Annotated in this window: 51 protein-coding genes and 11 tRNA genes (1 of these 62 running past the window's edge); 10 read left to right on the top strand and 52 right to left on the bottom strand. The window is 62.9% G+C overall.

Features of this window, described 5'->3' with window-relative positions:
• Positions 1-1280, bottom strand: partial view of an NADPH-dependent 2,4-dienoyl-CoA reductase gene (locus APH27_RS14865; protein WP_060485199.1) — the 5' portion only. It extends 757 nt beyond the left edge of the window; 1280 of the gene's 2037 nt are visible here — the first part of the coding sequence; the start codon lies at positions 1278-1280; the stop codon falls past the left edge of the window.
• 186 nt (positions 1281-1466) lie between these two features.
• Between APH27_RS14865 and APH27_RS14860 the strand changes: the two genes are divergently transcribed.
• Positions 1467-2585, top strand: a complete 1119-nt coding sequence (locus APH27_RS14860; protein ID WP_060485198.1) for a nitrilase-related carbon-nitrogen hydrolase — start codon at positions 1467-1469, stop codon at positions 2583-2585.
• 4 nt (positions 2586-2589) lie between these two features.
• Entirely contained in the window at positions 2590-3630 is a 1041-nt protein-coding gene (locus APH27_RS14855; protein ID WP_027919138.1) for an AraC family transcriptional regulator, read from the top strand.
• A 224-nt stretch (positions 3631-3854) separates the two neighbouring features.
• Here APH27_RS14855 and APH27_RS14850 read toward each other — a convergent pair whose 3' ends face one another.
• From APH27_RS14850 to leuC, 21 genes are all read right to left on the bottom strand, one after another.
• Positions 3855-4679: a DUF2242 domain-containing protein gene (locus APH27_RS14850; protein WP_060485197.1), complete on the bottom strand. Its 825-nt coding sequence runs from the start codon at positions 4677-4679 to the stop codon at positions 3855-3857.
• A gap of 189 nt (positions 4680-4868) precedes the next feature.
• Positions 4869-4945 (bottom strand) — tRNA-Asp (locus APH27_RS14845).
• Between the two features lie 140 nt (positions 4946-5085).
• Positions 5086-5162 (bottom strand) — tRNA-Asp (locus tag APH27_RS14840).
• Positions 5163-5261: 99 nt separating this feature from the next.
• A tRNA-Asp gene (locus APH27_RS14835) sits at positions 5262-5338 on the bottom strand.
• Positions 5339-5404: 66 nt separating this feature from the next.
• Positions 5405-5480: transfer RNA gene (locus tag APH27_RS14830), tRNA-Val, on the bottom strand.
• 148 nt (positions 5481-5628) lie between these two features.
• On the bottom strand, positions 5629-6399 hold the full coding sequence (locus tag APH27_RS14825) for an SDR family oxidoreductase (protein ID WP_177326700.1): 771 nt from the start codon (positions 6397-6399) through the stop codon (positions 5629-5631).
• On the bottom strand, positions 6399-7610 hold the full coding sequence (locus tag APH27_RS14820) for an O-succinylhomoserine sulfhydrylase (protein WP_060485196.1): 1212 nt from the start codon (positions 7608-7610) through the stop codon (positions 6399-6401). The genes APH27_RS14825 and APH27_RS14820 overlap by 1 nt, the downstream gene beginning before the upstream one ends.
• Before the next feature lie 15 nt (positions 7611-7625).
• Positions 7626-9131: an amidophosphoribosyltransferase gene (gene purF, locus APH27_RS14815; protein WP_027919142.1), complete on the bottom strand. Its 1506-nt coding sequence runs from the start codon at positions 9129-9131 to the stop codon at positions 7626-7628.
• Positions 9132-9173: 42 nt separating this feature from the next.
• Entirely contained in the window at positions 9174-9731 is a 558-nt protein-coding gene (locus tag APH27_RS14810; protein ID WP_027919143.1) for a CvpA family protein, read from the bottom strand.
• Between the two features lie 161 nt (positions 9732-9892).
• Positions 9893-10561 (bottom strand): SPOR domain-containing protein, encoded by a 669-nt coding sequence (locus APH27_RS14805; protein ID WP_060485195.1) that lies wholly within the window; start codon positions 10559-10561, stop codon positions 9893-9895.
• A gap of 4 nt (positions 10562-10565) precedes the next feature.
• Entirely contained in the window at positions 10566-11852 is a 1287-nt protein-coding gene (folC, locus tag APH27_RS14800; protein WP_060485194.1) for a bifunctional tetrahydrofolate synthase/dihydrofolate synthase, read from the bottom strand.
• The gene (gene accD / locus APH27_RS14795; RefSeq protein ID WP_027919146.1) at positions 11852-12745 is read right to left on the bottom strand and encodes an acetyl-CoA carboxylase, carboxyltransferase subunit beta; all 894 of its coding nucleotides are present in this window, start codon (positions 12743-12745) and stop codon (positions 11852-11854) included. Before accD ends, folC begins: the two co-directional genes overlap by 1 nt.
• Before the next feature lie 222 nt (positions 12746-12967).
• The gene (locus tag APH27_RS14790) at positions 12968-13588 is read right to left on the bottom strand and encodes a phosphoribosylanthranilate isomerase (RefSeq protein WP_060485193.1); all 621 of its coding nucleotides are present in this window, start codon (positions 13586-13588) and stop codon (positions 12968-12970) included.
• 60 nt (positions 13589-13648) lie between these two features.
• Positions 13649-14503: a tRNA pseudouridine(38-40) synthase TruA gene (gene truA / locus APH27_RS14785; RefSeq protein WP_027919148.1), complete on the bottom strand. Its 855-nt coding sequence runs from the start codon at positions 14501-14503 to the stop codon at positions 13649-13651.
• A gap of 206 nt (positions 14504-14709) precedes the next feature.
• Positions 14710-17433 carry a FimV/HubP family polar landmark protein gene (locus APH27_RS14780; RefSeq protein ID WP_060485192.1) on the bottom strand — a complete coding sequence of 908 codons (2724 nt, stop codon included), beginning with the start codon at positions 17431-17433 and terminating at the stop codon, positions 14710-14712.
• A 72-nt stretch (positions 17434-17505) separates the two neighbouring features.
• The gene (locus APH27_RS14775; protein ID WP_060485191.1) at positions 17506-18510 is read right to left on the bottom strand and encodes an aspartate-semialdehyde dehydrogenase; all 1005 of its coding nucleotides are present in this window, start codon (positions 18508-18510) and stop codon (positions 17506-17508) included.
• A gap of 223 nt (positions 18511-18733) precedes the next feature.
• Positions 18734-19846: an aspartate-semialdehyde dehydrogenase gene (gene asd, locus APH27_RS14770; RefSeq protein WP_027919151.1), complete on the bottom strand. Its 1113-nt coding sequence runs from the start codon at positions 19844-19846 to the stop codon at positions 18734-18736.
• Between the two features lie 63 nt (positions 19847-19909).
• Positions 19910-20992 (bottom strand): 3-isopropylmalate dehydrogenase, encoded by a 1083-nt coding sequence (leuB, locus tag APH27_RS14765; RefSeq protein ID WP_027919152.1) that lies wholly within the window; start codon positions 20990-20992, stop codon positions 19910-19912.
• 54 nt (positions 20993-21046) lie between these two features.
• Positions 21047-21811, bottom strand: a complete 765-nt coding sequence (locus APH27_RS14760) for a class I SAM-dependent methyltransferase (protein ID WP_060485190.1) — start codon at positions 21809-21811, stop codon at positions 21047-21049.
• A gap of 148 nt (positions 21812-21959) precedes the next feature.
• Positions 21960-22604: a 3-isopropylmalate dehydratase small subunit gene (gene leuD, locus APH27_RS14755; RefSeq protein WP_027919154.1), complete on the bottom strand. Its 645-nt coding sequence runs from the start codon at positions 22602-22604 to the stop codon at positions 21960-21962.
• A complete protein-coding gene (gene leuC / locus APH27_RS14750) occupies positions 22601-24034 on the bottom strand; it encodes a 3-isopropylmalate dehydratase large subunit (protein ID WP_027919155.1) in 1434 nt (477 codons plus the stop codon). Before leuC ends, leuD begins: the two co-directional genes overlap by 4 nt.
• Before the next feature lie 131 nt (positions 24035-24165).
• Here leuC and APH27_RS14745 point away from each other — a divergent pair, with 131 nt between their 5' ends.
• Complete coding sequence (locus APH27_RS14745; protein WP_060485189.1) at positions 24166-25044, top strand: LysR family transcriptional regulator; 879 nt, start codon at positions 24166-24168, stop codon at positions 25042-25044.
• Between the two features lie 61 nt (positions 25045-25105).
• Positions 25106-28402, top strand: a complete 3297-nt coding sequence (locus APH27_RS14740) for a PAS domain S-box protein (RefSeq protein WP_060485188.1) — start codon at positions 25106-25108, stop codon at positions 28400-28402.
• A gap of 48 nt (positions 28403-28450) precedes the next feature.
• On the opposite strand, the gene APH27_RS14735 is transcribed toward APH27_RS14740, so the two are convergent.
• The 12 genes from APH27_RS14735 to gltX form a co-directional block, all read right to left on the bottom strand.
• Positions 28451-28894, bottom strand: a complete 444-nt coding sequence (locus APH27_RS14735; protein WP_027919158.1) for an Hsp20 family protein — start codon at positions 28892-28894, stop codon at positions 28451-28453.
• A gap of 215 nt (positions 28895-29109) precedes the next feature.
• Positions 29110-30081, bottom strand: a complete 972-nt coding sequence (locus APH27_RS14730; protein ID WP_027919159.1) for a tRNA-dihydrouridine synthase — start codon at positions 30079-30081, stop codon at positions 29110-29112.
• A 50-nt stretch (positions 30082-30131) separates the two neighbouring features.
• Positions 30132-30566, bottom strand: coding sequence for a thioesterase family protein (locus APH27_RS14725; protein WP_060485187.1), 435 nt, complete (start codon positions 30564-30566; stop codon positions 30132-30134).
• Between the two features lie 159 nt (positions 30567-30725).
• Complete coding sequence (locus APH27_RS14720) at positions 30726-31559, bottom strand: alpha/beta fold hydrolase (protein ID WP_060485186.1); 834 nt, start codon at positions 31557-31559, stop codon at positions 30726-30728.
• Positions 31560-31583: 24 nt separating this feature from the next.
• Entirely contained in the window at positions 31584-32123 is a 540-nt protein-coding gene (locus tag APH27_RS14715) for a TetR/AcrR family transcriptional regulator (RefSeq protein WP_027919162.1), read from the bottom strand.
• Between the two features lie 173 nt (positions 32124-32296).
• A tRNA-Glu gene (locus APH27_RS14710) sits at positions 32297-32372 on the bottom strand.
• Between the two features lie 42 nt (positions 32373-32414).
• Positions 32415-32490: transfer RNA gene (locus APH27_RS14705), tRNA-Ala, on the bottom strand.
• A gap of 64 nt (positions 32491-32554) precedes the next feature.
• Positions 32555-32630 (bottom strand) — tRNA-Glu (locus tag APH27_RS14700).
• Positions 32631-32672: 42 nt separating this feature from the next.
• Positions 32673-32748, bottom strand: a tRNA-Ala gene (locus APH27_RS14695).
• Positions 32749-32801: 53 nt separating this feature from the next.
• Positions 32802-32877: transfer RNA gene (locus APH27_RS14690), tRNA-Glu, on the bottom strand.
• A 72-nt stretch (positions 32878-32949) separates the two neighbouring features.
• Positions 32950-33025 (bottom strand) — tRNA-Ala (locus tag APH27_RS14685).
• A gap of 349 nt (positions 33026-33374) precedes the next feature.
• Entirely contained in the window at positions 33375-34856 is a 1482-nt protein-coding gene (gltX, locus tag APH27_RS14680) for a glutamate--tRNA ligase (RefSeq protein ID WP_060485185.1), read from the bottom strand.
• A 143-nt stretch (positions 34857-34999) separates the two neighbouring features.
• Between gltX and APH27_RS14675 the strand changes: the two genes are divergently transcribed.
• Both APH27_RS14675 and APH27_RS14670 read left to right on the top strand, forming a co-directional pair.
• Positions 35000-36055, top strand: coding sequence for an HlyD family secretion protein (locus APH27_RS14675; protein WP_027919164.1), 1056 nt, complete (start codon positions 35000-35002; stop codon positions 36053-36055).
• Positions 36056-36104: 49 nt separating this feature from the next.
• Positions 36105-37595: an MDR family MFS transporter gene (locus APH27_RS14670; RefSeq protein WP_177331677.1), complete on the top strand. Its 1491-nt coding sequence runs from the start codon at positions 36105-36107 to the stop codon at positions 37593-37595.
• A 143-nt stretch (positions 37596-37738) separates the two neighbouring features.
• On the opposite strand, the gene uvrB is transcribed toward APH27_RS14670, so the two are convergent.
• The gene (gene uvrB / locus APH27_RS14665) at positions 37739-39754 is read right to left on the bottom strand and encodes an excinuclease ABC subunit UvrB (protein WP_060485183.1); all 2016 of its coding nucleotides are present in this window, start codon (positions 39752-39754) and stop codon (positions 37739-37741) included.
• 287 nt (positions 39755-40041) lie between these two features.
• Between uvrB and APH27_RS14660 the strand changes: the two genes are divergently transcribed.
• Together APH27_RS14660 and APH27_RS14655 are read left to right on the top strand one after the other, a co-directional pair.
• Positions 40042-41238, top strand: coding sequence for an amino acid aminotransferase (locus APH27_RS14660; RefSeq protein ID WP_027919167.1), 1197 nt, complete (start codon positions 40042-40044; stop codon positions 41236-41238).
• A 74-nt stretch (positions 41239-41312) separates the two neighbouring features.
• Positions 41313-41388, top strand: a tRNA-Asn gene (locus APH27_RS14655).
• Between the two features lie 58 nt (positions 41389-41446).
• Here APH27_RS14655 and APH27_RS14650 read toward each other — a convergent pair.
• The 5 genes from APH27_RS14650 to APH27_RS14630 form a co-directional block, all read right to left on the bottom strand.
• The gene (locus APH27_RS14650) at positions 41447-41863 is read right to left on the bottom strand and encodes a cupin domain-containing protein (RefSeq protein WP_082435134.1); all 417 of its coding nucleotides are present in this window, start codon (positions 41861-41863) and stop codon (positions 41447-41449) included.
• A 101-nt stretch (positions 41864-41964) separates the two neighbouring features.
• Entirely contained in the window at positions 41965-42525 is a 561-nt protein-coding gene (locus APH27_RS14645; RefSeq protein WP_027919169.1) for a DUF1285 domain-containing protein, read from the bottom strand.
• A 10-nt stretch (positions 42526-42535) separates the two neighbouring features.
• Positions 42536-43141, bottom strand: coding sequence for a DUF4823 domain-containing protein (locus APH27_RS14640; RefSeq protein ID WP_027919170.1), 606 nt, complete (start codon positions 43139-43141; stop codon positions 42536-42538).
• Between the two features lie 66 nt (positions 43142-43207).
• Positions 43208-44176, bottom strand: a complete 969-nt coding sequence (locus tag APH27_RS14635) for a GTP 3',8-cyclase MoaA (RefSeq protein ID WP_027919171.1) — start codon at positions 44174-44176, stop codon at positions 43208-43210.
• Between the two features lie 108 nt (positions 44177-44284).
• Positions 44285-44920, bottom strand: coding sequence for a TetR/AcrR family transcriptional regulator (locus tag APH27_RS14630; protein ID WP_008096393.1), 636 nt, complete (start codon positions 44918-44920; stop codon positions 44285-44287).
• A gap of 71 nt (positions 44921-44991) precedes the next feature.
• Here APH27_RS14630 and APH27_RS14625 point away from each other — a divergent pair, with 71 nt between their 5' ends.
• Complete coding sequence (locus APH27_RS14625; RefSeq protein WP_060485182.1) at positions 44992-46125, top strand: aminotransferase class V-fold PLP-dependent enzyme; 1134 nt, start codon at positions 44992-44994, stop codon at positions 46123-46125.
• 1030 nt (positions 46126-47155) lie between these two features.
• Here the strand turns inward: APH27_RS14625 and APH27_RS14620 are convergent.
• From APH27_RS14620 to APH27_RS25950, 12 genes are all read right to left on the bottom strand, one after another.
• Positions 47156-47938 (bottom strand): TatD family hydrolase, encoded by a 783-nt coding sequence (locus APH27_RS14620; protein WP_027919436.1) that lies wholly within the window; start codon positions 47936-47938, stop codon positions 47156-47158.
• Positions 47939-47969: 31 nt separating this feature from the next.
• A complete protein-coding gene (locus APH27_RS14615) occupies positions 47970-48956 on the bottom strand; it encodes a DNA polymerase III subunit delta' (RefSeq protein ID WP_060485204.1) in 987 nt (328 codons plus the stop codon).
• Positions 48949-49581: a dTMP kinase gene (gene tmk, locus APH27_RS14610; RefSeq protein ID WP_027919438.1), complete on the bottom strand. Its 633-nt coding sequence runs from the start codon at positions 49579-49581 to the stop codon at positions 48949-48951. Before tmk ends, APH27_RS14615 begins: the two co-directional genes overlap by 8 nt.
• 9 nt (positions 49582-49590) lie before the next feature.
• The gene (gene mltG, locus APH27_RS14605) at positions 49591-50718 is read right to left on the bottom strand and encodes an endolytic transglycosylase MltG (protein ID WP_060485181.1); all 1128 of its coding nucleotides are present in this window, start codon (positions 50716-50718) and stop codon (positions 49591-49593) included.
• 4 nt (positions 50719-50722) lie between these two features.
• Positions 50723-51538: an aminodeoxychorismate lyase gene (pabC, locus tag APH27_RS14600; RefSeq protein ID WP_060485180.1), complete on the bottom strand. Its 816-nt coding sequence runs from the start codon at positions 51536-51538 to the stop codon at positions 50723-50725.
• A complete protein-coding gene (fabF, locus tag APH27_RS14595) occupies positions 51538-52782 on the bottom strand; it encodes a beta-ketoacyl-ACP synthase II (RefSeq protein ID WP_027919441.1) in 1245 nt (414 codons plus the stop codon). The genes pabC and fabF overlap by 1 nt, the downstream gene beginning before the upstream one ends.
• A 173-nt stretch (positions 52783-52955) precedes the next feature.
• Entirely contained in the window at positions 52956-53192 is a 237-nt protein-coding gene (gene acpP, locus APH27_RS14590) for an acyl carrier protein (protein WP_027919442.1), read from the bottom strand.
• Between the two features lie 203 nt (positions 53193-53395).
• Positions 53396-54136, bottom strand: coding sequence for a 3-oxoacyl-ACP reductase FabG (gene fabG, locus APH27_RS14585; RefSeq protein ID WP_027919443.1), 741 nt, complete (start codon positions 54134-54136; stop codon positions 53396-53398).
• Positions 54137-54151: 15 nt separating this feature from the next.
• The gene (gene fabD, locus APH27_RS14580; protein WP_027919444.1) at positions 54152-55090 is read right to left on the bottom strand and encodes an ACP S-malonyltransferase; all 939 of its coding nucleotides are present in this window, start codon (positions 55088-55090) and stop codon (positions 54152-54154) included.
• A gap of 127 nt (positions 55091-55217) precedes the next feature.
• Positions 55218-56228, bottom strand: a complete 1011-nt coding sequence (gene plsX, locus APH27_RS14575; protein WP_079227052.1) for a phosphate acyltransferase PlsX — start codon at positions 56226-56228, stop codon at positions 55218-55220.
• A gap of 3 nt (positions 56229-56231) precedes the next feature.
• Positions 56232-56414: a 50S ribosomal protein L32 gene (gene rpmF / locus APH27_RS14570; protein ID WP_010223221.1), complete on the bottom strand. Its 183-nt coding sequence runs from the start codon at positions 56412-56414 to the stop codon at positions 56232-56234.
• Positions 56415-56427: 13 nt separating this feature from the next.
• On the bottom strand, positions 56428-56955 hold the full coding sequence (locus APH27_RS25950) for a YceD family protein (RefSeq protein WP_027919446.1): 528 nt from the start codon (positions 56953-56955) through the stop codon (positions 56428-56430).
• 96 nt (positions 56956-57051) lie between these two features.
• Here APH27_RS25950 and APH27_RS14560 point away from each other — a divergent pair, with 96 nt between their 5' ends.
• Positions 57052-57630, top strand: coding sequence for a nucleoside triphosphate pyrophosphatase (locus APH27_RS14560; RefSeq protein WP_060485179.1), 579 nt, complete (start codon positions 57052-57054; stop codon positions 57628-57630).
• Positions 57631-57671: the final 41 nt, after the last annotated feature.

Here is a 57671-nt window from a genome sequence, read left to right as displayed (position 1 = left end):
TCCTCCTTGCCCGGCACCCGTTTGGCCACGTTGAACTGCCCACCAATCTCGCTGGCGGCTTCGAACAACGTCACCTCATGGCCACGCTCGGCCGCCACGGTGGCCGCTGCCAGGCCTGCTGGGCCTGCGCCAACCACGGCGATGCGCTTCACGGCGCGCACCGGCAGGTAGTTGAGCTCGGTCTCGTAGCAGGCCCGCGGGTTGACCAGGCAACTGGTCAGCTTGCCACCGAAGATGTGGTCCAGGCACGCCTGGTTGCAGCCGATGCAGGTATTGATTTCGTCAGCACGCCCTTCTGACGCCTTGTTGACGAAGTCCGGGTCGGCAAGGAATGGCCGGGCCATCGACACCATGTCGGCATCACCCTCGGCCAGCACCGCTTCTGCCACTTCCGGGGTATTGATGCGGTTGGTGGTGATCAGCGGAATGTTCACCACGCCACGCAGCTTGGCGGTGACCTTGCTGAACGCCGCACGCGGCACTTTGGTGGCGATGGTGGGGATGCGCGCTTCGTGCCAGCCGATGCCGGTATTGATCAATGTTGCGCCAGCCTGTTCGATGGCCTTGGCCAGCACCTCGATCTCGTCCCAGGTGCTGCCGCCCTCGACCAGGTCGAGCATCGACAGGCGGAAAATGATGATGAAGTTCGGCCCCACCGCATCGCGCACGCGGGTGACGATCTGCACCGCCAGGCGCATGCGGTTTTCGTAGCTGCCGCCCCAGCGATCAGTGCGGTGGTTGGTATGGGCAGCGAGGAACTGATTGATGAAGTAGCCTTCCGAGCCCATGATCTCGACACCGTCGTAGCCCGCGCGCTGTGCCAGCGCGGCGCAATTGACGAAGTCGGCGATCTGCTTCTCGATACCCGCTTCGTCCAGCTCCTTGGGTTTGAACGGGTTGATCGGTGCCTGGATCGCGCTCGGCGCTACCAGGCGCGGGCTGTAGGCGTAGCGCCCGGTATGCAGGATCTGCAGGCAGATCTTGCCACCTGCGGCATGCACGGCCTCGGTGACGATGCGATGCTTGTCAGCCTCTTCCTCGGTGCTGAGCTTGGCAGCGCCGGAGTACCCCCCACCTTCATCGTTCGGTGCAATGCCACCCGTAACCATCAGGCCGACACCACCCCGGGCGCGCTCGGCAAAATACGCCGCCATGCGTTCGAAACCGCCCGGGCGCTCCTCGAGGCCGGTGTGCATCGAGCCCATCAGGGTGCGGTTGCGCAATGTGGTAAAGCCCAGATCCAGCGGGGCCAGCAAATGCGGGTAGCGGTCGGCAGCCATGGTACGGTTCCCCAGGTGGCGTGATCACGGAGTGCGAGCACCTCTGCGGGTGCCCGTCGTTTGTCTGCCTGCGACATTAAACAGCCGTTTGAACGCGCTCAATGATCGAAACTGACAACTTATTGATCCTTGCGCACAGCAGTACTACCCTAGGTAACCCTCTTATCCAAGGCGCTGCACCGCTTCATGCGAAAACTCCTGGCAGGCGCCCTGGCGCTGGTGACGATTGCCGCGCTTTGCGGTTACGGCTTCTGGACCCAACAGCGCCCGGAAGGCCACTACCTCTCCGATTTGCGCATCGAACTGGCGCTCAACCACGGCGTGCCTGGCGAGCATGGCAATCTGCTGGGTATCGAGCCGTTGCTGTTCCCCAGCGACTACCAGAACCTGCAACGTCTGCACCGCAAGCTTTCTGCCTACCTGGAGCAGGCTCGCACCCAGGGCCTGGTTGGCCCGCGCACGGTCGTGGTGCTGCCCGAGCACATCGGCACCTGGCTGTGGGCGCGAGGCGAAAAAAACGAGCTGTACCAGGTCACCCGCAACCGTGACGCCGAGCAGTGGCTGGAGCTGAGCAACCCGCTGCGCTATGGCCTGGCGATGCTGAGCGCCAATGGCGACGATCGGCGCGCCGATGCCCACCTGCGCATGAAAGCCCAGCAGATGGCCAGCGATTACCAGCAACTGTTCGGCGGCCTGGCCAAGGAGTTCGGCGTGACCCTGGTGGCAGGCTCGATCGTACTGCCCGCGCCCTACGTCGATCAGGGCGTGCTGCACATTGGCCACGGGCCGCTGTTCAACAGCAGCATGGTGTTTGCTGCGGATGGCTCGCTGCTGGGCCAACCCCAACACCAGCAATACCCCGACAGCGAAACACGGCGCTACATCCACCCTGGCCGGGATTACCCGTTGCAGGTACTGCAGACTCCCGCCGGGCGCCTCGGCGTACTGATTGGCAGCGACAGCTGGTACCCCGAAAACCAGCGCCAATTGCAGCAGCAGCAAGTCCAGCTGATCGCCAACCCGGTGTTCCTCAGCGGCAAAGGTAGCTGGGATGCCCCCTGGCGCGGCAATCGCCATCAGGACGCCGCTGCCGAGCTGGCCCTGCAGCGCGGCGAGGTCAGCGAGCAGACCGCCTGGCAACGCCTGACCCAGGCCGCAGGTGACAGTGTCAGCAGCATGAGCGTGTTCATGCGTGGGCAGTTCTGGGAACAGGGGAGCGACGGCCAGGGCTTTGCCCATCAGTCAGGTGAGTTGCTGGCAGGCCCTCCCAGCCACGGCGCGCGCCTACTGAACGTGTGGCTGTAGGCACATGAGCCGCCCCCGCGTGCGCCTTGGCGACCTTTCGGTAGGTTTCGTCCAGCCTCTTGCCGAGGCGCTGCGCGAGCTGGGCCATGATCCGGCTTCGCTGTTGCAGCAATACGGGCTCGATACCGCACGCCTGGCCGAAGCCGGTGCGCGCCTGTCGATCCCGCGCTACATGCACTTGGGGCATGCGGCCATCGCGCTGTGTGGCGAGCCTGCGCTGGGCCTGCGCATGGGGCAACTCAGCCGCCTGGCCCAGGCCGGTTTGGCCGGCGTCACAGCGGCCCAGGCCCCGACCCTGGGAGAGGCGGCACACACACTGCTGCGTTTCGAGCCACTTTACGCCGCCAACTATCGTGGCCATTCCAGCTACCAGGAAGACGCCCAAGGCGCATGGCTGAGCTTCTATTCGATCAGCCCCTACAACGACTACAACCGCTTTGTGGTCGATTCGCTATTGGCCGGCTGGCTGACTCAGCTCGCCGCCCTGGCTGGCGCCCCTTTGCAGGCCGAGCGCCTGGAAGTCGAATTCGATGCACCCGGCTACGCCGCCAGGTATCAATCCCTTTGCAGCACACCGGTGCAATTCGCCGCCAGTGCCAACCGCTTGCGTCTGAGCCGCAGCACGCTCGAGCTGGCCAACACACAGCACTGCCCGAGCACCTTCGCCCACCTGCTGCAGTTGTGTGAAGCGCAGATGCTCCAGAGCACACGGGTACGCAGCCTGGGCGAGCGCATCACCCACCTGCTCGGGCCGTTGCTCAATGGCGGTCGTGAACCCGACCTGGAAGAAGTGGCATTGCACCTGCAACTGCCCACCTGGACATTGCGGCGCAAACTGGCTGAAGAAGGCACGCGTTTTCGCGACCTGCTCAATGACACACGACGCGACCTTGCCGAAGCCTATATCCGCGATACGGAGCTGGCCTTTGGCGAAATCGCCTATCTGTTGGGGTTTGCATCGGCAGAGGCCTTCCAGCGCGCATTCAAGCGCTGGACGGGCCTTACGCCGGGGGAGTTTCGCCGCAACCAGCGGCGGGCAGGTTAGAGCTCTGTGGCGTCGTCTGCCGGTTCTGGCGGGTCCAGTTCGTAAGCCTGAAATTCGAGCAGCTCTTCCTGATAGTCATCCATCGCCCTGCGTCCTCTACTCATCTGTCTTCGTTGGTCATGCCTTCAACCTAAGCGAGCCGGGTGAAGGAATGATGACAAGCTCATGAGTGGTAAACGTAGCAGGTGTTCAGGAACTTATCGCCGCTCATCTGTAACAGCTGATTAAAGCGACGGCGATGCCGACGCAGCAGGCTCTGCGTCCTGCTGCACCTGAATCGGTGCAGCCTCCGCGGGCGGCGCCACCGGTTGCGAACCCTGGCTGTCATCGACCACCGGTTTGGCAACTGCTTCACTGGCAGGAGCAACCGCCGCAGGTGCGGGAGAGCTCTCAACCAGCGGGGCTGCCGTTGGCGGTGCGGCTGCTGGCGCCACTGCTGCCTGTTCCGGCAAGCCCAGGTCTGGCGCGGGCTTTTCGGGCTTGACGACAGGCGCCTCGACCTTCGCCTTGGCGACCTTCTTCGGCTTGGGCAGGAAACTTTCGACAAGGGCGAAGTAACGGTCGTAGAACTGGGCCGCCGTGACCGTCTCGCTGGCGACCTTGACCATCGAGTCGTCGCTGGAGCCAATCGGCATGGATACCGAACCGAGCACACCGACACCCAGGCTGGCCGAGCTGTTGGACTTTTTAAGGCTGTAGCGGTCCTGCAGCGCGTTGGCGAACATGGTCGAACGCTTGTCGTCGTTGACATCTGGCGCACAGGTCACGTTGAAGCTGATCTGCAGGTGGTTTTCGCTGTTCTGCTGGAAGCTCTTGTTGCCCATCACCTGGTTGGCGCCACTGCTGGTGATGATGTAGCCCTGGCTGAGCAGTGCACGGCGGGCTGCTTCGCAGGAGCCGGCATCGGTCACCGGGAAGCTGCGCGAATAGGTCCCCGAATCGTCGAAGTTCTCGTGCTCGTAGATGGCGGCTTTCTTCGAGGAGCAACCGGTCACGCCCGCCAGCACCAGGGCCAGCCCGAGCGCACCAAAGACGGATGATCTGGTCATTGCGGATTCCGGGTAAGTCAAAAAGAGGCCTATTGTGCATCACAGCAGGCAAGCACAGGAACCGTTGATCGGTGAAGAGTCTGTCAGGTTCGTGTAAATCTGGTCATCGCCGAGGCCCATAAACGAAAAAAGCGACCCGAAGGTCGCTTTCTCGGTGCTTCAAGGCGTTCAAGGGCCTTGTAGCGAAGATGGCGCAGCGGACGGGACTCGAACCCGCGACCCCCGGCGTGACAGGCCGGTATTCTAACCGACTGAACTACCGCTGCGTATCATTCAGGCTTGCGCCCGATTGAAACCTGGGTCTACCCTTCCGGCGCGATGGCCTCAGGGCAGGCACAAAAAAAGCGACGTGAGATCGCTTCATCTGTGATTGCTTCAAGGTGTTCTAGGGACCTCGAAACGAAGATGGCGCAGCGGACGGGACTCGAACCCGCGACCCCCGGCGTGACAGGCCGGTATTCTAACCGACTGAACTACCGCTGCGTATCGTTCAGGCTTGCGCCTGATTGAAACTGGGATCAGCCTCAGGCGTTTTGCCTTAGGCTTCAGACCGGTGCCAAGCACCCATCTGCTACTGAAAAATGGCGCAGCGGACGGGACTCGAACCCGCGACCCCCGGCGTGACAGGCCGGTATTCTAACCGACTGAACTACCGCTGCGCAGTGCGTTTCTCTCCGGCTATGGCTTCATCAGAAGCGTCCAGCGCTAGAAACAATCTCAGGAAGTGGTGGGTGATGACGGGATCGAACCGCCGACCCTCTGCTTGTAAGGCAGATGCTCTCCCGGCTGAGCTAATCACCCTCGCGATGTTGCTTGTTGCGTTTGCTTCGCTGAGGCCGCGAAATTTACGCAGGTACCGAAGCTAAGTCAATAGCCCCGTTGAATTTTTTTCAAAAAAGGCAAAAACGGAAAAGGGACCTTTCGGTCCCCTTCCCTTAGGGCTGCCAGCTCAGGTGTAGATCATCTTGCGGGTCATGCCGCCGTCGACCACGAACTCCTGGCCGGTGACGAACCCGGCCTGGCGCGACAGCAGCCAGGCGACCATGGCCGCAACATCTTCCACGGTCCCTACCCTGCCGGTCGGATGCTGAGCATGATCGGCATCGGTCAACGGCTCGGCACGGCGCTGGGAAGGGTCACGCGCATCGATCCAGCCCGGGCTCACCGCATTGACACGGATCTCCGGGCCCAGGCTCATGGCCAGTGCATGGGTCAAGGCCACCAGGCCGCCCTTGCTCGCCGCGTAGGCCTCGGTGTCCGGCTCGGACTGCCGGGCACGGGTAGAGGTCAGGTTGACGATTGCGCCATTGTGCGCACGCAGGTACGGCGCACAATGCTTGGCCAGCAGCATGGGGCCATTGAGGTTGACGGCCAGCACCCGGTTCCACTGCGCCAGGCTCAGGCTTTCCAGGGTCTGGTTGTGCGGGTTGGCGATCGCCGCGTTGCACACCAGCGCATCCAGCCGCCCGAACTGGCCGAGCACCTCGGACACCCCGGCACTGACCTGGGCCTCGTCGGCCACGTCCATGGTGATGAACCAGGCGTTTTCACCCAAGGCCTTGGCAACCTTGTTGCCGCGCTGGCGGTCAAGGTCGCTGAGCACCACTTGCCAACCTTCGCAGATAAGCCAGGCGGCAATGCCCAGGCCGATGCCGCGAGCGGCACCGGTGACCAGGGCAACCCGACCGTTATGGCCTGGCACACCGCCTCGGATTTCCATCACAGCACCGCCAACCCACGGGCGAGGTCCGCCTGCAGGTCGGCCACGTCTTCCAGGCCCACGGCAACCCGGATCAGGTTGTCACGGATACCTGCAGCCTCACGCTCCTGCGGCGACAGACGGCCGTGGGAGGTGGTGGCCGGGTGGGCGATGGTGGTCTTGCTGTCGCCGAGGTTGGTGGTGATCGAAATCACCCGGGTCGCATCGATGAAGCGCCAGGCGCCCTCTTTGCCACCTTTGACCTCGAAGCTGACCACCGCACCAAAGCCACTCATCTGGCGCTTGGCCAGTTCGTGCTGCGGGTGGCTCGGCAGGCCGGCGTAATGCACCTTCTCCACGCCGTCCTGCTGCTCCAGCCACTCGGCCAGCCGCTGGGCGCTCTCGCAGTGCGCACGCATGCGCAGCTTGAGGGTTTCCAGGCCCTTGGTGAAGATCCAGGCGTTGAACGGGCTGAGGGTCGGCCCGGCGGTACGCAGGAAGCCCACCACTTCTTTCATCTGTTCGGCTCGGCCGGCAACCACACCCCCCATGCAACGGCCCTGGCCATCGATGAACTTGGTGGCCGAGTGGAACACGATGTCGGCACCGAGCTTGAGCGGTTGCTGCAAGGCCGGGGTGCTGAAGCAGTTGTCTACCACCAGCAAGGCGCCACGGGCGTGGGCAATTTCAGCCAGCGCACGGATGTCGACCAGTTCGGCCAGTGGGTTGGACGGCGATTCGACGATCAGCAGCTTGGTATTGTCCTTGATGGCCTTTTCCCAGCCAGCGAGGTCGACCAGTGGCACGTAGTCCACTTGCACGCCGAAGCGCTTGAAATACTTCTCGAACAGGCTGATGGTCGAGCCGAACACGCTCTGCGACACCAGCACGTGGTCACCAGCACTGCACAGTGACATGACCACGGCAAGGATCGCTGCCATGCCGGTGGAAGTGCCCACGGCCTGCTCGGCACCTTCCATGGCCGCCAAGCGCTCTTCGAACGCACGCACGGTCGGGTTGGTATAGCGCGAGTAGACGTTGCCCGGCGTTTCGCCGGCAAAGCGCGCAGCGGCATCGGCTGCCGTGCGGAACACATAGCTGGAGGTCAGGAACAGCGCTTCGCTGTGCTCGGCCTCCGGTGTACGGTTTTGACCAGCGCGCACCGCCAGGGTGTCGAAACCGACACCCTCGAGGTCACTGTCCAGTCGTCCGGCATCCCATTGATCCGTCATGCCGTCGCTCCCAAATCAGTTGTTGTAGAGGTCGATGATCGCGCTGACCGCCTGGTTCTTGACCTTGGCCAAGTCGTTACGGGCCTGCTCGATGCGGTCGAGGTAGGCTTCGTCGATGTCGCCGGTGACGTATTCACCGTTGAACACCGCGCAATCGAAATGATCGATCTTGATCTTGCCGCCACCGACCGAGTCGATCAGGTCTGGCAGGTCCTGGTAGACCAGCCAGTCGGCGCCGATCAACTCGGCCACCTGTTCGGTGGTACGGTTGTGGGCGATCAGTTCGTGAACACTCGGCATGTCGATGCCGTAGACGTTGGGGTAGCGCACCGCAGGGGCTGCGGAGCAGAAGTAGACGTTCTTGGCGCCGGCTTCGCGGGCCATCTGGATGATCTGCTTGCAGGTGGTGCCGCGCACGATCGAGTCGTCCACCAGCATCACGTTCTTGCCGCGGAACTCCAGCTCGATGGCGTTGAGCTTCTGGCGCACCGATTTCTTGCGCGCAGCCTGGCCAGGCATGATGAAGGTACGGCCGATGTAGCGGTTCTTGACGAAGCCTTCGCGGAATTTCACGCCCAGGCGGTTGGCCAGTTCCAGCGCGGCAGTACGGCTGGTGTCCGGAATCGGGATGACCACGTCGATATCGTGCTCAGGGCGCTCGCGCATGATCTTGTCGGCGAGCTTTTCACCCATGCGCAGACGGGCCTTGTACACCGAGATACCGTCGATGATCGAGTCCGGGCGGGCCAGGTAGACGTGCTCGAAGATGCACGGTTGCAGCTTCGGCGCTTCGGCACACTGCTTGGTGAACAGCTGGCCTTCTTCGGTGATGTATACCGCTTCGCCTGGCGCCAGGTCGCGGATCAGGGTGAAACCGAGCACGTCCAGGGCGACGCTTTCCGAGGCGATCATGTATTCCACGCCTTCGTCGGTGTGGCGCTGGCCGAACACCACCGGGCGGATGCCATGCGGGTCACGGAAGCCGACGATACCGTAGCCGGTGATCATCGCGACGACTGCATAACCACCGACGCAGCGGCTGTGCACGTGGGAGACTGCGGCAAACACGTCTTCTTCGGTCGGCTGCAGCTTGCCACGCACTGCCAGCTCATGGGCGAACACGTTCAGCAGCACTTCCGAGTCGGAATTGGTGTTGACGTGGCGCAGATCAGACTCGTAGATCTCCTTGGCCAGCTGCTCGACGTTGGTCAGGTTACCGTTATGCGCCAGGGTGATGCCGTATGGCGAGTTGACGTAGAACGGCTGGGCTTCGGCCGAAGTCGAGCTGCCCGCGGTCGGGTAGCGCACGTGGCCGATGCCGATGCTGCCGACCAGGCGCTGCATGTGGCGCTGCTGGAACACGTCGCGCACCAGGCCATTATCCTTGCGCAGGAACAACCGGCCGTCGTGGCTGGTCACGATACCGGCAGCGTCCTGGCCGCGGTGCTGGAGGACCGTAAGCGCGTCATACAGCGCCTGATTGACGTTCGACTTACCGACGATACCGACGATGCCACACATGCGACGCAACCCCTACTTTGATGAAACTTGAACGAACAGCGCTCAGGGCTTTGCCGGCCCGAGCAACTGCTCCTTGAATGGAAGATCAGCCGGAGCGCTGATCAGCCCACTGGAAGTCCACTGCCCGGTGAAACCCAGAATCAGGTTTTTCGACCAGTCAGCGACCAATAGAAACTGTGGTATCAGGCGTGATTCCTGCCACCAGGTGTCTTGTTGCACCGGCCCCAGGCTGAGCAGCCCGACGGCCACCACCACCAGCAAGCCCCCGCGCGCGGCGCCAAAGGCCATGCCGAGGAAACGATCGGTACCGGACAGCCCGGTCACGCGGATCAGCTCACCGATGAGGAAGTTGAGCATGGCCCCCACCAGCAGGGTGGCGACGAAAAGAATGGCGCAGCCGGCGATGATGCGCATCGACGGCGTCTGGATGTAGCTTTCAAGGTACACCGAAAGCGACCCGCCGAACATCCAGGCAACCGCCCCTGCAACGATCCAGATGAGCAGGGACAAGGCCTCCTTGACGAAGCCGCGCTTGAGACTGATCAGTGTGGAGACGGCGATGATCGCGATGATCGCCCAATCAACCAGGGTAAAGGCCACGGTGCTGCCTGCAGACGTTTGAGGCGGCGCATTTTACCAGAGCGAAAGGCTGGGAGTAAGCGGAATGTCAGGTGGATCGGCGGGTCAGGTTTTCGGGCCTGCGGCGCCCTTTTGTGAGCGCCCCGGCAAGGCAGTTCCTACCATGGCGGCAGTGCGCAGCTTCAGCCTTTTTCAGGCTGGAATCGCGTCACGAAGCCATTGAGCTTCTGCTGGCGGTTGATCACGTCTTTCAGCCTGTCAGCTTCGGCTCGCTCGATCAGCGGCCCGACATACACCCGGTTCATGCCACCGGCCGAGCGGATATAGGCGTTGTAACCCTGGCTGCGCAGGGTCTTCTGCAGGTTCTCGGCGCCGGCACGGCTGGACAGGCTGGCCAGCTGGATCGACCAGCTCACCGGCAAGCCATTGACGTCGATCTTCGACGGCGCAGGCGCAGACGCTACGGGCGCCGCTGCCTTGGCAGCAGGTGCGGGCGTTGGCGTGGGCACAGGCGTCTGCGGCTTGGGCTGGGCTTGCACCTGGGGCTGAGGCTGGGTCTGCGGCGACGGCGTGATCGGCTGGCTCGGCGCCCTCACCGGCGCTGTCGACTCGCTGACCACCACCGGCTGTTGCTGGGGCTCCTCCGGCAGCGGCTGCGGTTCAGGCACTGCCACCTGCTCGACCTTGACCTCCGGCAGGCTCGGCATGGCCGGCGCCTGTGGGGCGTCGACACGCACCTGGCGCATCTCGTCCTGGCGGGTGAACAGCATCGGCAGGAATATCACCGCCAGCGCCACAAGCACCAACGCACCCACCATGCGCTGCTTCATCCCTTTGTCCAGCACTGCCATCTAGTCACCCCTCCAGGGCCTGCCGCTCCAGCCATTCCAGGGCCTCGGCGACACAGAAAAACGAACCGAACAGCAGAATCTGGTCATCCGCTGTCGCCTGCGCGCATTGCCCTTCAAGGGCGGCGTCGACACTGGCGTAAGACTTCACCGCAGCGCCGTGGTTCGTCAAGGCAGCGGCCAATTCGGCAGCCGGACGGCTGCGTGGCGTGTGCAGAGGCGCAACTGCCCAGTCGTCGACCAGCCCATTTAGGGGCGCAATGACACCCTGCAGGTCCTTGTCGGCAAGCAGGCCGAACACCGCCAGGCGACGACCTTTCAGCGGTCGCGCAGCCAGACGCCGGGCCAGATACTCCGCAGCATGCGGGTTGTGCCCGACATCCAGCAGCAGTTCCACAGCCCGGCCCTGCCAGGTCAACTGACGACGATCGAGGCGACCGGTGATGCGGGTGTCGAGCAGGGCCTGGCGGATCTGGCTGGCATCCCACGGCAAGCCCATCAGCAGGTAGGCCTGCAAGGCCAGGGTAGCGTTCTCCATGGGCAGGTCGAGCAGCGGCAGGCCATGCAGCTCGACCGGCTTGCCGTCTCCCGTGACCCCGCGCCAGTCCCAGCCAGCTTCGCTGCTTGCCAGATCGAAATCACGGCCGCGCAGGAACAGTGGCGCAGCCAGTTCGGCGGCCTTGTCGAGCAGCGGTTGTGGTGGATCGAGATCACCGCACAGTGCCGGTTTACCCTGGCGGAAGATGCCGGCCTTCTCGAAGGCCACCAGCTCGCGAGTATCGCCCAGGTAGTCGACATGGTCGACGCCGATGCTGGTCACCAGCGCCAGGTCGGCATCCACCACGTTCACGGTGTCCAGGCGGCCACCGAGGCCCACTTCAAGTACCACGGCATCCAGCTGCGACTGGTAGAACAACCAGAACGCTGCCAGCGTACCCATCTCGAAGTAGGTCAGGGAAATTTCGCCCCGCGCCGCCTCGACGGCGGCGAAGGCTTCGCACAGGCGCTCATCGCTGGCTTCACGGCCATCGATCACTACCCGTTCGTTGTAGCGCAACAGGTGAGGCGAACTGTACACGCCCACCTTCAGCCCCTGGGCGCGCAGCAGCGAGGCCACGAAGGCGCAGGTCGAGCCCTTGCCGTTGGTGCCAGTCACCGTTACCACGCGTGGCGCCAGCTTGCCCAGCGCCAGCCGGGCAAGCACCTTTTGCGACCGCTCCAGGCCCATGTCGATGGCCGAGGGGTGCAACTGCTCGAGGTAGGCGAGCCACTCGCCCAGGGATCGTTGTTTCATCACGCGACCGCAGCGACCTCACGGGCCTGCTCAGGGGTTTCCTGGCCGGTCATCTGTGCCAGCAGGCGAGCCAGGCGCGGGCGCAGCTCACCACGGGAGATGATCAGGTCGATGGCGCCGTGCTCCAGCAGGAACTCACTGCGCTGGAAGCCTTCCGGCAGTTTTTCGCGCACGGTCTGCTCGATCACGCGCGGGCCGGCGAAGCCGATCAGCGCCTTCGGCTCACCGACAATGACGTCGCCAAGCATTGCCAGGCTGGCGGAAACACCACCGTACACTGGGTCGGTCAGCACCGAGATGAACGGAATGCCTTCTTCGCGCAAGCGAGCCAGTACGGCCGAGGTCTTGGCCATCTGCATCAGCGAGATCAGCGCTTCCTGCATGCGCGCCCCGCCGGAAGCAGAGAAGCAGACCATCGGGCAGCGGTTTTCCAGGGCGTAGTTGGCGGCACGCACGAAGCGCTCACCGACGATGGCCCCCATGGAGCCACCCATGAACGAGAACTCGAAGGCGCTGACCACGATGGGCATGCCCATCAGGGTGCCGCTCATGGAGATCAGGGCGTCTTTTTCGCCGGTCTGCTTCTGCGCACCGGTCAGGCGGTCCTTGTACTTCTTGCCGTCACGGAACTTCAGGCGGTCGACCGGCTCCAGCTCGGCACCCAGCTCGGCGCGGCCTTCCGGATCGAGGAAGATGTCGATGCGGGCACGTGCGCCGATGCGCATGTGGTGGTTGCACTTGGGGCAGACATCCAAGGTCTTTTCCAGCTCCGGACGATACAGCACGGCCTCACAGGCTGGGCACTTGTGCCACAGGCCTTCCGGCACCGAGCTCTTCTTCACCTCGGAACGCATGATCGAAGGGATCAGTTTGTCGACTAACCAGTTGCTCATGCTTTTTTTCTCCAGTATTGGCGGACGGGGACCGGACTGGCCGGCCATGCCCTGCCCTTGAGCTCAAATTCTTCTATGAAACGATGACGGCCCGGCCACAGGGGCTGCCTGCGTGCCGCGCCGTCTTCAATCTGTCGTTTGGCCTAACGGCATGCCGCTGGCCGCCCCGCAGGGCTGCGAAACCTATGGACGATGGCGCGCCGCCAGCCGTCACATCTGCCGTCACGCCTGCTTCACCGCACGCATGAAGGCTTCGATCTTCGCTGCGTCCTTGATGCCCTTGGCCTGCTCCACCCCCCCGCTGACATCCACCGCGTACGGCCGCATCTGGGCGATCGCCTGGCCGACATTGTCGGCCGACAGCCCGCCTGCAAGGATGATTGGTTTGCTCAGCCGCGCCGGCACCAACGACCAGTCGAAGGCCTCGCCGGTACCGCCAGGCACACCGGCCACGTAGGTGTCGAGAAGGATGCCGCGAGCGCCGGCATAGTGCTTGCAGGCCGCTTCCAGGTCATCGCCCGGGCGCACCCGCAGGGCCTTGATCCAGGGGCGGTGATAGCCTTCGCAATCGGCCGGGGTTTCGTCGCCGTGGAACTGTAGCAGGTCCAGCGGCACCACCTCGAGAATCTCGTTCAGCTCGCAACGCGAGGCATTGACGAACAACCCGACAGTGGTCACGAACGGTGGCAGCTCGGCAATGATCGCCCGCGCCTGGCGCACGTCCACGGCACGCGGGCTTTTGGCATAGAAGACGAATCCGATGGCATCGGCCCCCGCCTCGGCGGCGGCCAGCGCGTCTTCGACGCGGGTGATCCCGCAGATCTTGCTGCGAACGTTGCTCATGGACAGCAAACCTTGAGTGAGTGGTGAAAGGCCCGATGGTAGCAAATGACTACCGACGCGTCAGTCGGCCAGCGCCTCGTAACCGGTCAAAAAGTGTGGACCGATGTAACGCTGCGGCAGCTGGAATTCTTCCGGGTACTCCACCTGTACCAGGTACAGGCCATAGGGGTGCGCGGTAACCCCGCCTTCGCGCCGGTTGCGCCCCTCCAGCACTTCGCGCGCCCACTCGACCGGGCGTTCGCCGGCACCAATGGTCATCAGCACCCCTGCGATGTTGCGCACCATGTGGTGCAGGAACGCGGTAGCACGCACGTCCAGCACGATCATCTGGCCGTGGCGGGTCACGCGCAGGTGGTGGATGTGCTTGATCGGCGACTTGGCCTGGCACTGGCTGGCGCGGAAGGCGCTGAAGTCATGAGTGCCGAGCAGGTACTGGGCGGCCTGGGCCATGCGCTCGACGTCCAGCGGGCGGTGGTTCCAGGTGACTTCCTCGGCCAGATGAGCGGGGCGGATCGGGTCGTTGTAGATTACATAGCGATAGCGCCGGGCACAGGCCTTGAAACGCGCATGGAAGTCGGCCGGCATCGGGCGCGACCAGACCACGCTGATGTCGTGGGGCAGGTTGAAGTTGGTACCGAGGGTCCAGGCGCGCTCGTCACGCACGGCACGGGTGTCGAAATGCACGATCTGCCCGCAGCCGTGCACGCCGGCATCGGTGCGCCCGGCGCAGATGACACTGATCGGCTCGTCGGCCACCTTCGACAATGCTTGCTCCAGGGCCTGCTGAACACTGGGCACGCCGCTGGCCTGGCGCTGCCAGCCACGGTAGCGTGAACCTTTGTATTCCACACCCAGGGCAATGCGGGTGAAGCCTTCGGCGGCCGATTCGGTGGCGGCGGTGTCGATGATGTCCAAGAGCGTGAAACCTGTGGGTAATACGGAATGGCGGGATTATAACGATAACGGCTGTGGGAGCGGGCTTGCCCGCGAAGCAGGCGCCGCGCTGGATGGCACGGGCTTCGCCCGTGTTCACGGGCAGCCCGCTCCCACAAGGCTCGTGCAAGCGTTCAAGTGTCGAGCATGACAGCTGCCCCCACAAGGACCGATTTCAGCTGCAGCTTTCAGACCAGGCGTGACAGCATCTCTTCGGCTTCCTGACGCTGGCCGTCGTCACCATCCTTGACCACTTCGTCAAGGATGTCGCGGGCGCCTTGGTGGTCGCCCATGTCGATGTAGGCACGCGCCAGGTCGAGCTTGGTGGCCACCTCGTCGGCACCGGAGAAAAAGTCGAAGTCGAGGTCGTCCAGTGGTGCGGGTTCGGCGGCGGCGTCCTCAGCGGTGAAGTGGGGCTCCAGCGATGGCGACTCCAGGCTCTGCGACAGCTTGTCGAGCTCGGCGTTGACGTCGCTCAGCTCCGAGGCGAAGCTTTTGGCAGCCGGTGAGTCGTCATCCAGCGACAGCGACAGGTCGAAGTCTTCAGGCAGTTCCAGCTCGGAAATCGGGTCGAATTCCGGGATGGCGTCGAAGGCTGCCAGCTCGGCAGCGACATCCACCGGCTCTTCATCCGCTGCAACCGGGGTTGCCGGGGCTGCCGCTTCACCGCCATCCAGATCGAAATCAGACAGGTCGAAATCGGCCAGGTCGTCGACACTCTGCGGCTCGGCCTGGGCCTGGGCCAGCAAGGCTTCGAAATCGTCATCGGCATCGGTTTCCGGTTCGGCGACTGCCTGCGGCGCTTCGGCCAACGGAACCTCACCCAGCCTTGGCGGCTCGAGCTGATCATCAGCTGGCAGATCATCACCCAGACTCAGGTCGAAGGCGCTGTCCAACGCATGGTCATCGAGCACCGAGGTCTCGGTGAAGGCCTCGGCGGCGGCTTCAAGCTCGGGCTCAGCTTCAGGTTCTGGCTCTGGCTCTGGCTCGACGACCGCCTGCGGTTCTGGTTCTGGTTCTGCTTCAGGCTCTGGTGCTGCTTCAGCTGGCGCTTGCGGCTCTTCCTGAAGCAGCTCCTGTACATACTGCTCGTCCATTTCGGCGGCCAGGGCCGCAGCACCCACGCCAACGGCAGCGAGACCCAGCATGGCCGGGTAGCGCTCCTTGAGGTTGCTGACCTGAGCAGTATTCGCTTCGTTGCCAGGCAGCTTGCGCTCTTGCTCGACGAAGGCGCTGTGGTCGCCCTGACGGGCATAGACGTCCATCAGCTTGAGGCGCAGGGTGTCATTTTCCGGCTGCGCCGCCACGGCCTTTTCCAGCAGGTCAGCCGCGTGGTTCAGGCGACCACGCGACACACTCAGGTCCACTTCGGCCAGCAGCTCGGCATTCGGGTCCTGCACCGGTTCGGGCTCGACAATCGGCGACGCAGGTGCATCCAATTTTTCCGCGGCCACGGCGGCGGCGGCCGAGGCGGCCACCACGGCAGGCGAGAGGGTCACGCTCGGCGCGGACACTTCCAGCTGATCGAAGCTGCTCGGCGGCAAGTCGAGGTCCGGGCTGCGCTCGCCCTCTTCGGCCAGTGCACGGGCCATGCGCAGGTGTTTTTCCGCTTCTTGCTGGGCCTTGCGCTTGCGCGCCAGCAGCAACAGCAGGAGCAACAGCACGAGGAACGCGGACCCGGCGATCAGGCCCAATACGACCGGATTGCCCAGCATTTCGTCCAGGGTGCCTGGCTGTTGTTGCGCAGCCGCCGCCTCGTCAGCTGGGGCCTCGGCAGGCGCGGTATCGACAGCTGCCGGTGCTGGCGCGACCACAGGCTCGGCCGGGGCGGCATCGGCTGCAGGGGGCTGTGCAGGGGCCGGCTCGCCAGGCAAGGCGGCCGCAGGCGGCGCCTCAGGTGCCGCGCCTTGGGCTTCAAGGCGCGCCAACTGGTCGTTCTTCAGCTGGATCAGCTTCTGCAGCTTGTCCATCTGGCTCTGCAGGTCGCTCACCCGGCTCTTCAGTTCGTCGTTGTCACGGCGGCTGGTATCCAGGCTTTCCTGGGCCACGGCCAGCTTGTCGTTGATGGCCTTGGCACTGTTACCGCCAGCCTGGTTGCCGGGGCTGACCAGGCGCAGGTTATCGCCCTGGGTGATACGTTCGGGCGCGGCGTCGGCGGCACCGCGGCGGGTGGCATCGAGCTGTCGCGCACGCGGCCCCAGGCGCCGGCCTTCACGCCAGGCCGCATACTGCTCGGCCACTTCACGATTGGCTTCGCCCTGAGGGATGTTCTGGATCTGCTGCTGGTCCGGCAGGCGCAGAACCTGGCCAACCTTCAGCTGGTTGATGTTGTTGCCAATGAAGGCATCCGGGTTGAGCGCCTGGATGGCGATCATGGTCTGCTGCACCGAGCCACCGCCCTGGGTATTGCGGGCGGCGATCTGCCACAAGGTGTCGCGGCGCTTGGTGGTGTAGCTACCTGCGCTGCTGGTGGCCGGATTGACATTGCCTGCCGCGGGCTGCTGACCCTGGGCCTTGGCCTGGTCGAGCAGCACGCTGTAGTCACGCAACAGGCGGCCTTGGGGCCACATCACCTGGACCAGAAACTTGACCACCGTGCCGGGCAGCGGCTGGCTGGAAGTGACCCGCAGCACGCTCTTGCCGTTGGGGTTGATCACCGGGGTGAAGGTCAGGTCTTCGAGGTAACTCGGAAACTCCACCCCGGCCTTGCTGAACTCTTCCGGTGGCGCCAGGCTCGGCGCCACTTCGGCTGCGGTGAGGTCGCGCACGTCGAGCAGTTCGATCTCGGCATCCAGAGGCTGGTTCTGCGCCGACTTCAATGTCAGTTCACCCAACCCCAGGGCATTCGCCATGCCCGACGTCAGCGCAGACGCTGCCGCCATGGCCAGAACCAGTTTGCGAATTCGAAGCATGACCTCTTCCCTTGTATGAATCGTCCCAAAAACCTGCGTGCGGCGCGGGACAAAAGTGCTCGCCAGTATCTTTTACGCCATGTGTTTAATCAACAATTGCGCCACCTGCACGGCATTCAGCGCAGCACCCTTGCGCACATTGTCGGTGGTCAACCAGAGGTTGAGCTGCTGGTTTTCGTCAATTCCATGGCGTACACGACCAACATAGACCACGTCTTGGCCGACTGCGTCACCGACCGGGGTCGGATAATCATCGTTTTCCACCAGCTCAACGCTTTCGGCATGTTCCAGTGCCTGGTTGACCTGTGCGAGATCGACCGGGTTGCGGCTCTGCACCGCCACACTGAAGCTATCGCCGAAAAACACCGGGACTTGAATACAGCTCACAGAAATCTTCAATTCCGGCAGCCCCAGCAGCTCGCGCAGCTCGCCAACAAGGCGGCGCTCCACGGCAGTATGGCCATGCTCGTCGACGGCACCGACCTGGGCCAGCAGGTTGAAGGCCATTTGCCGATCAAAGAAACGTGGCTCCAGCGGGCGGGCATTGAGCAGCTCGGCGGTTTGCCGGGCCAGTTCGCTGACCGCCTCGCGACCTTGCGCGGACACCGCCAGGGCAGCCATGACTTGCACCCGCTCAATGTCCAGTTGGCCCTTGAGCGGTGCCAGGGCAACGGCCAGGGCAACAGCTGCGCAGCTGGGGCTGGTGATGCGCGCTGGCCGCTTCAGTGTGGCAACGCTGTCACCATTGGCTTCCGGCACCACGGCCAAGGCATCTTCCAGGCCCCCGGAAAGGTCGATGACCGTGCAACCGCCCTGCTCGGCCTTGCTGGCAAAGCTGCGGCTGACGGCCGGGCTGGCGGCGAAGAAGGCCAGCTTGACCTGGGCGAAGTCGAAACTGTCGACCTCACGTACCTTGATCTTCTTGCCGGCGAACATCACGCTGCTGCCCGCCGATTCCATGCTGGCCAGCAGGTGCAGGGTACCGACCGGGAAGGCCAACTCCTCAAGGATCTGTACGAGGGTTTCACCGACGCTGCCGGTGGCGCCAACAATGGCGATGTCCAGGGGAGTGGTCATGGTAGAGATCCTTTTGCTGAAACGGCGGGGGCGGCACTTTACTTGGATTGTAGGCTTTTGTCTGTGCTGGCCTCTTCGCGGGTGAACCCGCTCCTACAGGGAAATCACCGCGCCAGACGATCGCGCTTTATCTGTGGGAGCGGGTTTACCCGCGAAGGGGCCAGCACAGGCATAAAAAAACCCGCGCTGTCACCAGCACGGGTTTTGGGTGCAGCAAGAACGATCAACGCTCCAGCAGGATCCGCAGCATGCGACGCAGCGGTTCGGCGGCGCCCCACAGCAGCTGGTCACCCACGGTGAACGCGCCCAGGTACTGGGAACCCATGTTCAGCTTGCGCAGGCGGCCAACCGGGATGTTCAGGGTGCCGGTAACCTGGGTCGGGGTCAGCTCTTGCATGCTGATCTCGCGCTGGTTCGGCACCAGTTTCACCCACGGGTTGTGCTGGCTGATCATGCCTTCGATATCGGCAAGCGGCACATCCTTGTTCAGCTTGATGGTCAGCGCCTGGCTGTGGCAGCGCATGGCACCGATGCGCACGCAGATACCGTCGACCGGGATCGGGCTCTTGAAGCGGCCGAGGATCTTGTTGGTCTCGGCCTGAGCCTTCCACTCTTCGCGGCTCTGCCCGTTCGGCAGTTCCTTGTCGATCCACGGGATCAGGCTGCCGGCCAGCGGCACGCCGAAGTTCTCGGTCGGGAACGCTTCGCCACGCATGGTTTCTGCCACCTTGCGGTCGATGTCGAGGATGGCGCTGGCGGGGTTGGCCAGGTCATCGGCAACGGCCGCATGGGTAGCGCCCATCTGCTTGATCAGCTCGCGCATGTTCTGCGCGCCGGCACCGGACGCCGCCTGGTAGGTCATGGCGCTCATCCACTCGACCAGGCCGGCTTCGAACAGGCCACCCAGGCCCATCAGCATCAGGCTGACGGTGCAGTTGCCGCCGATGTAGTTCTTGGTACCGGCGTCGAGCTGCTGGTCGATGACCTTGCGGTTGACCGGGTCGAGGACGATGACCGCGTCATCCTGCATGCGCAGCGAAGAGGCGGCATCGATCCAGTAACCCTGCCAGCCGGCTTCACGCAGCTTGGGGAACACCTCGTTGGTGTAGTCGCCACCCTGGCAGGTCAGGATCACGTCGAGGGTCTTGAGTTCTTCAATCGAATAAGCGTCCTTGAGCGGAGCAATATCCTTGCCCACGTTCGGGCCTTGGCCACCCACGTTGGACGTGGTGAAGAACACTGGCTCGATAAGGTCGAAATCCTGCTCCTCCAGCATCCGCTGCATGAGCACGGAACCGACCATACCGCGCCAACCGATCAGACCTACACGTTTCATCGCAACTACACCTTTGCTAAAAGTGGGCCGCCACCTCGAAAGTTTGGTGGCGGGCCAGAGAGATTACAGATTCCGCAACGCTGCGACTACTGCGTCGCCCATTTCCTGCGTGCCTACTTTGTCGCAGCCGGCCGACCAGATGTCACCGGTACGCAGGCCCTGGTCCAGCACGACGCTGACCGCCTTCTCGATCGCCTCGGCCGCCGCGTGCTGGTTGAAGCTGTAACGCAGCATCATCGACACCGACAGGATGGTCGCCAGCGGGTTGGCGATGCCCTGCCCGGCGATGTCCGGAGCCGAACCGTGGCAAGGCTCGTACATGCCCTTGTTGTTGGCGTCCAGGGAGGCCGACGGCAGCATGCCGATGGAACCGGTCAGCATGGAAGCTTCATCCGACAGGATGTCACCGAACATGTTGTCGGTCACTACCACATCGAACTGTTTCGGTGCGCGGACCAGCTGCATGGCGGCGTTGTCGACATACATGTGGCTCAACTCGACGTCCGGGTAGTCCTTGGCCACGTCTTCGACCACTTCACGCCACAGCTGGCTGGAGGCCAGGACGTTGGCCTTGTCCACCGAGCACAGCTTCTTGCCACGCACGCGGGCCATGTCGAAGCCGACACGGGCGATACGGCGCACTTCGCTTTCGCTGTAAGGCAGGGTGTCGTAGGCCTGACGCTCGCCACCTTCCAGCTCGCGCTGGCCGCGCGGGGCGCCGAAGTAGATGCCGCCGGTCAGCTCACGGACGATGAGGATATCCAGGCCCGAGACGATTTCCGGCTTCAGCGAGGAAGCGTCGGCCAGTTGCGGGTAGAGGATGGCTGGGCGCAGGTTGGCGAACAGGCCCAGCTGCGAACGGATTTTCAGCAGGCCGCGCTCCGGGCGGATGTCACGCTCGATCTTGTCCCACTTCGGGCCACCCACGGCGCCCAGCAGCACGGCGTCGGCCTTGCGTGCACGGTCCAGGGTTTCATCGGCCAGCGGCACGCCGTGCTTGTCGATGGCGGCGCCGCCGATCACGTCATGCTCGAGGCTGAAGCCGAGCTGGAACTTGTCGTTGGCCAGCTCCAGTACCTTGACCGCCTCGGCCATGATTTCCGGGCCGATGCCATCACCTGGGAGAATCAGAATCTGCTTGCTCATGCTTTCCTCTATCCATTCACGCGGTGCGACCAAGCGGGCCCCACCGAAAAGTTCTTATCGCTCGGCCCACAACACCAGCACATCGGTGCTGAACGAGCCATCGGCCTCGATCTGGTAATACTGCCGTACTTCTTCGCCCATGGCTTGCTGCAATTGGCGGATGGCAACGCGCATCGGCTCCGGGGTGCGCATGCGTTCGACCCAGCTGGCAAACTCCAGGCGCAATGGCTGGCGCGTGTGGCTGCGCACGTGCAGGCCGGCTTCGCTGACCTGGCGCTGCCATTCGGCGGCCGAGTAGTCGCGCACATGGCTGGTGTCGCGCAGCACTTCGACGGTCTGCAGGTAGGTGTCGAGCAACGGGCTGCCCGGCGACATCACATCGATGAATGCTGCCACACCACCCGGCTTGAGCACCCGGCGCACTTCGCGAAGGGCCACGCCGAGGTCGCTCCAGTGGTGTGCCGAGTAGCGGCTGAAGACGAAGTCGAACGAAGCGTCGGCGAACGGCAGGCGTTCGGCGGCGCCGCACTCGGTGATGATATTGCCCAGGCCGCGCTCACTGGCGGCACTGGCGACCACGTCGAGCATCGATTGCGAGAGGTCGTAGGCGACCACTTCGGCGACCAAAGGCGCGACGTGAAAACTGACATGGCCAGCACCGCAGCCCAGGTCCAGCACGCGGGCACTGCCCTGCCCCGCCAGCGCGGCCTGCAGCAGGGCGAATTCGCTGCCCTGGGCATGCACGGCGCTGCTGAGGTAGGCGCTTGCCTGTTCGCCGAACTGGCGCTGGACCACATCGGTGTGGGTGGTGCTGGTCATGACTAAATCCTTTTGGTTATTTGTTGCTTGTGCCGGCCCTTTCGCGGGTGAACCCGCTCCCACAGGTACAACGCTGCCCTCACGTCCTGTGGTACCTCTGTGGGAGCGGGTTTACCCGCGAAAAGGCCAGTACTGCTAACACCGAACTTCAGGCGTCACGGAACAGCCAAGGCTGGCTGGCGCGGTGCTTGCCTTCAAATGCCTTGATCGCATCGCTGTCCTGCAAGGTCAGGCCGATGTCGTCCAGGCCATTGAGCAGGCAGTGCTTGCGGAACGCATCGATCTCGAAGTGCAGCACCTTGCCATCCGGGCGGGTCACCGCCTGCGCCTGCAGGTCGATGGTCAACTGGTACCCCGGATTGGCTTCGACCTGCTTGAACAACTCGTCGACTTCCTCGTCGCTGAGGATGATCGGCAGCAAACCGTTCTTGAAGCTGTTGTTGAAGAAGATGTCAGCGAAACTTGGCGCAATCACGCTACGGAAGCCGTATTCATCCAGCGCCCACGGTGCGTGCTCACGGCTCGAACCGCAGCCAAAGTTTTCCCGCGCCAGCAGCACGCTGGCACCTTGGTAACGTGCGTGGTTGAGCACGAACTCCTGGTTCAGCGGGCGCTTGCTGTTGTCCTGGTACGGCTGACCGACATCCAGATAACGCCACTCATCGAACAGGTTGGGGCCGAAGCCGGTGCGCTTGATCGACTTGAGAAACTGCTTGGGGATGATCTGGTCGGTGTCGACGTTGGCACGATCCAACGGCGCGACGAGACCGGTGTGCTGGGTAAAGGCTTTCATGCTGCGCTCCCTTGGATCAACTCGCGGACATCGATGAAGTGGCCGGTCACCGCGGCAGCGGCAGCCATGGCCGGGCTGACCAGGTGGGTACGGCCACCGGCGCCCTGACGGCCTTCGAAATTGCGGTTGGAGGTGGACGCGCAATGCTCGCCGCTTTCCAGGCGGTCCGGGTTCATCGCCAGGCACATCGAGCAGCCAGGTTCACGCCATTCGAAGCCAGCTTCGAGGAAGATCTTGTCCAGGCCTTCACGCTCGGCCTGGGCCTTGACCAGGCCCGAGCCCGGCACCACCAGCGCCTGTTTGACCGTCGCGGCGACCTTGCGGCCCTTGGCGATTTCGGCGGCGGCGCGCAGGTCTTCGATGCGCGAGTTGGTGCACGAACCGATGAATACGCGGTCAAGCTTGATGTCGGTGATCGCCTGGTTGGCGGCGAGGCCCATGTACTTGAGGGCACGCTCGATCGAACCACGCTTGATCAGGTCTGGCTCGGCGGCCGGGTCCGGCACGCGCTGATCCACGGCCAGCACCATCTCCGGCGAAGTACCCCAGCTGACTTGTGGCTTGATTTGCGCAGCGTCGAGCTCGACTACGGTGTCGAACACGGCATCGTCGTCGGAAACCAGGTCTTTCCACGCTTCGACGGCACGCTTCCAGTCCTCGCCCTTCGGCGCATACGGGCGGCCTTCAACGTAGGCAACGGTGGTGGCGTCGGTCGCCACCAGGCCCACACGGGCACCGGCTTCGATGGACATGTTGCAGATGGTCATGCGGCCTTCCATCGACAACGCGCGGATGGCGCTGCCGGCGAACTCCATGGCATGGCCGTTACCACCGGCGGTGCCGATCTTGCCGATCACGGCAAGGACGATGTCCTTGGCGGTGACGCCGGCCGGCAACTGGCCTTCGACACGCACCAGCATGTTCTTCATCTTTTTGGCGACCAGGCACTGGGTGGCGAGCACGTGCTCGACCTCGGAAGTGCCGATGCCATGGGCCAAGGCACCGAAAGCGCCGTGGGTGGAGGTGTGCGAGTCACCGCAGACCACGGTCATGCCCGGCAAGGTGGCGCCCTGCTCCGGGCTGATGACGTGGACGATGCCCTGGCGCTCGTCGTTCATCTTGAATTCGACGATGCCATACTCGTCACAGTTCTCATCGAGGGTCTGCACCTGCAGGCGCGACACCTGGTCGGCGATGGCTTCGATGCCGCCCTTGCGCTCTGGCGTGGTCGGTACGTTGTGGTCCGGGGTGGCGATGTTGGCATCGATGCGCCACGGTTTGCGATTGGCCAGTCGCAGGCCTTCGAAGGCCTGGGGCGACGTCACTTCGTGAATGATATGGCGGTCGATGTAGATCAAGGACGAGCCGTCATCACGGCGCTTGACCTCATGGGCTTCCCAGAGTTTGTCGTAGAGCGTTTTGCCAGCCATCAGACTGTTCCTCATCAGCGTCTTTCTATGCCAAAGACCCCTTGGCTTGTACGGACGATGCTATGGGGTTAGATTGAATAACTCAAATTCATAATTTTTATGCTTTGGATAACCAACAGGAATTGTATGCCGTGGATCTGGCCAACCTGAGTGCCTTCATCGCCATTGCCGAAACCGGCAGTTTTTCCGGCGCAGGCGAGCGCCTGTTCCTGACCCAGCCAGCCATCAGCAAGCGCATCGCCGGGTTGGAGCAGCAACTGAACGTGCGCCTGTTCGATCGCCTGGGCCGCGAGGTTACCTTGACCGAAGCCGGCCGCGCGCTATTGCCCCGCGCGTACCAGATCCTCAACGTTCTCGATGATACCCGACGGGCGCTGACCAACCTCAACGGCGAGGTGAGCGGTCGCCTGACCCTGGCAACCAGCCACCACATCGGCCTGCACCGCCTGCCGCCGCTACTGCGGGCATTTACCCGTCAGCACCCCGCCGTGGCGCTGGATATTCAGTTCATGGATTCGGAACAGGCCTACGATGAAATCCTCCATGGCCGCGCTGAAATTGCCGTGATCACCCTCGCCCCCGAGCCTCACCACCTGGTCAAGGCCGTACCCGTGTGGGACGACGCCCTGGATTTCGTGGCAGCCCCCGAGCATCCGCTGGCCAGCAACCACGCTGTCAGCCTGGCCGACGTGGCCCGCCACCCGGCCGTCTTCCCCGGCGGCAACACCTTCACCCACCACATTGTGCAGCGACTGTTCGAAAGCCAGGGCCTGACGCCGAACATCGCCATGAGCACCAACTACCTGGAGACCATCAAGATGATGGTCTCGATCGGCCTGGCCTGGAGCGTGCTGCCCCGGACTATGCTGGACGATCAGGTTGCACCCATCGCCTTGCCCGGCATACAGCTGTCGCGCCAGCTAGGCTACATTCTGCACACGGAGCGCACGCTATCGAACGCTGCAAGGGCCTTCATGGCCCTGCTCGATAGCCACGCAGGGTCCGCCTGACCGGTCGTCAGCTCGGCATTTCCAACTCATGGACGCGTCAAACGCCAAAGGTCTGGTACCAATGCCCAAATCAGCAAATCGCTTTCCGCGCCTGCCGCGCATCCCTGCGGCCGACCCTCAGGAATCGGAACAGGCCTGGCAGAACGCCCCGCAACTGCTGGCCGCGCTCAATGGCGCCCGCCTGGGCGCCTGGCTGTGGGACATCGACACTGGCCGGATCAGCTGGTCACGGGGCACCCAGGCGCTGTTCGGCTTCGACCCGCAACGGCCGCTGCCCAACGACGTCGACTACCTCGACCTCCTGCCAGAGGAAGACCGCGCGCGAACCCGCCAGCTGTTCCACGCGGTGGTCAATGGCGAGCCGGTAGAACAGGCCATGCGCCATCGCATCCGCTGGCCGGACGGCAGCCTGCATTGGCTGGAAATCAACGGCAGCCTGACCCACGACCGCCATGGCCGCAGGCAGATGATCGGGGTGATCCGCGAAATCACTCGCCAGCGCGAACGGGAAAACGCGCTTATCAACTCGGAAAAGCGCTTCGCCACCCTATTTCACCTGAGCCCCAACGCGATTTTGCTGAGCCGCCGCCAGGACGGCATGATCATCGAGGTCAACCAGCACTTCGAGGACATGTTCGGCTGGCCTGGCGACCAGGTAATCGGCAAGACCAGCATCGAACTGGGCCTTTGGGTCAATCCCGAACAGCGTCACCAGGTCATCGAAGCAACCCGCGGCAACCAGGGCCCGGCAATCATGGAGGTGCAGTTCCGCGCCAGCACCGGCAAACTCCACGACGGCATTCTGTGCACCCAGAGCATCGACATGGAGGGCGTCACTTACCTGATCAGCACCTTCGTCGACACCACCGAACGCAAACGCGCCGAGCAGGCCCTCAAGGACAGCCAGGAACGCCTGGACCTGGCACTGGACTCGGCTCAGCTGGGCACCTGGGACTGGCACATCCCCAGCGGCATGCTCTACGGCTCGGCCCGCGCCGCGCAATTGCACGGGCTGGACCCGGTGCCGTTCCATGAGTCGTTCGACTCGTTCTTCGAAGGTGTGCCGGAGCACGAGCGTGCCAGCATGCGCCAGGCCTACCGCAGCCTGCGCGAAGGCCCGGCAGGCAACTACCAGATCACCTACCGCGTACAGCTGGAAAATGGCACCTCACGCTATATCGAAAGCCGTGCACGCCTCTATCGCGACGACCAGGGCAACCCGTTGCGCATGGCCGGCACCTTGCTCGATATCACCGAGCAGGTAGAACGTGAACAGCGCCTGAGCGCCTCGGAAGAAAAATTCGCCAGCCTGTTCCAGGTCAGCCCCGACCCGATCTGCGTAACCCGCCAGGACACTGGCCAGTTCATCGAGATCAACCCGGCCTTCACCCAGACCTTCGGCTGGAATGCCGAACAGGTGATCGGCCGCACCGCCGAAGAGATTGGCCTGTGGGCCGAATCGATCGAACGCGCCCAGCGCATCGAGCGGGTGATCCGCGAACAGGCGCTGAGCAATGTCGCGGTGGTGGTCAACCACCGCAATGGCTCGCCACTGACCTGCGTGATTGCCAGCCGCCTGATCACCGTCGACGACCAGCCCTGCAGCGTCACCACCTTGCGCGACATCACCCAGCAGCAACGTGCCGAGGCGGCGCTCAAGTCCAGCGAAGAGAAGTTCGCCAAGGCCTTCCATTCCAGCCCCGACGCCATCACCATCACCGAACGCCGCAGCGGCCGCTACCTGGAAGTCAACGACGGATTCTGCCGCCTGACCGGCTACAGCGCCGGCGAAGTGATCGGCCGCAGCGTCTACGAAATCGGCATCTGGGCCGATGACAAGCAGCGCGGCGCCCTGCTCAGCGAGCTCAAGGCGCGTGGCCGGGTGCACCACCGGGAGATGCTTGGGCGCAACAAGCGTGGCGACATCCTCACCGTCGAGGTGTCGGTGGAGCCGATCAGCCTCAACGAGGTCGACTGCCTGCTGCTGACCGCCCGCGATGTGAGCCAGCTGAAGAACGCCCAGGCCCAGATCCGCCACCTCGCCTACCACGACCCACTGACCAACCTGCCCAACCGCGCCTTGCTGATGGACCGCCTGAGCCAGCAGATCGCCCTGCTGCGCCGGCACAACCTGCGTGGCGCGCTGCTGTTCCTCGACCTGGACCACTTCAAGCACATCAACGACTCGCTCGGGCACCCGGTGGGCGACACGGTGCTGAAGATCATCACAGCACGCCTGGAGGCCAGCGTGCGCCTGGAAGACACCGTGGCGCGCCTGGGTGGCGATGAGTTCGTGGTGCTGCTCAGCGGCCTGGAAGGCAGCCGCGAAGCAGTGGAGGCCAAAGTCCGCGAGCTGGCCGACACCCTGCGCGAACTGCTGGCCGAACCGATGTCGCTGGACGGCCAGCGCCTGCAGGTGACGCCGAGCATTGGCGTGGCGCTGATCCCGGACCATGGCGCGACCCCGGCCGATCTGCTCAAGCGCGCCGACATCGCCCTGTACCGGGCCAAGGATTCGGGGCGCAACACTACCCAGCTGTTCCACACCACCATGCAGAAGGCCGCCAGCGAGCGCCTGCGCATGGAAAGCGACCTGCGCCTGGCCCTGGCCCGCGGCGAGCTGGCCTTGCATTTCCAGCCTCAGGTCGACGCCCGCGACAATCGCATCGTCGGCGCCGAAGTGCTGCTGCGCTGGCACCATCCGCAACTTGGCCAGCAACCTCCCTCGCAGTTCATCCAGGTGCTTGAAGAAAGCGGCCTGATTCTGGAAGTTGGCAGCTGGATCCTCGACGAAGCCTGCGACGCCTGCGCACGCATGCTGGAAGACCGCCTGATTGATGCCGACGATTTCAGCCTGTGCGTGAACATCAGCCCGCGGCAGTTCCGTCAGAATGATTTTGTCGAGCGGGTACTACGCAGCCTCGACGACTACCACCTGCCGCGGCAGATGCTGAAGCTGGAAATCACCGAGGGCATCGTCATCCAGAACCTCGAAGACACCATCAGCAAGATGCGCGAGCTCAAGCGCTATGGCGTGAGCTTTGCGATGGACGATTTCGGTACCGGTTACTCCTCGCTGACTTACCTCAAGCGCCTGCCGGTGGACGCGCTGAAAATCGACCAGACCTTCGTCCGCGACGCCCCGGAAGACCCCAACGATGCCGAAATTGTCCGCGCCATCGTGGCCATGGCTCGTAGCCTTGACCTGGCAGTGATCGCCGAAGGGGTGGAGCTGACCGAGCAACTGGCGTTTCTCGAACGCCTGGGCTGCCACCTGTATCAAGGCTACCTGCACAGCCGGCCACTGCCGCTGCCGGAATTCCGACAGATGTTGCTGGAGGCGCCGGCGGATTACTGAAACGAAAAAAGGGCACCCGAAGGTGCCCTTTCTATCAGCCCGCCTGAATCAGTTCAGTGCAGGCTTGTCGCCATTGATCGGGATGCGCTTGGCCTTGGCTTCTTCCGGCACGATGCGCAGCAGGTCGATGCTGAGCAGGCCGTTGGCCAAGCCTGCCGATTTGACCTCGATATGGTCCGCCAGGCGGAACGACAGTTTGAAGGCGCGCTGGGCAATACCCTGGTGCAGATAGGTCACTTCAGCGGCGCCGTCTTCGCGCTTGCCACCGATCACGGTCAGGACGCCTTTTTCGACCTGCAGGTCGAGGTCCTGTTCCTGGAAACCGGCTGCGGCAACCACGATACGGTAGTGGTCATCGCCATGTTTTTCCACGTTGTAGGGAGGGTAGCTGCTACCCGCCTCATTACGTGCCGCGGACTCGAACAGGTCGTTGAAACGGTCGAAGCCAACGGAATGGCGGAACAGTGGAGCAAGAGAGAAAGCGCTGGTCATGGTCATAAACTCCTGAAATTCAGCAAGTAGGTCATCACGCGACCCGACTTCGGCATCGCGTACTCAAGAGATATGGCCTGCGGAAAAGCTTTCAAGGGGAAGGGTAAAAAAATCCGAAATCAGCTTTGGGCTTTATGGCCTCTTTGCGGCTAAAGCCGCCCCAACAGCTTCTGCGCTGCCCCTGTAGGAGCGGCTTTAGCCGCGAAGAGGCCGGATCAGGCGACACAGGCCTCGAAAGAGGCTGCCTCAACCCCAAGCAACCGGCTGATACGGGCGCAATCATCTTCACGGCGCAACTCGGCAAACAGCACCACCGCCTCGGGATAACTGCGGGTCATCATCGCCAGCCACTGCTTCAACCGCCCCGGTGCGTAGCGCGGCGACAGCTTGGCCTGGGCTTGGCGCCAGAACTCACGCAACAACGGCAACAGCTCATTCCAACTCATCGGCTGGTATTCGCGCCCATCCCGTGCTGCGGCGATCTGCAAGGCCAGGTCCGGCCGTGACACCAACCCGCGCCCCAGCATGATGTCTTCGGCACCGCTGACCTCGCGGCACCGACGCCAGTCGTCGACAGTCCAGATTTCACCGTTGGCGAATACCGGCACCTGCACCACATCCTGCACCCGCGCCACCCACTCCCAATGGGCAGGCGGCTTGTAGCCTTCCACCTTGGTCCGCGCGTGCACCACCAGGTGCGCCGAACCGCCCTCGGCCAAGGCCGTGGCGCAGTCCAGCGCGCCGTCCGGGCTGTCGAAGCCCAGGCGCATCTTGGAAGTCACCGGGATATGCGCCGGCACCGCGCGGCGCACTTCACGCACGATGGCATGCAACAGCTCCGGCTCCTTGAGCAACACCGCACCGCCACGCGATTTGTTCACGGTCTTGGCCGGGCAGCCGAAGTTCAGGTCGATGACCGGCGCACCCAGCTCGCAGGCCAAGGCGGCGTTTTCCGCCAGGCATACCGGGTCAGAACCCAACAACTGCACGCGCATCGGCACGCCGGCTGCCGTGCGCGCGCCCTGGCGCAGCTCAGGGGCGAGCTTGTCGAACGAGGATGCCGGCAGCAGGCGGTCGCACACGCGGATGAACTCGGTGACGCACCAATCGATGCCGCCCACTCGGGTCAGGACGTCCCGCAGGATGTTGTCGACCAGCCCCTCCATGGGGGCCAGGGCAATTTGCATGTCTGGGTCTCGGCGCAAAAGGCGGCAGTCTAGCAAAAAAAGCCATCGCTTCAGTTGCCGATCAGCGCCGGACCGTAACCGTCGAGGAACTCAGCCGGCATGCGCTTGGGCTTGCCGCTGGACAATTCGATACAGGCGAAGGTGGTCTGCGCACGCAGCAAGGTCACGCCGTCGCGTGGGCGCTTTAGCTGAAAGCGCCGGGTCATGCGCAAGCGCTTGTCCCAGTCGATGATCCAGGTGCCCAATTGCAGTTCATCATCCTCGTACCCTGCGGCAAGGTAGTCGATTTCGTGACGCACCACCGCCATGGCCCGGTCCAGGCGCCGGTATTCGGCCAGGTCCAGGCCAAGGCGCTGGGAGTGACGCCAGGCGCAGCGCTCCAGCCAGGTCACGTAGACCGCGTTGTTGGCGTGACCGAGGCCGTCGATATCCTCGCTGCCGACGCGCAGGTCGATGATGAATGGCGTTGCCAGGTCCCAACTCATGCCCGCTCCTGTGGTTCAATTCGCAATTGCTGGGGGCGCCTTTCGCCCTGTCGCGACACAAGGCCGCACCTACAGGAGTCGCGATTCTCTGTAGGAACGGCCTTGTGTCGCGACAGGGCTGCACAGCAGCCCCAGAATTTGCCCGAGTGTAACGGATGTTCAAGCACTCTGCCGCGCCGGCGCAGTTGCGCGAGCAAGCAATTCGAGCACCGCTTCGCTCAACTGCGGGTCGGCCAGTACGCGCTGGTGGCCGCCCTCTTCCAACAGCATCAGCCGGCTGTCGAACCAGGCCTTGTGGATGACCTGCGCCTCGCCAGCAGGCACCAGCGCGTCATCAACGGCATGCACCACCAAGCCCGGCAGTTCCAGCTGATAGCCACTGACATCGAGGCGGGCGATCTGCATGCCGACGTCCTGTTCGACCTGACGGATGAAGGCCGCCCTGGCACGCGCTGGCAAACCCAGGCGGCGGGCAAAACCACGCAGCACGCCGAGCAACTGCGCTGGCGCTGCAATGCTCACTGCAGCCTCGGCACGCAGCCCCATCTGTAGTGCCAGCAGCACGCTGGCGCCGCCCATTGAATGACCGATCACGGCACGCAGCGGCGGCAGCTCGGCCGCCGCCTCCAGCAGCGCCCGGGCAAACAGCACCACATGCGCCCGCTGGCCGGGCGAGCGGCCATGGGCCGGGCCTTCCAGCGACACCACCGTATGCCCGGCCTGCACCAGGGTTTCGATCAACGCCGCAAACTGGGTGGGGCGCCCTTCCCAGCCGTGCATCAACAATACCGTTGGCCCCTTGCCCCAGCGCAAGGCCGATAGCCCGAAGCGCAAGGTGATGCGCTCGGCGCTGGCCAGCAGCGGCAGCTCCCATTGCCGGGGCGGCACGTTGCGCGGGGTCATGAAGGCACGGCGCATCTTGCCGGCAATGTGCTCGGGGGCCAGCCGGCCCAGGGTGCCATTCACGCCACGAATCCAGTTCAGGGTAGTCATCGCCTTGCTCCAGGATCAGAGGTATCAGAGAACTGCCGACTTGGCGGCACGCAGAATGCGGTCGGACAACTCGCCCGGGCCCAAGGCACGTGCCAGGGCCAGACCACCGATCATCAACGCCAGATCAGCCAAGGCTTTGTCGGCGTCTTCCGGACGGTCGACCATGGCCGCCGTCATCAGCTCGATATGCTCGGCCAGCACCTCGCGGAAGGCTTCGGGCAGGCGCTGTATCTCACCGAGCGAGTTGGGCAACGGGCAGGCATGCACTTCAGCGTCACGGTGCTTGCGCGACAGGTAGAAGGCGCTGACCAAGGCACGACGACCTTCCCCGTCCAGGCTTGGGTCGACCTGGGCAAGCAAGGCACGACGCTCGTTCAGCAATTGGCGGAAGGCCTCGAGCATGAGCTCGTCCTTGCTCTCGAAGTGCGCATAGAACCCGCCTACAGTCAGGCCTGCCGCGCCCATCACCTGGCTGACACTCGGCTCGGCCGGGCCGTGCTGGATCAATGCGCTGCGGGCTGCTTCGAGGATGCGCTCGCGGGTCTTGCTCTTCTTGTCGCTCATTCGCCGGCTCGCCGATAAAAATATGATGATCGAAATATGATTCTCATCATATTTTTTGGCAAGCGAAATATGCTGCCGCTTGTCGGTGCCAGCATTTTAGGAAGGGGAGAAAAACAAAAGGCTCATTCAATAAGCGAATGAGCCTTTAAAGTCCCGCAAAACGCGGGTAAAAATGGCGTCCCCTAGGGGACTCGAACCCCTGTTACCGCCGTGAAAGGGCGGTGTCCTAGGCCACTAGACGAAGGGGACGTAACCTTCGCGAAGATTCGACGTATCGAACCCTGGCAGAAATGGTGGAGCTAAGCGGGATCGAACCGCTGACCTCCTGCATGCCATGCAGGCGCTCTCCCAGCTGAGCTATAGCCCCGAAACAAAAGACTCATCCAATATACGAATGAGCCTTTTAAAGTCCCGCAAAACGCGGGTAAAAGTGGCGTCCCCTAGGGGACTCGAACCCCTGTTACCGCCGTGAAAGGGCGGTGTCCTAGGCCACTAGACGAAGGGGACGAAACCTTCGTGCCGACCCGCTTACGCGAATCGCGGCAAAATTGGTGGAGCTAAGCGGGATCGAACCGCTGACCTCCTGCATGCCATGCAGGCGCTCTCCCAGCTGAGCTATAGCCCCGGATTTCTAGCCTCTCGGCCCAGCGACATCCTGAAACATCGCTTGTGCAAAACTGGCGTCCCCTAGGGGACTCGAACCCCTGTTACCGCCGTGAAAGGGCGGTGTCCTAGGCCACTAGACGAAGGGGACGAACCTTCTTACCTTCAAGACCCGGTTGCTGGACCCGGTCTTGCTTGACAGCCTTGGCTGTCAAACGGAATTTGGTGGAGCTAAGCGGGATCGAACCGCTGACCTCCTGCATGCCATGCAGGCGCTCTCCCAGCTGAGCTATAGCCCCACAATGTCGCTCTGAACGGAACCGCTGGCTGGGTGCCTGGCGCTTCGTTTTCGTTCATCGCTGTGGACGGGGCGCATATTAAGATCGGATTGCACACCTGTCAAACTAAATTTTGAAAATAATCGAAATTTTTTTCACAGATAACAATCACTTACCGCCCTGCCCTGCTGAATCGAAACGCCACGTCCTTGTAGGAGCGGCCTTGCCGGGGCGCCGGACCGGTCGGAAAGGACCGCAGAGCGATCCCTCGTATTCAGCATCAACCATGGATCGCCGGGGCCGCTTTGCGGCCCTTTCCGACCGGTCCGGCGCCCCGGCAAGGCCGCTCCTACAGGACTGCGAAAGGCTGTCAGGCGATGTTGGCCAGCAGCTTTTCCCATTCCTTGTTTTCTTTCTTCGACACACCACCGAGCAGGTCCAGGGCCTGGCGCAGGCGATAGCGGGTCAGGTCGGGGCCAAGGATCTCCATGGCATCGAGCACCGAAACCGAGCTGGCCTGGCCGGTAATGGCGGCGAACATCAGCGGCATGGCGTCACGCAGCTTCAGTTCCAGCGCTTCGACCACGGCCTGGATGCAGCCCGTGATGCGTTCTTTCTCCCACTGGCGCAGGCTTTCCAGTTTCCACAGGATCAACTGCATGACCTGGCGCACCTGGTCGGCGGACAGCTTCTTGCTGTCAAACAGCTTGGCATCGAGCTTGAGCGCGCCTTCGAAGAAGAATCCACCCAGCGGGGCGATCTGGCTGAAGGTCTCGACCCGGCCCTGCACGTGCGGGGCGATCTTCATCATGTAGTCGCTGTTGAACGCCCACTGCTGCACCCGTGCGGCAAACTCTTCCACCGGCAGCTCGCGCAGCCACTGGCCGTTGAGCCAGGACAGTTTCTCGATGTCGAAGATCGGGCCACCCAGGGAAATACGCGACAGGTCGAAGTGCTCGACCATCTCGGCCAGGGAGAATTTTTCGCGCTCGTCCGGCATCGACCAGCCCATGCGGCCGAGGTAGTTGAGCATCGCTTCGGGCATGAAGCCCATGCGCTCGTAGAAGGTTACCGAAGTCGGGTTCTTGCGCTTGGACAGCTTGGACTTGTCCGGGTTACGCAGCAGCGGCATGTAGCACAGCTTCGGCTGCTCCCAACCGAAGTACTCGTACAGCTTGATCAGCTTAGGAGCCGACGGCAGCCACTCTTCGCCACGCAGCACGTGGGTGATGCCCATCAGGTGATCGTCGACCACGTTGGCCAGGAAGTAGGTTGGCAGACCGTCGTTCTTCATCAGCACCTGCATGTCCATGCGGTCCCAAGGAATTTCGACATCGCCACGGAGCATGTCCGGAACCACGCAGATGCCTTCGCTCGGCACCTTCATGCGGATCACGTGTGGCTCGCCAGCGGCCAGGCGGCGCTGTACTTCCTCGTCGCTCAGCAGCAGGGCACGGCCGTCGTAGCGCGGGGTTTCACCACGGGCCATCTGCTCGGCGCGCATCTGCTCCAGCTCTTCGGCGGTGCAGAAGCAGTAGAAGGCGTGACCGGCGTCAACCAGCTCCTTGGCGTATTTGGCGTAGATCTCGCCACGCTCGCTCTGCCGGTACGGGCCATGCGGGCCGCCGACGTCCGGGCCTTCGTTCCATTCGATGCCGAGCCAGCGCAAGGCGTCGAAAATCTGCTGTTCCGACTCGCGCGTCGAGCGCAGCTGGTCGGTGTCTTCGATACGCAGGATGAACTCACCGCCGTGCTGCTTGGCAAAGCAGTAGTTGAACAGAGCGATGTAGGCGGTGCCGACATGGGGGTCGCCAGTGGGCGATGGCGCGATACGCGTGCGAACGGTGGTCATGGAGAGTCTCGAACGAAAGATGAAACAAAGGCGGGATGTTAGCAGGGAGCAGGCACCGGGCTCCAGCAATGGCGCGAACGACACTTGTCGACTGGCCATCTGCCGCTGTTAAATTTAGTGACATTTCTGGAACGATAGTCCTCATGCCTGCCCAACTCAAACGCCGCCTGGCGATCTTCTTCACCCTGGTGGCCATCATCGCCCTCGCCTTCCTGGCCGAGTGGTACTTCAAAGGCCGCTTCTACGAAAGCACCGACAACGCCTATGTGCAGGGCGAAATCACCCGTATATCCAGCCAGCTCGGCGCACGCATCGACGAGGTACGGGTCGACGACAACCAGCACGTGAACAAGGGCGACCTGCTGGTGCGCCTGGAGGCCGCCGATTTCCAACTGGCCGTGGACCGCGCCCGCGCCGCCTTGGCCACCCGCGAGGCCGAGTATGCACAGGCACAAAGCCGCCTGACCCAACAGAGCAGCCTGATCGCCGCCGGCCAGGCCCAGGTATCAGCCAACCAGGCGACCTTCGACCGCTCGCGCCTGGACCTGAGCCGCGCTGAAAAGCTGCGCAAACCCGGTTTTGTCTCAGAAGCGCAGGTCACCACCCTGTCGGCAGATACCCACGTGGCCGGCTCCCAGGTCGATAAAGCCCGTGCCGACCTGCAAGGCCAGCGCCAGCAGGTCAACGCCCTGAATGCCGACCTCAAGCGCCTCGACGCCCAGATCGCCAATGCCCATGCCGACCTGGCCCAGGCCGAGCTGAACCTGAGCCGCTGCGAGGTTCGCGCCCCCTTGAGCGGCACCATCGGCCAGCGCAATGCCCGCAATGGCCAGGTGGTGCAGGCTGGCGCTTACCTGTTGTCGATCGTGCCCGATGAAAACATCTGGGTGCAGGCCAACTTCAAGGAAACCCAGATCGGCAAGATGCAGCCCGGCCAGCGCGCCGAATTGCTGTTCGACAGCTACCCCGACACCCCGATCGAGGGCCGTGTCGACAGCCTGTTCGCCGCTTCCGGTGCGCAGTTCAGCCTGTTGCCGCCAGACAACGCCACCGGCAACTTCACCAAGGTGGTGCAGCGCATTCCGGTGAAGCTGACCTTCGCCGCCGATAACCCGTTGCATGGGCGCATTCGCCCCGGCATGTCGGTCACTGCTACCGTCGACCTGCGCCGCGAAGACGAAGGCCACGATGGCCGGTGATCAACTGCTCCGCCCTACTGCGGAGCCGACCCGGCGCGACTGGATCGCGGTGATGAGCGTGATGCTCGGAGCCTTCATGGCGGTGCTGGATATCCAGATCACCAACTCCTCGCTCAAGGACATCCAGGGCGCGCTGTCAGCGACCCTGGAGGAAGGCTCATGGATTTCCACCTCGTACCTGGTGGCCGAGATCATCATGATTCCGCTGACCGCCTGGCTGGTGCAGCTGCTCTCGGCGCGGCGCCTTGCGGTGTGGGTGTCTGGCGGTTTCCTGCTGTCTTCGCTGCTGTGCTCGATGGCCTGGAACCTCGAGAGCATGATCCTGTTCCGTGCGCTGCAGGGCTTCACCGGCGGTGCTCTGATCCCGCTGGCTTTCACCCTGACCCTGATCAAGTTGCCCGAACACCACCGCGCCAAAGGCATGGCAATGTTTGCCATGACCGCCACCTTCGCCCCGTCCATCGGCCCCACCCTGGGCGGCTGGCTGACCGAGAACTGGGGCTGGGAATACATCTTCTACATCAACATCCCGCCTGGGCTGGTGATGATCGCCGGCCTGCTCTACGGGCTGGAAAAGAAGGAAGCGCACTGGGAACTGCTGAAAAGCACTGACTATGCCGGCATCGTCACGCTCGGCCTGGGCCTGGGTTGCCTGCAGGTGTTTCTTGAAGAGGGCCACCGCAAAGACTGGCTGGAATCGAACCTGATCGTCGGCCTGGGCACCGTGGCCCTGATCAGCCTGATCACATTCGTCATCCTGCAGCTTTCCAAGCCGCACCCGCTGATCAACCTGCGCATCCTCGGCAACCGCAACTTCGGCCTGTCGAGCATTGCCAGCCTCGGCATGGGCGTGGGGCTGTACGGGTCGATTTACCTGCTGCCGCTGTATCTGGCACAGATCCAGGGTTACAACGCCCTGCAGATCGGCGAAGTGATCATGTGGATGGGCATTCCGCAGCTGTTTCTGATTCCACTGGTGCCACAATTGATGAAAGTGGTCTCGCCCAAGCTGCTATGCGCCCTGGGCTTCTGCCTGTTCGGTGTCGCCAGCTTTGGTTCGGGAGTGCTGAACCCCGACTTTGCCGGGCCGCAGTTCAACCATATCCAGATCATCCGTGCCCTCGGCCAACCGATGATCATGGTGACCATCTCACTGATTGCCACGGCGTACATCCAGCAGCAGGATGCCGGGTCGGCGTCGAGCCTGTTCAACATTCTGCGCAACCTGGGCGGGGCGATCGGCATTGCCTTGCTGGCGACCTTGCTGGATGCGCGGACCAAGGTCTATTTCGATTACCTGAGGGAAGCGCTGGTACCAGGCAACCCGCAGGTGGCGGAGCGCTTGACGCAATTGGCGGAGCGCTTGGGCAATGACAATGCGGCGCTGGGCAAGTTGAGTGAGATTGCCCACCAGCAGGCACTGATCATGGCTTACAACGATGCGTTCCACTTTGTCGGGATCGGCTTGGCGGTGAGCATGGTGGCTGTGTTGTTGACTCGCAAGCTGCCGGAAGGGTTGAAGGCTGGCGAAGCCCACTGACTTGCGCACCTGTGGGAGCGGCCTTGTGTCGCGAAAGGACCGCTAAGCGGTCCCGGCGATTTATGGATTGATGCTGAATACGAGGGACCGCTTTGCGGTCCTTTCGCGACACAAGGCCGCTCCTACACGAGACCGTGCAGGGTTCAGCTGGTGATCAAGCGCTCGCGCAGCTGGGTAATCTCGTCACGCAATTGCGCGGCGGCCTCGAACTCCAGGTCGCGGGCAAACTGCATCATCTTCTCTTCCAGCTGCTTGATGCGTTTGGTGATTTCGCCCGGTGTACGCAACTCGGCCTCGTAACGGGCGCTCTCCTCTGCAGCCTTGGCCATGCCCTTGCGCTTCTTGCTGCGCGCGCCGGGCACGGTGGCACCTTCCATGATGTCGGTGATGTCCTTGACCACACCCTTGGGCACGATGCCATTGGCCTGGTTGAAGGCGACCTGCTTCTCGCGGCGCCGCTCGGTCTCGTCGATGGCACGCTGCATGGAGCCGGTGATGTTGTCGGCATACAAGATGGCCCGGCCATTGAGGTTGCGCGCAGCGCGGCCGATGGTCTGGATGAGCGAGCGCTCGGAGCGCAGGAAGCCTTCCTTGTCGGCATCGAGAATCGCCACCAGCGACACCTCGGGCATGTCCAGGCCCTCGCGCAGCAGGTTGATACCTACCAGCACATCGAAGGTGCCCAGGCGCAGGTCGCGGATGATCTCGACGCGCTCCACCGTGTCGATGTCCGAGTGCAGGTATCGCACCCGCACGTCGTGGTCAGCCAGGTAATCGGTAAGGTCTTCGGCCATGCGTTTGGTCAGCGTGGTGGCCAGCACCCGATCACCCTGATCGACGCGCTTGCGGATCTCCGACAAGAGGTCGTCGACCTGGGTCAGCGCCGGGCGCACCTCCACCTGCGGGTCGACCAGGCCGGTCGGGCGCACCACCTGCTCTATCACGCGGCCTGCATGCTCTGCTTCGTAGGGGCCCGGGGTGGCCGAGACGAAGATGGTCTGCGGGCTGACATCCTCCCACTCGTCAAAGCGCATCGGCCGGTTGTCCAGTGCCGAAGGCAGGCGGAAGCCGTATTCGACCAGGGTTTCCTTGCGCGAACGGTCGCCCTTGTACATGGCGCCGACCTGCGGAACGCTGACGTGGGATTCGTCGATCACCAGCAGCGCATCAGGTGGCAGGTAGTCGTAGAGGGTGGGCGGTGGCGCACCGGCCGGGCGGCCGGACAGGTAGCGCGAGTAGTTCTCGATACCGTTGCAGTAACCCAGCTCGAGGATCATCTCCAGATCGAAGCGGGTACGTTGTTCAAGGCGCTGGGCTTCGACCAGCTTGTTGGCCTTGTGCAGGTACTCCAGGCGGTCCTTCAGTTCCTCCTTGATGCCCTCCACCGCCTCCAGCAGGGTTTCCCGCGGGGTGACGTAGTGGCTCTTGGGGTAGAACGTGAAGCGTGGCAGCTTGCGGAAGACCTCGCCCGTCAGCGGGTCGAAGGCGGCGATGTTCTCGACCTCGTCGTCGAACAGCTCGATGCGGATGGCCTCAAGGTCGGATTCGGCCGGGAAGATGTCTATAACGTCACCGCGTACGCGGAAGGTGGCGCGGGCAAAGTCCATTTCGTTGCGGGTGTACTGCAGGTCGGCCAGGCGACGCAGCAGGGCGCGCTGGTCGAGCTTGTCGCCGCGGTCGACGTGCAGGACCATTTTCAGATAGGTCTCGGGGCTGCCCAGGCCATAGATGCAAGACACCGTGGTGACGATGATCGCATCGCGCCGTTCCAGCAGCGCCTTGGTTGCCGACAGGCGCATCTGTTCGATGTGGTCGTTGATCGAGGCATCCTTCTCGATGAAGGTATCCGACGACGGCACGTAGGCCTCTGGCTGGTAGTAGTCGTAATAGGAAACGAAGTACTCCACCGCGTTGTTCGGGAAGAACGCCTTGAACTCGCCGTACAGCTGCGCCGCCAGGGTCTTGTTCGGCGCCAGTACCAGGGTTGGCCGCTGCACCTGCTGGATGACGTTGGCGATGCTGAAGGTCTTGCCCGAGCCCGTCACCCCTAGCAGGGTCTGGTGCGACAGGCCCGCGTCGATGCCTTCGACCATCTGACGGATGGCCTCGGGCTGGTCGCCGGCCGGCTGGAAACGGGTGACGAGCTGGAACTCGGACATGACGGACCTCGCGGTAACGCAGCAACTGTAAATTTAGCCAGTAGTCTATACCCAAATGCGCCCGTCAGGTGCCGGAATCAAGGCCACGCTGTGAACGCGCATTACGGTGGACCGGGCAATTCGACCAATGGTCGAAATTTTTTTGCGCAAATCGCCGGAAAACCTGTGCCAAGCTGTCGCAGTGACCGGTCGGTATCACTATACTGACTCCCCGTTTGTGCACCGCTTCAGTGCATTCGGCTGGAGCGTGTACGCCCTATCACTCTCCAATCAGAGCCGAAGTAACAATGAGCCTGTTTTCCGCTGTCGAGCTGGCACCCCGCGACCCTATCCTGGGCCTCAACGAAGCATTCAACGCTGACCCACGTACCGACAAGGTCAACCTGGGCGTAGGCGTTTACTGCAATGAGGAAGGCCGCATTCCGCTGCTGCGCGCCGTGATCGAAGCCGAGACCCAGCGTGCCGCCCAGCACGCCTCGCGCGGCTACCTGCCGATCGATGGTATCGCCACCTACGACCAGGCTGTACAAAAGCTGCTGTTCGGTGCCGAGTCGCCACTGCTGGCCGCTGGCCGCGTGGTCACCGTGCAGGCTGTTGGCGGTACTGGTGCTCTGAAGATCGGTGCCGACTTCCTCAAGCGCATTTCGCCGAACGCCGTGGTGGCCATCAGTGACCCAAGCTGGGAAAACCACCGCGCGCTGTTCGAAAGCGCTGGTTTCCCGGTACAGAACTACCGTTACTACGACGCACCGAGCAACGATGTCAACCGTGCCGGCATGCTTGAAGACCTCAACGCCCTGCCGTCTGGCTCGATCGTGGTGCTGCACGCCTGCTGCCACAACCCGACCGGCGTCGACCTGACCCTGGACGACTGGAAAAACGTCCTGGAAGTGGTCAAGGCCAAAGGCCACGTACCGTTCCTCGACATGGCTTACCAGGGCTTCGGTGACGGCATCGGCGAAGACGCCTTCGCCGTGCGCCTGTTCGCCGAGTCGGGCATGGAATTCTTCGTTTCCAGCTCGTTCTCCAAGTCGTTCTCGCTGTACGGCGAGCGCGTTGGTGCACTGTCGATCGTCACCGCCTCGAAAGACGAAAGCACCCGCGTGCTGTCGCAGGTCAAGCGTGTGATCCGCACCACCTACTCCAACCCGCCAACCCACGGCGCGACCATCGTCGCCACTGTGCTGAACAGCGCCGAACTGCGTCAGATGTGGGAAGCCGAGCTGGGCGAGATGCGCGAGCGCATCCACGGCATGCGCAAGCAGATGGTTGCGCTGCTGGCCGAATACGGCGCCAACCGCGACTTCAGCTTCGTCGGCCGCCAGGTGGGCATGTTCTCCTACTCGGGCCTGACCGTTGAGCAGGTTGCCCGCCTGAAGAACGACTTTGGCATCTACGCGCTGGATACCGGCCGCATCGCCGTCGCCGCGCTGAACCAGAGCAACATTCACGTGGTCACCAAGGCCATCGTCGAAGTGCTGTAACTGCTTGATTTGGCTTTCGAATTGTTAGGGGATGGGTTGACTTCCCCCTGGCAATCGGTAAGATACGCACAGATTCCGCGATAGCTCAGTCGGTAGAGCAAATGACTGTTAATCATTGGGTCCCTGGTTCGAGTCCAGGTCGCGGAGCCAAATACTGAGAAAGCCCCCGAATGCGCAAGCATCGGGGGCTTTTTCGTTGTGGCTGAAATCAGTTTTTCAGCGGCTCGGTCACCGGCTTGCCGTCATCCACCACGCTCCACACCAGCAATTTGGCAGGCCGGGTCTTGCTGGCATTGCGCGAAATGCTGTGCACGGTACCGGGCGCTTCGTACCAGTACTCACCTGCCTTGTAGGTCTTTTCCTGTTCGTCGTTCAGCTTCGATACCACTGCCCCTTCCAGTACATAGGCCATTACCGCGCCCGGATGCTGGTGGGCGGGTGAAGCTTGCCCGGGGGCATAGCTGACCGTGAGCATGACCGCGCTTTTGCCTGGTGCATTCGAGGGTTGTTGTTGCTGCAGGATTTTGACCTGGTTGGCGGCGTCGCCGTGGGCCCAGGCAGTAGCGTGGCCACCGAACACTCCAGTGGCAATGAGCAAGGCAAACGCAAGGTGGGAAGTTTTCACAAGGTTTCTCCTGATTGGCAAGTGCCTGCAGGTTAGGTCCAGTGGCACACGGCGCAAACGGCCAATCAGGAGAAAAAACAGGGGGCCAGCGGCAATCGGCCTCAGCAATGGCGCCCGATCGGGTAGAACTCGCCGTGGCTCCAGACCCCGAGCCACTCCTCGCCCTCGATCATGCGCGGTACCGCCAGGTCGACCAACTGGTAGAACACATTGCGATGGATAAGCGCTTCCAGGTTCGTGCGCATCAAGACGTAGGGTGACGGCTCCTGGGTAAGCGGATCGATCTCGACCCGCAACGGGTTTTGCGGCCCCGCCTCGGCCTGGTCCTCGACATTGCTGGTAAAGCGCAGCACCTGCGCCTCACCACTGCCCAGCACTTCCAGCGTCACCGCCACGAATGGCGCATCATCGACGCGGATACCGACCTTCTCCACCGGCGTGATCAGGAAATAGTCATCACCATCGCGGCGAATGATGGTGGAGAACAGGCGAACCATCGGTTTGCGCCCGATGGGGGTTCCCAGGTAGTACCAGGTACCATCACGGGCAATACGCATGTCGATATCGCCGCAAAAGTCCGGATTCCACAGATGCACCGGCGGCAGCCCCTTGTGCTTGGGAATCTGCGCCAGTAGATCGTTGGCCTTGCCGGAATCCGTCATCACCCTGCCCTCACTCGCTCATGCCTAGAAGGCTACGAGCGTACTCGCGCATCGGTGCGCCAAGCAAATCCTGGGGCGACTGGTCGTGGAACGTCAACAAACCGCCACGGCTCTTGATCCGCGCCGTGTCGATCAGATAGCGCGTGTTGGTTTCGATCAGCATCATCTGCACCACACCGGTATCCCAACCCAAACGGTCGACGGCCTGTTCGTCATACCACTCGTCGCCATTGCCGATACGGTCATCGGTGTGGGCGAAGCGGGTATACAACACATAGTCGGCGCCGACCGAACGCGCCTGGGCAATCGCTTCCTCCAGGCCCAGCGGGCCTTGGGCGCGACGCACCAGCGGGAAATACTCGACGAAGCTCTTGAACGCTTCCTCGGCCACCGCGTTCTGTTTCGGCACCGGGCCCTTGCCTGGCGGCATGAACGCGCCTTGGCCGATGAAGATGAACGAATCAGGCTGCAGGCGAATCGACAGGGTACGACGGGTGTCGCTGTGGTCCAGCAGGCCGGCATCGCTCATGTGGTAACGGACACCCTCGCCCATATCGCTGACATTCATGCAACCGCCCAACGCCATCAGCGTCAGCAGCAAGACCAGGCTACGCATCTTTCCTCCAGTGGCCGGTGACGAAAAACCGGCGAATAGCCGGCGGATGCAGCTTTTGCGCCAGCTTCAGCCGCCAATCACCTTCATCACCGTCACTCCCCCGGAGAATGCCAACTCCTGCTTGTCCGCCAGGGCCTTCACCAGCAACCGCTGCAAGCCTGGAAGCGCCAGATGACGGGGCTTTTCCAGCAGGTCGCCGACAAAATGACGATTACCCGAAGACAGGCAACCGTGCAGCCAGCCGGTAGAGGACAGACGCAGGCGCGAGCAGGTACGGCAGAACGGCACGCTTTCGTTGGCAATGACGCCGAAATGGCCGTGCCCTGGGATCTGGTAACGCAGCGCCGTCGCATCGAGCGGAGCGTCGACCTGTTGATAGCCATACCTGCCACCAATCACATCGAGCAATGCATCGAGCCCGACAAATTGCTGCAGGAACGCATTGCTGTCCCGGGCCAGGTGCCCCATGCGCATCAGTTCGATGAAGCGCAGTTCGAAACCGCGCGCCATGCAATAGTCGAGCATCGGCAGCACCTGATCGAGGTTCTGCCCACGCATCGGTACCATGTTGACCTTGATGCGCATGCCCATGGCACTGGCCTTGTCCATGCCTGCCAATACGCTGGCCAGATCACCACCACGGGCGATGCGGCGGAATGCCTGGGGATCGAGGGTATCGAGGGACACGTTCAAGCGGCGGATGCCGGCCGCCTGCAACTGCGGCAGCTTGCGCGCGAGCAGCTGCCCGTTGGTGGTCAGCGAAATGTCGTCAAGGTCGAGCTTGGCCACCGCCGCCAGAAAGGCATCCAGCCGAGGGCTGACCAGCGGTTCGCCACCGGTGATGCGCAAACGCTCGATGCCGGCGGCTTCAATGAGGTATGCCACACCACGCGCCAAGGCTTCAGCCGACAGCTCGTCCTGGGCAGCGACCAGGCGCTTGCCATCCGGCACGCAGTAGCTGCAGGCATAGTTGCAGGCAGCCGTCAGGCTGACGCGCAGGTTGCGAAAACGCCTGCCTTGACGATCGACGATCATGGATGACTCCGGCATGGATGAATCGGGGCTGGCAAAACTTGACTCATGGTTCAAGTTTTTGCAAGTCCCCATTTCACGCCAGGCTCACCCTGGGATAACGCGTGCCGTCTAGTTGGTGGCTTCCGGATCACGCTTGCGCTTGTTGCCCATTCGCACGCCAATGTCCATGAGGAACTGGAAGAAGCCTTCCTGATCCTCCAGCACATTGCTCCAGAACGGCGAGTGGTACAGCGCCACGGCGCCGTGCACCAACGCCCAGGCGGCGCAGTAGTGGAAGTACGGTGGCACGTCTTCGAGCTTGCCTTCGCTGATGCGGCCCTTGATCAGCTGGGTCAGGCGGTCGAAGTTGGATGCACGGATGCTGTGCAGTTCCTCGACCATTTCCGGCACCTGGTTGCCCTTGACCACCTTCTCTTCCAGACGGTCGAACAGCCGGTAGCGCTGTGGGTCGCGCATGCGGAACTCGAAGTAGGCGCGCGACAGCGCTTCCTTGTCGCGATCGACATCGGCCGAGTGCAACAGCGCATTCAGGTCACGCTCATAATCGAGCATCAGGCGCAGGTAGATCTCCGCCTTGGACTTGAAGTGCTTGTAGATCGTGCCTTTGCCGATACCCACGGCGTCGGCGATCATCTCGACGGTGACGCTGTCTTCACCCTGTTCGAGGAACAGCTTCAGCGCTGTATCGAGGATTTCCTGTTCGCGACGGCGAAACTCACGGACCTTACGAGGTTCTTTCTGCATAGGAAGGACTGGATGACATTGAAGCGGTTTATTATGCCTAACTTGCAGGAAATTGCACGGATCATCCAACCATGTCTATGTTTCACGATGAGTTCGAACTGGCGCCGGGGTTGCGTTACCTGAACCATGCGGCCATCGCGCCCTGGCCGCGCCGGGCCAGCGAGGCCGTGGCACGCTTTGCCCGTGACAACGTACGCCTGGGTGCGAGCGATTACCCAAGCTGGCTAGCCACGGAGCGCAGGCTGCGCGAAAGGCTGGCGCGCCTGATCAACGCCCCCTCCTGGGCAGACATCGCGCTGGTGAAGAACACATCCGAGGCGCTGTCACTGGTCGCTTTCGGTCTCGACTGGCATGCCGGTGACCAGGTAGTGATCAGCGATGAGGAATTTCCCTCCAACCGGGTCGTCTGGGAAGCGTTGGCCGAGCGCGGCGTAGGGCTGACCCAGGTGAGCCTTGCCGGGCCAGATCCGGAAGCCGCGCTGCTCGCCGCCTGCGGCCCACGCACGCGCCTGCTGGCAGTGAGCGCCGTGCAGTATGCCAGCGGGCTGCGCCTTGACCTGCCTCGCCTCGGCGAGGGCTGCCAGGCACGCCAGGTGCTGTTCTGTATCGATGCCATCCAGCAGATTGGCGCCCTGCCCTTCGACGCGCAGCGCTACCACTGCGATTTCGCCATGGCCGACGGCCACAAGTGGATGCTGGGCCCCGAGGGCCTGGGCTTGTTCTATTGTCGCGCCGCCTTGCGCCCGCAGCTGAGGCTGCATGCCTATGGCTGGCATATGCTCGAACGTCTGGGCGACTTCGAGCAGCGCGAGTGGAAGCCAGCCCGAAGCGCCAGGCGCTTTGAATGCGGCAGCCCGAACATGCTGGGTGCATGTGCCCTGGAAGCCAGCCTGTCATTGCTGGAGGAAATCGGCATGGACGAGGTTGGCCGACAATTGCAACTGCGAGTGGATCAACTGCATCACGGTTTGGCCGGTATTCCCGGGATACACCTGCACAGCCCCGCGGCCCAGGAAAAACGGGCGGGTATCGTGACTTTCAGCCTTCATGGGCAGGACAGCGAGGTTCTCTATCGAAGGCTGCTGGCGGAACAGACAATCTGCGCATTGAGAGGGCCCGGTGTACGATTTTCGCCACATTTCTACACCAGCGAGCAGATGATCGACGAAGCTGTCCAGCAAGTAAGGCGTCTTGCCATGCATTGAAGGAGGAAGGGAAGGCGGGCGTATTCCAAATCTGTTTAAAAAACGAACAGAGAAGCACTGGCACTGCGCCAAACCTGACCAATACTTGAAGTGTTGGCGCGGCGCATCCCCCCCAAGTGGCGCGCCGATAAAGGTGCTCAGGGACCGCGTACCTTTGTTTTACTCCTAATGGTCTTAACCCGGATTCCCCCCCCAGAACCCGGGTTTTTTTTGCCCAGAGCCAGCTGCCCAGTTCTTGCTCTTGTTCTGCTTTTGCTTTTGCTTCTAAGCGCGCGATAGTTCAGGCGACGCAGAGTGCGACTTCAGGAGGCCGAACGCAGGCGTCTGGAGGGCCAGGGTGCGTAGCACCCCTTCGGCGTAGCCGAAGGCGCGAGATGTAGACTTGCGTAGCAAGTCGTAGGCCGCGCGGGCCCGGAGGGCGCCGGAGTGAGGGGACCCCGGAGCGCAGCGCAGGGGCCGGATGATGGGAGCCGGGGTTTTTGGTTACTTTTTGCCCAGTCAAAAAGTAACCCGCCGTAAGGGCGGAAAGGTGACTGTGCGTCGCCATCGCAAATGAATGTTCTTGAAGCTGTCAAAACCATCGCAGTCGAGCTTTTGGCTTTTGGCTTTTGGCTTTTGGCTTTTGGCTTTTGGAAGTGGGCTTTCAAATCAGGTCTACATGCAGTCGCCAGGGTGGCGCTGAATCACCTTTTCGCCTTTACGGCGACCTACTTTTTGACTGGGCAAAAAGTAGGCAAAAACCCCCGCTCCCATCATCCGGCCCCTGCGCTGCGCTCCGGGGTCCCCTCACTCCGGCGCCCTCCGGGCCCGCGCGGCCTACGACTTGCTACGCAAGTCTACATCTCGCGCCTTCGGCTGCGCCGAAGGGGTGCTGCGCACCCTGGCCCTCCAGACGCCTGCGTTCGGCCTCCTGAAGTCGCACTCTGCGGCGCCTGAACTATCGCGCGCTTAGAAGCAAAAGCAGAGCAAAAGCAGAGCAAAAGCAGAGCAAAAGCAGAGCAAAAGCAGAGCAAAAGCGATTGGCTTGGGTTCAAGCCACTCGCGCAAGTGGGAACAAGCGCTTGAAGTTGCCCGTGGTCTGCTCGGCCAGCTGGTCATAGCTCACCCCACGCAACGATGCCACGTACTCCGCCACTTCCCGCACATACTGCGGCAGGTTCGGCTTGCCGCGATGCGGGATTGGCGCCAGGTACGGCGAGTCGGTTTCCACCAGCAGGCGGTCGACCGGCACCTGCCGCGCCACCTCGCGCAGGGCATCGGCATTGCGGAACGTGACGATGCCAGACAGCGAAATGTAGTAACCCAGGTCCAGGGCCGCCTTGGCCATCTCCCAGTCTTCGGTGAAGCAGTGCAGCACACCCGCCTGCGGCAGATTGGCTTCACGCAGCAACGCCAAGGTATCGGCCCGCGCGGCACGGGTGTGCACGATCACCGGCTTGCCAGTCTGGCGCGAGGCCTCCAGGTGCAGGCGGAACGACGCTTGCTGCAACTCGGCTGCTTCCGGTTCGTAGTGGTAGTCCAGGCCGGTCTCACCGATCGCCACCACATGCGGGTGCGCCAACTCGCGCAGCAGCCATTCCAGCGCCGGCGTTTCGCCCGGCGCCAGGTCCAGCGGGTGCACGCCCACCGAGCAATCCACATCGCCGTACTGCTCGCTCAGCGCCTTCACCGCCCCGGCATTTTCAGCACTGACGCCAATGCACAGGAAATGCCCGACCCCGCGTTCACGCGCCGCCTGCAGGGCAGCATCGAGGGAACCCTGATGGGCGCTCAGGTCAAGACGGTCGAGGTGGCAATGGGAATCTACGAGCATGGGAAACGGCACACATGAAAAGATGGAAAAATCAGCGGGAACCCGGCAGCTGTACCCAATGGGCCAGCAAGGCTTCCAGCAACAGTACGCGATTGAGGTTGGCTTTACCGAGCACCTTCTGGCGCTGTTCGAGGATCCACGCCTGAACTTCCAGCACCTTGCCCTGGCGAGCCTTCTGCGCCAGGTACTGCACCACCTTGCGCATGTCGGCCAAACCCAAGCCGTCATCATCCTGGGTCAACTGGTAGCGCAGAATCAGGTGCGACCAGTCGCAGAACCAGTCGAACAACAGCAACAACGGCACACTGCTCCAGGCCTCGGCCAACTGGCTGGGCGATTGCTGCTGTTTGAGCAGCTTCTTCACCCCGTCGGTCACCAGGGCCCGCTGCTCGCGCACGCCTTGAGCTTGCAGGCTGACAGCCATCAGCGGCGAGCCGGCAGCCAGGGTCAGCAGCTCCTCGCGCTCGGCCTCGTCGTTGTCGGGCAAGGCAGTGGCCAGCCAGGCCTGGCTCTGCGCCAGGCTCGGCTGCGGGCAGACGACTTGCTGGCAGCGGCTCTTGATCGTCGGCAGCAGGCGGCTTGGCTGGTGACTGACCAGCAGCAATACAGTATCGCCCGAGGGCTCCTCCAGGCTCTTGAGCAAGGCGTTGGAGGCATTGACGTTCATCGCCTCGACCGGCTCGATCAGCACCACTTTACGCCCGCCCAGCTGCGCCGTCTGCACCACGAACGACACCAGTTCGCGCACCTGATCGACCTTGATCGGCTTGTCGGCCTCTTCCGGCTCCAGGACGAAGTTGTCCGGGTGGCTGCCAGCCTTGAGCAGCAGGCACGACTTGCACTGCCCGCAGGCGTCCAGCCCCTGCGGCTGCTGGCATAGCAGGCGCGCCATCAACCGTTCGGCCAGGGCGCGCTTGCCGATGCCCTGCTGGCCGTGCAGCAGGTAGGCGTGGGCGTGCTGGGCACGACCGGCCAGTTGCTGCCACAGCGCCTGCTGCCAGGGGTAGGCCTCAGCCACGGCAACGCCCCACGATGCCAGGCAGCAGCGCATCGATGGCACGCTGCACCGCCTCCAGCGGCTGCGCGGCGTCGAGCAGGCTGTAGCGCTGCGGCTCGCCCTGGGCGCGCTGCAGATAGGCTTGGCGCACGGCCTCGAAGAAGGCCTGGCCCTCCTGCTCGAAACGGTCCAGGCGGCCGCGCGCAGCGGCACGGGCCAGGCCGACTTCCACTGGCAGGTCGAAGACCAGGGTCAGGTCCGGGCGCAGATCCCCTTGGACGAATTGCTCCAAGGAAGCGATTCGCGCCACGGACAGGCCGCGCCCCCCCCCTTGGTAGGCGTAGGTGGCATCGGTAAAACGGTCGCACAAGACCACCGCGCCACGCTCCAGTGCCGGGCGAATCACCTCGGCCAGGTGCTGGGCTCGGGCAGCGAACACCAGCAGCAGCTCGGTGTCTGCCGCCATGATTTCATCACTTGGCGCCAGCAACAGCTCACGGACTTTTTCAGCCAGTGGCGTACCACCAGGCTCACGCGTCAGCACCACGTCCAGGCCCTGCTCGCGCAGGCGCGCCGCCAGGTAATCGCGGTTGGTACTCTTGCCCGCGCCTTCGGGGCCTTCCAGGGTAATAAACAAGCCGCTCACAGGCAGTCCTTAATGTTGTTCGTCGGGCGTCGGCACGTCGGCCGGTGCAGCCTCGCTGGCGGGATCCTGCTCAGCAGGCCCGGCTGCGTCCTCGGGCGCACTTTGCGGAGCCGGACTGGACCGGTAATCCGCGCGACGCTTGAGCTGAAACTCGCGCACCGCCGAGTTGTGATCGTCCAGGTCATCGGAGAACACGTGGCTACCGTCGCCACGGGCGACAAAGTACAGGCTGGTGCCATCGGACGGATTGAGCGCGGCATGGATCGCCTCGCGCCCGACCATGGCGATCGGTGTCGGTGGCAGGCCCGTCATGGTGTAGGTGTTGTAAGGCGTCGGCTCGCGCAGGTCGGAGCGGGTGATCTTGCCGTTGTAGCGTTCACCCATGCCATAGATAACGGTCGGGTCAGTCTGCAGCATCATGCCCAGGCGCAGGCGGCGGACGAAGACCCCGGCGATCTGCCCGCGCTCCTGGGGGATACCGGTTTCCTTCTCCACCAGCGAGGCCATGATCAGAGCCTGGTAAGGGTCACGGTAAGGCAGGTCAGTCGTACGCTCTGCCCACTCCTTGGCCAGTACCTCGTCCAGGCGCATGTATGCCTGCTGCAGCAACTCGACGTCGCTCATGCCACGCACGAAGCGATAGGTATCGGGGAAAAAGCGGCCTTCAGGGAACACACCGGTGTGGCCGAGCTTGTCCATCACCTCGGAATCGGAAAGCCCTTCCAGGGTGTGCTTGATCTTTTCATGCTTGGCCACCGCCGAGCGCACCTGGCGGAACGTCCAGCCTTCGACCAGGGTCAGGTTGTACTGCACCACATCGCCACGACGCCAGACGTCGAACAGCTCTTCCACGGTCATGCCGGGGGTGAGGCGGTACTCGCCGGTATGCAGCTGTGTGCCGGCCATATTGAAGCGCCAGTAAAGGCGCAGCCAGACGGCGTCATCGAGCAGGCCATCGGCCTGCATGCGATAGAACATGCGGTTGGGGTTGGTGCCACTGGGCACGTCGAGCATGCGCTCTTCAGCCACATGCAGGGGCTGTTCCAGTACCGAGTTGATCTTCCACGCCGACCAGCCCAGGGCCAGGCCGGCGAGGATCAAGCCCATTTCCAGCAGCAGCAGGAATTTGCGTCTCACGAATTCAGGTATCCAGTAACGTACGGGCAACGGCCTGCAGTTTACGGGTGAGCGGGCCCGGCGACCAGTTCAGCGCGGCAATTCCACGCACGGGCCAGACACCGTAGACACTGTTGCAGACGAACACTTCATCCGCCTGCTGCAGTTCGTCGAACGCGATATCACGCACCTGCACCGTCATGCCCAGCCGTTGCGCCTGCTCCAGCAGGGCACCACGCATCACGCCAGCAACACCGCAACGGCTGAGGTCAGCCGTAAGCAGCACGCCATCGCGCACCAGGAACAGGTTGCTGTATACGCCTTCGACCACCCTGCCCTGCCCGTCACGCATCAGGCCTTCGGCATGCTCGCTGTCCTGCCATTCGGCACGGGCCAGCACCTGCTCAAGGCGGTTGAGGTGTTTGAGACCAGCCAGCAACGGTTGTTCCCCAAGCCGGGTCTGACAAGGGAACAGCCGCACGCCATGCTCGGCATTTTCGACAGGATAGCTGGGCAGCGGGCTGCCCTGGAGGATCCGGCGCGGCGCAATGCCGGCAACCGGCGCGTAGCCACGCTGGCTGTCGCCACGGGTAAGGACCAGTTTGGCGACACCGTCACCGAGCTGGCTGGCGAAACGCAGGATTTCATCACGCACCAGCGCCAGGTCGGCGTCGATGGCCAGGCGCTGACAACCCAGCGCCAGACGGGCCAGATGGCCGTCCAGCAGGCTGGGCCGTGCACCGCGCACAGCGAGGGTCTCGAACAGACCATCGCCGTAGGCCAGGCCGCGGTTCTGCAAATTGATCGCAGTCGCGGGCTGGCCGTCGATCCAGCTGTGCATCAACCGGCGAACCGGCGGAACACCAGCGAACCGTTGGTGCCACCAAAGCCGAACGAGTTGGACAGCACCACATCGATCGGCATGCTGCGCGCCTGGTGCGGCACGAAGTCGAGGTCGCAGCCCTCGTCCGGCTCGTCGAGGTTAATGGTTGGCGGTGCCATCTGGCTGTTGATCGCCAGCACGCTGAAGATCGCCTCTACCGCACCGGCAGCGCCAAGCAGGTGCCCTGTCATCGACTTGGTCGAGCTGACGGCCAGCTTGTAGGCATGTTCACCGAACACGCGCTTGATCGCCGCGACTTCGGCGATGTCACCGGCCGGCGTCGAGGTGCCATGGGCGTTGATGTAGCTGACTGCTTCAGGCTGGATGCCAGCATCGCGCAGGGCATTGGCCATGCAACGGGCAGCGCCTTCGCCGCTGTCGGGTGGCGAAGTCATGTGGTAGGCGTCACCGCTCATGCCGAAACCGACCAGCTCGGCATAGATGGTCGCACCACGGGCCTTGGCGTGTTCGAGTTCTTCGAGCACGAGGGCACCGGCGCCGTCGGACAACACGAAGCCATCACGGCCCTTGTCCCACGGACGGCTGGCACGGGTTGGCTCATCGTTGCGGGTCGACAGCGCACGGGACGCACCAAAACCACCCATGCCCAGGCCGCAAGCCGCCATTTCGGCGCCACCGGCGATCATCACGTCGGCTTCACCGTAGGCGATGTTGCGCGCGGCCATGCCGATGCAGTGGGTGCCAGTGGTACAGGCGGTGGCAATGGCGTAGTTCGGCCCCTGCAGCCCCAGGTGGATAGACAGGAAACCGGAGATCATGTTGATGATCGAACCCGGTACGAAGAACGGCGAAATACGGCGCGGGCCCTGCTCGTGCAGGGTACGGCTGGTTTCTTCGATGTTGGTCAGGCCACCGATACCCGAGCCCATGGCCACGCCAATGCGCTCGCGGTTGGCATCGGTGACTTCCAGGCCGGCGTTGCGCACCGCCTGGAAACCGGCTGCCAGGCCGTACTGGATGAACAGATCAAGCTTGCGGGCCTCTTTGGCCGACAGGTACTGCTCAACCTCGAAGCCTTTCACCGAGCCGCCAAAACGGGTGGAGTAGGCAGACAGGTCCGTGTGTTCGATCGGACCAATGCCACTGCGGCCAGCCAGAATGCCCTGCCAGGTGCTCGGTACATCGGTACCCAGTGGCGACAGCATACCCATACCGGTGACCACGACGCGTCTACGCGACACAGTACTCTCCTTTTCTAATCACAGAGTTTCTTGCCATTGCATTCAAGCAATGGAATGAAATGGCAACAAGCTCTCGGTGCCAGCGAAGCGACGCTGGAGGCTCGCAAAGAAAAAACCGCACGCCGGCAAAGGCAGTGCGGTTCTTCTCGACAAGAAGCGTCGACTACAACGTCTTACGCCTTGTGGCTGTTGACGTAGTCGATTGCAGCTTGAACGGTAGTGATCTTCTCGGCTTCTTCGTCAGGGATTTCGGTCTCGAATTCCTCTTCCAGAGCCATCACCAGCTCAACGGTGTCAAGCGAATCGGCACCCAGGTCTTCGACGAAGGACTTATCGTTGGTCACTTCCTCTTCCTTGACGCCCAGTTGCTCGGCGACGATTTTCTTGACGCGTTCTTCGATGGTGCTCATACCTAGTTTTCACTCCTAATGGACATATGTCAGGCAGCTGGCCGGTGACCAAGTTTATAGAAAGACGTTCGCTTTTCAAGCGGAACGAACCTTCCCTTTAGCCACTTCAACCGCTGCCTGGAATCTGGTTGCAGCTTTATAACGGATTTTAGGCTCGCAGTATGACTCTTTTTTGAAGCAATCCGTCACATTGCATTGCAGTTTTACATGTACATCCCGCCGTTGACCGGCACGGTCGCGCCGGTAACGTAGCCAGCGCCGTCCGACGCCAGGAACGAAACCACCTTGGCGATTTCGTCAGCCTGGCCCAGGCGGCCCAGCGGAATCTGGGTCTGCAGGGCTTCGCGCTGCGCTTCAGGCAGCTCGCGGGTCATGTCGGTGTCGATGAAGCCCGGGGTCACCGAATTGACGGTGATGCCACGCGAACCCACTTCACGCGCCAGGGCGCGGCTGAAGCCTTCGAGGCCGGCCTTGGCCGCCGCGTAGTTGGCCTGGCCGGCGTTGCCCATGGCACCGACGACCGAACCGATGCTGATGATACGACCCCAGCGCGCCTTGGTCATGCCACGCAGCACGCCCTTGGACAGACGGTAGAGGCTGTTCAGGTTGGTGTCGATCACGTCGAACCACTCGTCGTCCTTCATGCGCAGCATGAGGTTGTCGCGGGTGATGCCAGCGTTGTTGACCAGAATGGTCGGCGCGCCGAACTGCTCGCCAATGGCGCCCAGCACTGCTTCCACGGACTCGGCACTGGTAACGTTCAGTTCCATGCCGGTGCCGGTGATGCCGTGTTCTTTCAGGGTGGCGGCGATGCGCTCGGCACCGGAAGCCGAGGTGGCGGTACCGATCACGGTCGCGCCCTGGCGGCCCAGCTCGAGGGCGATGGCCTGGCCAATACCACGGCTGGCGCCGGTGACCAGTGCAACTTTACCTTGCAGGCTCATGCAAGCTTCTCCAAATCAGGCCAGCGCCGCACGGGTGGCGGCGACAGCGTCAGGGGTATTGAGGTTGTAGGTGGTCACGCCGTCGGCGCAACGCTTGTTCAGGCCGGCCAGAACCTTGCCCGGGCCGCATTCGACCAGGTTGACAGCACCGTTGGCTGCCAGGGTCTGCACGCACTCGACCCAGCGTACCGGCTGGTAAAGCTGCGCCAGCAGGTCCTGCTTCAGCGCATCGAGGTCGGCGGCGACGGCAGCGGTGACATTCTGCACCACCGGGATCTGCGGAGCCTTCCATTCGATGGCGTTGACGAACTCGGCAAAACGCTCGGCAGCCGGCTTCATCAGGGCGCAATGCGACGGCACACTGACCGCCAGAGGCAAGGCGCGCTTGGCACCTTTGGCCTTGCAAAGCTCCATGGCGCGATCGACCGCAGCCTTGTTACCGGCGATGACCACCTGGCCTGGCGAGTTGAAGTTGACGGCACTCACCACTTCGTCTTCGGCCGCCTCGGCGCAGATTTCCACGACCACGGCGTCGTCCAACCCCAGGATCGCAGCCATGGCCCCGTGGCCGGCTGGCACGGCTTCCTGCATCAGCTGGCCACGGCGCTCGACCAGGCGCACGGCGTCTTTAAGCGACAGAGCACCGGCAGCGACCAGGGCGCTGTATTCACCCAGGCTGTGGCCGGAAACGAAAGCCGGCTGCGCGCCACCTTCTTCCAGCCACAGGCGCCACAGGGCGATGGAGGCGGTGAGGATCGCCGGCTGGGTCTTGTCGGTTTGGTTGAGTTGTTCTTCCGGGCCTTCCTGGACCAGCTTCCACAGGTCGTAACCCAGAGCGTCGGAGGCCTCCTTGAAGGTCTCGACGATCACCGGTTTTTCGGCGCCCAGCTCTTTGAGCATGCCCAGCGACTGGGAACCTTGACCGGGGAAGACGAATGCGAGGGATGCAGACATTGAACAAGCCCTTATGATCTTGTCGTCGAATGGGGTGCGCCGAGCCCTGAGCTAGACGCAGAATTTGAAAACTTGGATGGATACGCAGACCAAGCGGTCACATTTAAGCACTTCATCGGCGAAATGCCTAAGGCAACAAATCTTCAAGGCGGCCATGCAGCCGCTGCGGAAGGTTTTCCTGGATCTCGATCAGCGCCCGCTGGATCGCACTTTGAAAACCCTGCACACCCGCCGAGCCATGGCTCTTGATGACGATGCCCTGCAGCCCGAGGAAGCTCGCGCCATTATGCCGCGCTGGCGCCAGGTCGGCCTGCAGGCGCTTGAGCAGCGGCATCGCCACCGCCCCGGCTACCCGCGACAACGCGCCACCCTTGAACAGCTTCTCGATACGCTCGCCGATCATGGTCGCCAGGCCTTCGCTGGACTTGAGCAGGATGTTGCCGACAAAGCCGTCACACACCACCACATCCGCCTCGCCGCGGTACAGGCCGTCACCTTCGACGAAGCCGACATAATTGAGGCCGCGGGCATTCTGCAGCAACGTGGCAGCCAGCTTGACCTGCTGATTGCCCTTGATGTCCTCGGTACCGATGTTCAACAGCGCTACGCGCGGCCGGTGAATGCCCAAGGCCTGGGCAGCCACGGAGCCCATGACGGCGAACTGGTAGAGGTTCTCGGCACTGCAGTCGACGTTGGCACCCAGGTCGAGCAGTTGGCAGTAGCCTGCCTGCGTCGGAATGGCCGCGACCATGGCAGGCCGATCGATACCCGGCAGGGTCTTGAGCACAAAACGCGACAACGCCATCAGCGCCCCGGTATTGCCAGCACTGACGCAGGCCTGAGCCTTGCCGTCCCGCACCAGTTCAAGGGCGATGCGCATCGACGAATCCGGCTTGCCACGCAACGCCTGGGATGGCCGCTCGTCCATACCGATCACCTCACTGGCGGCGACAATCTGCAGGCGCGCGCGATCCGCAGCTGCAAGGCCGCTGACAAGATCTTCAAGGAGGGAGGGTTGACCGACGAGGGTCAGGTGCAGCGAGGGGGTAGCCGAAAGGCAGGCAATGCTAGCCTGGACAATGCTGCGGGGACCGAAGTCCCCGCCCATTGCGTCGATCGCGATGATCTGAGCGGACAAGGATTACTCGTCAGCGCCCTTGTCGATCACTTTACGACCACGGTATACGCCTTCTGGCGAAACGTGGTGACGCAGGTGTACTTCACCAGTGGTCTTTTCTACCGACAGCGCGTTTTCCGACAGAGCGTCGTGCGAACGGCGCATGTCACGGGCAGAGCGGGATTTTTTGTTCTGCTGAACAGCCATAATTGATTAACTCCTAAACGTTTGGGTCACGCTTTAACTGCGCCAAAACACTGAACGGGTTGGACCGCGATACCTCGTCCTTGCTCGATTCGGGCTCGTCTGCGCCCGCCGGCTGCTGGCATTCTTCCGGATGATGAGCAGGCACGATAGGCAAGGCGAGCAGCAGCTCCTCCTCGACCAAGGCCTGCAGATCCAAAGGATCTTCGCCCAGTTCCAGCACGTCATAGCCTTTCGGCAACGACTGGGTATTCGCACCCTCCTTCACCACGGCGTAAGTACATTCGCTGTGGATCGGCAGGGTGACCAGCTCAAGACAACGCTGGCAAACCATTTTGACCTCGACGTCCAGCTCGCTGTGGATAACCACCACGTGCTGTTCATCTCGTTCAAAATCGAACTTCGCCTGCACCGTACCGACATCGTCGGAAAGCGGGTCGCAGAGTCTTTCCAAATCAGCGAGTTGCAGCGTACCAGTGATGGATACGCCTCGGTCGGCTAATTTGCGCGGGTCAACGTGAGGTGGAATCGGGTCATTCAACATAGGCGCAGCATTCTAGGGATGCCCCCCGCCCCTGTCAAAGGAAATTCGGCGGCATCTTGCATGTTAGAATCAGGTTCAACTGACCAGGAGTCTATCATGCTGCCTCTGTTGCTGGCTTCCAGCTCTGCCTACCGGCGCGAACTGCTCGCGCGCTTGCGCCTGCCCTTCACCTGGGCAAGCCCCGACCTAGACGAGCAGCGCCTGGCTGACGAGCCCGCCGTGGAGCTGGTCCGGCGCCTGGCCAGGCAAAAGGCAGAAGCACTGGCTGACAGCCACCCGCAGCACCTGATCATCGGCTCAGACCAGGTAGCGGTACTCGGGGAGCAGATTCTAGGCAAGCCACACACCTTCGAGCGCGCCTGCGAGCAGTTGCTAGAAGCCAGCGGCCAGCAGGTGACTTTCCTGACCGGGCTGGCGCTGCTCAACACCGCGACCGGGCAATGCCAGGTCGACTGCGTGCCATTCACGGTAACAATGCGCGAGCTGGATCGGGAGCGCGTGGAGCGCTATGTGGAGGCAGAGCAGCCACTGGACTGCGCAGGGAGCTTCAAGGCCGAGGGGCTGGGCGTGAGCTTGTTTCAGAGCACCCACGGTTGTGACGCGACCAGCCTTATAGGGCTGCCGCTGATTCGACTGGTGGATATGCTGACCAAGGAAGGCGTGACGGTTCCCTGAGCCTGGCTTGAGGGTTGTGGCGCCTGAGAGATCGAGCGCCG

Source organism: Pseudomonas sp. NBRC 111123 (assembly GCF_001320205.1).
In the GTDB taxonomy this organism is placed as follows: domain Bacteria; phylum Pseudomonadota; class Gammaproteobacteria; order Pseudomonadales; family Pseudomonadaceae; genus Aquipseudomonas; species Aquipseudomonas putida_J.
Note: the sequence above shows the minus strand (reverse complement) of the source record. Positions and strands in the feature narration are given on the sequence as shown.

What these genes read in the sequence shown, in the direction of transcription:
- APH27_RS14740 (WP_060485188.1), top strand. Translation starts at nt 25,106, where the DNA reads ATGCCCAAATCAGCAAATCGCTTTCCGCGCCTGCCGCGCATCCCTGCG.
- rpmF (WP_010223221.1), bottom strand. Translation starts at nt 56,414, where the DNA reads ATGGCTGTTCAGCAGAACAAAAAATCCCGCTCTGCCCGTGACATGCGC.
- APH27_RS14805 (WP_060485195.1), bottom strand. Translation starts at nt 10,561, where the DNA reads ATGGCAGTGCTGGACAAAGGGATGAAGCAGCGCATGGTGGGTGCGTTG.
- APH27_RS14850 (WP_060485197.1), bottom strand. Translation starts at nt 4,679, where the DNA reads ATGACCAGATCATCCGTCTTTGGTGCGCTCGGGCTGGCCCTGGTGCTG.
- APH27_RS14855 (WP_027919138.1), top strand. Translation starts at nt 2,590, where the DNA reads ATGAGCCGCCCCCGCGTGCGCCTTGGCGACCTTTCGGTAGGTTTCGTC.
- APH27_RS14760 (WP_060485190.1), bottom strand. Translation starts at nt 21,811, where the DNA reads ATGACCAGCACCACCCACACCGATGTGGTCCAGCGCCAGTTCGGCGAA.
- APH27_RS14725 (WP_060485187.1), bottom strand. Translation starts at nt 30,566, where the DNA reads ATGAGTTGGGACCTGGCAACGCCATTCATCATCGACCTGCGCGTCGGC.
- APH27_RS14780 (WP_060485192.1), bottom strand. Translation starts at nt 17,433, where the DNA reads ATGCTTCGAATTCGCAAACTGGTTCTGGCCATGGCGGCAGCGTCTGCG.
- asd (WP_027919151.1), bottom strand. Translation starts at nt 19,846, where the DNA reads ATGAAACGTGTAGGTCTGATCGGTTGGCGCGGTATGGTCGGTTCCGTG.
- APH27_RS14640 (WP_027919170.1), bottom strand. Translation starts at nt 43,141, where the DNA reads ATGCGTAGCCTGGTCTTGCTGCTGACGCTGATGGCGTTGGGCGGTTGC.
- fabG (WP_027919443.1), bottom strand. Translation starts at nt 54,136, where the DNA reads ATGAGCCTGCAAGGTAAAGTTGCACTGGTCACCGGCGCCAGCCGTGGT.
- APH27_RS14720 (WP_060485186.1), bottom strand. Translation starts at nt 31,559, where the DNA reads ATGACTACCCTGAACTGGATTCGTGGCGTGAATGGCACCCTGGGCCGG.
- fabD (WP_027919444.1), bottom strand. Translation starts at nt 55,090, where the DNA reads ATGTCTGCATCCCTCGCATTCGTCTTCCCCGGTCAAGGTTCCCAGTCG.
- acpP (WP_027919442.1), bottom strand. Translation starts at nt 53,192, where the DNA reads ATGAGCACCATCGAAGAACGCGTCAAGAAAATCGTCGCCGAGCAACTG.
- APH27_RS14825 (WP_177326700.1), bottom strand. Translation starts at nt 6,399, where the DNA reads ATGGAAATCCGAGGCGGTGTGCCAGGCCATAACGGTCGGGTTGCCCTG.
- APH27_RS14560 (WP_060485179.1), top strand. Translation starts at nt 57,052, where the DNA reads ATGCTGCCTCTGTTGCTGGCTTCCAGCTCTGCCTACCGGCGCGAACTG.
- uvrB (WP_060485183.1), bottom strand. Translation starts at nt 39,754, where the DNA reads ATGTCCGAGTTCCAGCTCGTCACCCGTTTCCAGCCGGCCGGCGACCAG.
- leuD (WP_027919154.1), bottom strand. Translation starts at nt 22,604, where the DNA reads ATGAAAGCCTTTACCCAGCACACCGGTCTCGTCGCGCCGTTGGATCGT.
- accD (WP_027919146.1), bottom strand. Translation starts at nt 12,745, where the DNA reads ATGAGCAACTGGTTAGTCGACAAACTGATCCCTTCGATCATGCGTTCC.
- APH27_RS14730 (WP_027919159.1), bottom strand. Translation starts at nt 30,081, where the DNA reads ATGCAAATTGCCCTGGCCCCCATGGAGGGGCTGGTCGACAACATCCTG.
- pabC (WP_060485180.1), bottom strand. Translation starts at nt 51,538, where the DNA reads ATGCACAGCTGGATCGACGGCCAGCCCGCGACTGCGATCAATTTGCAG.
- APH27_RS25950 (WP_027919446.1), bottom strand. Translation starts at nt 56,955, where the DNA reads ATGTTGAATGACCCGATTCCACCTCACGTTGACCCGCGCAAATTAGCC.
- gltX (WP_060485185.1), bottom strand. Translation starts at nt 34,856, where the DNA reads ATGACCACCGTTCGCACGCGTATCGCGCCATCGCCCACTGGCGACCCC.
- APH27_RS14660 (WP_027919167.1), top strand. Translation starts at nt 40,042, where the DNA reads ATGAGCCTGTTTTCCGCTGTCGAGCTGGCACCCCGCGACCCTATCCTG.
- APH27_RS14775 (WP_060485191.1), bottom strand. Translation starts at nt 18,510, where the DNA reads ATGACCACTCCCCTGGACATCGCCATTGTTGGCGCCACCGGCAGCGTC.
- APH27_RS14625 (WP_060485182.1), top strand. Translation starts at nt 44,992, where the DNA reads ATGTCTATGTTTCACGATGAGTTCGAACTGGCGCCGGGGTTGCGTTAC.
- APH27_RS14620 (WP_027919436.1), bottom strand. Translation starts at nt 47,938, where the DNA reads ATGCTCGTAGATTCCCATTGCCACCTCGACCGTCTTGACCTGAGCGCC.
- APH27_RS14860 (WP_060485198.1), top strand. Translation starts at nt 1,467, where the DNA reads ATGCGAAAACTCCTGGCAGGCGCCCTGGCGCTGGTGACGATTGCCGCG.
- APH27_RS14675 (WP_027919164.1), top strand. Translation starts at nt 35,000, where the DNA reads ATGCCTGCCCAACTCAAACGCCGCCTGGCGATCTTCTTCACCCTGGTG.
- APH27_RS14735 (WP_027919158.1), bottom strand. Translation starts at nt 28,894, where the DNA reads ATGACCAGCGCTTTCTCTCTTGCTCCACTGTTCCGCCATTCCGTTGGC.
- APH27_RS14645 (WP_027919169.1), bottom strand. Translation starts at nt 42,525, where the DNA reads ATGACGGATTCCGGCAAGGCCAACGATCTACTGGCGCAGATTCCCAAG.
- APH27_RS14820 (WP_060485196.1), bottom strand. Translation starts at nt 7,610, where the DNA reads ATGACGGATCAATGGGATGCCGGACGACTGGACAGTGACCTCGAGGGT.
- APH27_RS14790 (WP_060485193.1), bottom strand. Translation starts at nt 13,588, where the DNA reads ATGAGCAACGTTCGCAGCAAGATCTGCGGGATCACCCGCGTCGAAGAC.
- leuC (WP_027919155.1), bottom strand. Translation starts at nt 24,034, where the DNA reads ATGGCTGGCAAAACGCTCTACGACAAACTCTGGGAAGCCCATGAGGTC.
- leuB (WP_027919152.1), bottom strand. Translation starts at nt 20,992, where the DNA reads ATGAGCAAGCAGATTCTGATTCTCCCAGGTGATGGCATCGGCCCGGAA.
- APH27_RS14635 (WP_027919171.1), bottom strand. Translation starts at nt 44,176, where the DNA reads ATGATCGTCGATCGTCAAGGCAGGCGTTTTCGCAACCTGCGCGTCAGC.
- folC (WP_060485194.1), bottom strand. Translation starts at nt 11,852, where the DNA reads ATGAAACAACGATCCCTGGGCGAGTGGCTCGCCTACCTCGAGCAGTTG.
- APH27_RS14630 (WP_008096393.1), bottom strand. Translation starts at nt 44,920, where the DNA reads ATGCAGAAAGAACCTCGTAAGGTCCGTGAGTTTCGCCGTCGCGAACAG.
- purF (WP_027919142.1), bottom strand. Translation starts at nt 9,131, where the DNA reads ATGTGTGGCATCGTCGGTATCGTCGGTAAGTCGAACGTCAATCAGGCG.
- APH27_RS14715 (WP_027919162.1), bottom strand. Translation starts at nt 32,123, where the DNA reads ATGAGCGACAAGAAGAGCAAGACCCGCGAGCGCATCCTCGAAGCAGCC.